Raw genomic sequence first — 44,193 nt, forward strand, 5'->3', positions numbered from 1 at the left:
GGGACGGCCGGGGCGGGGACGGCCGGGGCGGGGACGGCCGGGGCGGGGGCGGTCGGCACGGGCCCGGCCGGGGCGGGCGGCGCCGTGCCCGGGGGCTCTTCGGTCATCCCTTGGCTCCGATCTCTGCGGCCCACGGGTAGTAGAGGTAGGCGATGGAGGGCTGGACGCCGGTGATCCGCTTGCCCAGGAAGACGCTCACGGGCTGGGTGTACAGGGGCAGCCAGGGCAGTTCGCGCAGGGCGATGCGCTGGGCCTCGGCATTGGCCGCCGCGTGGCCGGCCGGGTCGTAGGTGTCGACGGCGCGGTCGACGGCCGCGTCGTAGGCGGGGTCGGACCAGCCGCCGTAGTTGCTGAACGCGCCGGTGCGCAGGGAGGCGTACATGTCCAGCGGATCGGTGATGGAGGTGTACCAGAAGGTGAGGAAGAGGTCGACGCCCTCGCGGGCGGCGGGGTCGGTGAAGAGCGCGGTGTACTTCTCGGCGGAGACGCTGTCGATCTGCGGTTCGAGTCCGATGGCCGTGGCGGCCTGGGCGACGGCCTGGGTGATGATCGTGGTCTGCGAGTCCAGGGGGCTGGTGGCGATCACGACCTTCTGGCCGGACACTCCGGCCTCGGCGGCGAGCGCCTTGGCCTTGGCCGGGTCGTACGGGTACTTCGGCAGGTCCTTCAGGAGGGCCTCGCGGGTGGCGGCGGGCGCGTCGTTCCACAGGTTGTCGGTGACGAGCGAGTCGGCGACCTCTCCGGCGCCGCCGGCTCCGGCCTTGACGATGCCCTTGCGGTCGATGGCCATGAGCAGGGCCCGGCGTACGCGGGCGTCGCCGAGGGGGCCCTTGAGGTTGCCGACGACCTCGTCGGCGACGGTGGTGTTGCGGCCGAAGTAGAGGCTTCCGGCCTGGGTGGAGCGCAGTTGGGCATACGCGTTGGGCGGGACCATCCAGCCGCCGTCGACCTCGCCGGACTGGAAGGCGTTGACCCGGGTGGTGGCGTCGGCGAGGAAGACGAACTTCACCTCGCCGGACCTGGCCTTGAGTTCGGGGTTCCAGTAGGCGTCGTTGCGCTTGAGGGTGAGGGACTGGCCGGAGGTCCAGGAACCGAAGGAGAAGGGGCCGGTGCAGTTGACGCCGGTCTGCGGGTTCCCGTAGTCCTTGCCGGCCTTGGCCAGGGTGGCGGCGGACTCCACCGTGCCGGGGGCGGCGGCGAGGTACCGGTTGAAGGTGGAGTCGGGCTGGGTGAGCGTGACGGTGACCTCCATGTCCCCGCTGCGATCGACCGACTTGACGTTCTTGAAGGGGTAGGCCCAGACGCTGGCCACGGCCGGGTCGAGGTTGCGGCGCAGTGAGGCGACGACGTCGTCGGCGGTGAGCGGGGTCCCGTCGTGGAAGTGCACTCCGGGCCGGATCCGGTAGACCCAGGTGGTGGGGGTGGGGTTGCTGAACGACTCCGCGAGGTTGGGGGAGGTCGTGAGGTCGGGGTTCCAGCGCAGCAGGCTCTCGCAGACGTTGGCGAGGATCTGGTTGGGCGGGTAGTCGAAGGACTGTGCGTAGTCGATGGAGGCGGGCTCGGCGAAGGTGGACCAGGTGAAGGAGGCCAGGTCACCGGCCGGGGCGGGGGTGCGGTCGGTGATCCGGTAGGCGGCGGCCGCGTCCTTCGCCGGGTGGGCCGTACCGCTGCACCCGCCCGTGAGGAACACGGCGGTGGCGGCGAGGCCGCCGACCGCGGCGTGCCGGAGGCGGGCGGTTCGAGAGGTGCGGGAGGTATGGGGGGTACGGCTGGTGCTCGGCGTGCGTGTCGCTCTCGATCGGGCTGATCGGGCTGATCGGGCTGATCGGGCTGATGGCATCGTCTGCCTCCGTGAGGGGTGAGCTTCCTGAGGTGCGGGGTGCTGCCCGGCGGCGGGCGGACCGGCCGGGGCGTTGCGGTGCGTCGCCGGTGGGGACCGGCGCTCAGTCCTTCGCGGCGAAGACCTGTTCGCCGTCGAGGTAGGTGCGGCGCACCCGGGTCCCGGCGATCTCGCCGGGGGGCAGCTCGAAGGGGTTGCGGTCGAGCACGACGAGGTCGGCGTACTTGCCCTCCTCGACGGTGCCGGTGACCGCGTCGAGGTGGTTCGCCCAGGCGCTGCCGGCGGTGTAGGCGGTCAGGGCCTGGGAGAGGGTCAGGGCCTGCTCCGGGAAGAAGGGCGCGACCGGCTCGCGGCGGCCGCGGGGGCCGTGGGCTCCGTCGGGGGTTCCGGCGGCCTCGTCGGGGACGGTCCGGTTGACGGCGACGTGGATGCCCCAGAGCGGGTTGGGGCTGCTCACGGACCAGTCGCTGCCGGCGACCAGGCGGGTTCCGGCGCGCCCGAGGTCTGCGAACGGGTACTGGAGGGCGGCGCGTTCGGGGCCCAGGAAGGGGATCGTCAGCTCGTCCATCTGCGGTTCGTGGGCGGCCCACAGCGCCTGGATGTTGGCGGCCGCCCCCACCCGGGCGAAGCGGGCGATGTCGTCGGGGTGGACGACCTGGAGGTGGGCGAGGTGGTGGCGGTTGTCGTTGGCGCCGTTGGCCGCGCGGGCCGCTTCCAGGGCGTCGAGGACCTCCCGGACCGCGCGGTCCCCGAGCGCGTGGAAGTGGAGCTGGAAGCCCGAGCGGTCGAGGAGCCGTACGGCTTCGGTGAGGAGATCGGGATCGATGAAGCTGAGGCCGGAGTTCCCGGTGGCGCAGCCGCAGCCGTCGAGGTAGGGCTCCAGCATGCCGGCCGTGAAGTTCTCGGCGATGCCGTCCTGCATGATCTTGACGCTGGTGGCGTTGAAGCGGCCCACCCGTCCGGTGCGGCGGCGCTCCTCGATCCCGGGTATCTGTTCCAGCCCGCGCTCGCGGTCCCACCACAGGGCGCCGACCACCCGGGCCCGCAGCGACCCCTCGCGGGCGGCGTGCAGGTAGACGTCGTAGTTGTCGGGGTGGCCGGGGAAGGCGCCGATCATGGCGTCCTGCCAGCCGGTCACGCCGAGGGAGAAGAGGTGCTCCTGGGCGGCGAGGAGGCCGGCGTGGGCCTCGTCGGCGGTGGCGATCGGCACGTGGCGGGCGACCAGCTCCACGGCCCCCTCCTGGAGGGTGCCGGCCGGGAAGCCGTCCGGTTCCCGCTCGATCCGGCCGTCCACCGGGTCGGGGGTGGCGGCGTCGACGCCGGCGAGGCGCAGGGCGGGGGTGTTGACCCAGGCGCCGTGTCCGTCGCGGTTGCCGAGCAGGACGGGGCGGTCGGGGACCACGGCGTCGAGCATGGCCCGGGTGGGGGTGCCGCCGGGGAAGACGTCCATCGACCAGCCGCCGCCGCGGATCCACGGCGCTTCGGGGTGCGCTGCGGCGTACGCGGCCACCACGGCCAGGTAGCCGTCGGCCGAGTGCTCCCCGCTCAGGTCGCAGCCGAGCATCTGGAGGCCGGCCACGACCGGGTGGACGTGGGCGTCCTGGAATCCGGGGACGAGCAGCCCGCCCGCGAGGTCCACCACCTCGGTGCCCGCGTCCGCCAGGGAGCGCACGGCGCTCTCGTCGGCGACGGCGAGGATCCGGCCCGCGCCGACGGCCACGGCCGCGTCGACCGGTGTCGCGCGGGTCCCGGTGAACACCTGTCCTCCCACGAAGACGGTGTCCGCCCGCTGCCTGCTGCGCTGCCTGTTCCGGTCCATCGACGCTTCCTCCGGCTCGGCGGGCCGGGCCCGCACGGCGTGTTCGTTGAGGAGGAGTGAACGGGAGCGCAACAGTGTTGTCAACGGTGTTGCGCTGCCTCTGTTCCGCATCGTTACACTGACCGCACCATGCCGAAGTCATCCGAGACACCCACCCGGTCCAAGCGCGCCGGCAGCCAGCTCACGCCCGACGCCATCATCGAAGCGAGCCTGCGCATCGCGGCGCGCGGCAGCGCGGACGCCTTCACCGTGCGCCGTCTCGGCGAGGAGCTCGGTGCCGACCCGACGGCGGTGTACCGGCACTTCCGCGACAAGGACGACCTGCTGCTGTCCGTGGCGGACCGCACCCTGGGCGAGGTCCTCGACAGCATCCCCGGAGGCCTCGACTGGAAGGACCGGCTGCGGGCCCTGGCCGCCGGCTCCCTGGAGGTCGCCCTCAGGTACCCGGTGGTCGGCTCGACCATGGCCAGCCGGACCACCCGCAGACCCAACGAGTTCCGGGTGGTGGAACTGATCCTCGGCGCCGTCACGGAGGCCGGGCTCGAAGGCCGCGAGGCGGCCGTGCACTACCGGATGGTCGGCGACTCCCTGCTGGCCTACGTCGGCCAGCGCGCCGCCTACATGCTCTTCGACCCGGACGTCCGCGCGGCCGACGAGTCGTCCTGGAGCCGCGAGTACCGGCTGGTGGATCCCGAGGGCTTCCCGCACATCACCGGGCTGAGCACCGAGCTCGCCGAGGTGACGGAGGAGCAGATCTTCGAGGTCAGGGTCGAGGCGCTGATCACGGCGATCGAGACGCGGGTACGGACCCTGCGCGGAGGCTGAGCCCCCGCCGCCCCGGTCCGGCCGGGGCGGCGGGGGCCGACTCCTACGGGAGCCCGTGGCCGCCGGGGTCGCGCAGGACGAGGGGTCCGGGCACCGCAGCGGCGGGGAAGGTCAGCGCCTCCTCGTTCCGACGGGCGAGTTCCTCGTGCGGCGTCAGCCGGAAGTAGTCGTCGCGGACCCGGCGGTGTTCGGGGGTGTCGGCCTGTTCGAGGTCGCTCATCGCCCGGGAGGCGGCGACCATGGCCCGGGTCCGCTCACGGCGGCGGTCCTCGTACGTCCGCAGGGCGAGCGGCAGGTCCTCGCGGGCCTGCGGACCGGCCAGGGTGTGGGCCAGGACCACGGCGTCCTCGATCGCCATGGCCGAGCCCTGGCCGAGGGTGGTCAGCATGGGGTGGGCCGCGTCACCGAGGAGGGTGACGGGGCCCTCTCCCCACCGTTCCAGGAACGGACGGTCGTGGGAGGGCGTGGCGAGGATGTCCCCGGGCGGCGTGGCCTCGATCACCGACCGCACCTCGTCGGCCCACCCCTCGAACGCCCGGACGACGTCCTCCTTGGTGCCGTCCCAGGCGCGCGAGCGGTCTTCGGGCATGTTCCGGGTGCCCCACCAGTAGTAGCGCCCGTGGCCGATGTCGATGAGGCCGAAGCGCTGTCCGCTGCCCCAGTAGTGGCGCACGGCGCCCGGGGCGAGCGCGGGGTGGCGGAAGGGGACGATGCCGAGCCAGCAGACGTAGCCGCTGTCCCGGGAGGTCTCCGGTCCGACGAGCCGGCCGCGCACGGCCGAGTGGAACCCGTCGGCACCGATGAGGAGGTCTCCGCGCGCCGAACTCCCGTCGCCGAAGCGGACGACGACGCCCGAGTCGTCGGTCTCGAAGCCGGTCGCGGTGGCGCCCAGGTGGACGGGGCAGTCCCCGGCCGCCTCCAGCAGGGCCTTCTGGAGGTCCGAGCGGCTCAGGCAGACGCTGGGCGCGCCGACCTTCTCGCAGACCTCCTTGAAGGGCAGGTCCCTGATGAGACGGCCGCCGTGGTCCGTGACGGTGAACGACTCGACGACCCGGCCGCGGTCCTCCAGGCCCAGGTCGATGCCCAGCGTGGCGAGGGCGCTGATGGCGTTGCTCATGACCGACAGGCCGGAACCGGCGGCGCGCAGTTCGGTGGCCCGTTCGTACACCTCCACGTCGATCCCGACCCGGCGGAGGGCGACCGCGCAGGCCAGCCCGCCGATACCGGCTCCGATGACGATGGCCTTCAGGGGGCGATCCGTCGACATGTCGTCAGTTCTCCTCGTCGGATCCGGCGGTTTCGGCGGTTTCGGCGTCTTCGGACCCGATCAGGTCCGCGACCGTCCTGGCCATGTGTTCCACGTACGGTTCCTCCATGATCGTGAGGTGGTCGCCGGGCACGGCGATGACCCGGAGCGGGCCGCCCGTGATGTCCCGCCAGCCGTTGGACTCGTCCTCGTGGCGGCTTCCGGCCGCGCCGTGCATCGCGGCGAGGACGTCCGGCAGGGGCTCCATCGCGCGGATCAGGGTGAGCCCCCGGTACCCGCCCTCGGGGCGGTACTCCAGCGCCGCCTGCCAGTTCGCCCGGTAGACGCCGAAGAGCCGGCGGATGACGGCTCCCGAACTGCCGGCCGGCAGGACGCCCTCGTCGGCCGCGAGGCGGGCGATGAAGTCGAACTTCTCGTCCAGGCCTTCCAGTTCGTCGGGTATGACCTCCATCGGCGAGTCCCCGCCGCGCCCCAGCCAGAGCAGCTCCCAGAAGAACCACCCCAGCAGCGCGTCGTCGTCGTGCCGGTGGCGCTCCCGCCGGCTCAGCGCGGTGGTGTCCAGGAGCACGAGGTGGGCCACCTCCTCGCCCGCGTCCCGCAGGCGGCGGGCGATCTCGAAGGCGACGAAGCCGCCGTAGGACCATCCGCCGACGCTGTACGGACCGTGCGGCTGCACCGTCCGCAGTGCGGCGATGTAGCTGTCCGCGAGCTCCTCGACGGTGCCGAGCGGTGTGGTGCCGGGGTCCGAGCCGCACGCCTGGAGCGCGTAGAGCGGCTGGTCCTCGGGAAGGTGCCGGGCGAAGGGCACGTAGCACAGCACGTTGCCGCCCATGGGGTGGACCATGAACAGCGGCGGGCGGGTGCCCTGCGGGCGGATGGGGACCAGGGGGTCGAAGGCGGGGGCGGCGCCGCCCTCGCGCAGCCGTGCCGCGAGCCTGGCCGCGGTGGGAGCGGCGATGAACTGTGACAGCGGGATGGCGACGCCGTAGCGCTGTTCGATCCGGACCGTCAGCCGCATCGCGGTGAGCGAGGTGCCGCCCAGGTCGAAGAGGCTGTCGTGGACGCCGACGGCGGGCAGGTTCAGCAGCTCGGCCAGCATCTCGCACAGGGCGCGTTCGTGGGCGTCGCGGGGTCCGGTGGTCCCGGCTTCGGCGGCGGTGGCGAGCGGCATCCGGCGCAGGGCGGCGTCGTCCCGCTTCCCGCTGGGGGTCAGCGGCAGGTGGGTCACCCACTGCAGGCGGGACGGGACGAGGTGTTCGGGCAGCTCGGTGCGCAGGCTCTCCCGGATGGCCGTCAGATCGTCGGTGGTGCCCTCGCCCACGAGGAAGGCCGCAAGGAGGCTTTCGCCGTTCTCCTGCCGGGCCACCACGGCGGCGTCGCGCAGGCACGGGTACTGCCCGGTGAGGGCGGTGACGGCCAGTTCCACCTCGGCGGGTTCGACGCGGTAGCCGCGCACCTTGACCTGGGCGTCGGCCCGGCCGGTGTACACGAGCGTCCCGTCGGGCAGCACCATCCCCAGGTCCCCGGTGTCGTACAGCATCCGGTCCTCGCCCGCGAAGGGATGCCGGACGAAGCGCTCCTTGGTGAGGTCCGGGCGGCCCTCGTAGCCGTCGGCCAGGCAGGTGCCGCCGAGGTGGACGGTGCCGCGCACCCCGGCGGGGACCGGGCGCATGCGGGCGTCCAGCACATGTGCCTCGGCGCCGTCGACGGGGCGTCCGATCGGGGGCAGCGTGGGGAAGGCGGCGGGGTCCCCGGTCATGGTGAAGGCGGTGGCGACGTGGGTCTCCGTCGGCCCGTACTGGTTCTCCAGCACGACGCCGGGCAGGGCGGCGCACAGGGCGCGGATCTCCCGGGTGACGCGCAGCTGCTCGCCCGAGGACACCAGCACCCGCAGCGCGCGAGGGGTGATGCCCAGCGTCTGCGCGGTCTCCGCCAGCTGCTGGAGCGCCACGTAGGGCAGGAAGACGCGCTCGATGCCCGCGCGGTCGATCAGCCGCAGCAGCTCCGGCATGTCGCGCCGCTCGGCGTCGCCGATCAGGTGCAGCGTGCCGCCGGAGCAGAGCGTGGAGAAGACCTCCTGGAAGGAGACGTCGAAGCTCATCGGCGCGTACTGGAGGGTGGCACCGCCCGCGGCGCCGCTCGGCGCCCGGGTCTGCCAGGCGACCAGGCCCGCCAGGGAACGGTGCGGCATGGCCACGCCCTTGGGCCGGCCCGTGGAGCCGGAGGTGAACAGGACGTAGGCGGTGGTGTCGGCGGGGATCGCGGCGGGGGGCTCCGCCACGGGCCCGGCGGACGGCTCGGTCACCGACTCGGCGGGCAGCAGCAGCGACGGGTCACGGACGAGGCCGGCGTGGGCGGTGTGGGCGATGACCCGGAAGGGCTTGGCCTGTTCCTGCATCTCGGCCAGCCGCTTCGCGGGGTAGCCGACGTCCAGCGGCACCACCGCGCAGCCGGCCCGCAGCACGCCCAGGAGCACGGCGACGGTCCGTGGCGAGCGGTCCATGGCGATCCCGATCCGGGCCCCGAGCGGGGCGCCGAGTCCGCACAGCCGGCGGGCCACCCTAGCGGCCGTCGCGTCCAGCCGTGCGTAGTCCCACCGCTCCTCCCCCATCACCAGGGCGGTCGCCTGCGGAGTGCGGGCGGCCTGCCGTGCGAAGCGTTCGACGACGGTGGGGTGGTGCGCGGCACGGGCCAGGGCCGGGCGGCCCGCGAGGAAGGCGAAGTCGGGTTCGGCGTGGGGGTCCTCCACCATGCTCCGCAGGATCCTGCGGTACCCGTCGGCGAAGAGGGCGGCCTGGTCGGCGGAGAATCCGGTGCCGTCGTGGTCGATCCGCATCCACACGCGTCCGCCGTCGGGCTCGGTCACCACGTTCACCAGGAGGCCGAAGTCGGTCTCCTCCCAGGTGCGGACGTCGCGCAGGCGCACGTCCGGCAGGCCGAGGACCTGGGACAGTTGGTGGAAGTGCACGTAGTTGAAGGCGGTGTCCAGGACGGGGCCGCCGTGGTCCTCCCGGATGGCGCTGAGCGGGTAGCGGCGGTGGGGGTGGCCGTCCTGTTCCTGCCGGAAGGCCTCGCGCGCCACGTCCAGCCACCGGTCCCGGGTGACGTCCAGGCGCAGGGGCACCGTGTTCAGGAAGAGCCCGGCCGTACGTTCGGCGCCGGCGAGCTCGGGCCGTCCGTGGGTGATCAGCCCGGTGGTCACGTCACCGGTGCCGGCGAACATGGCCAGGGTCAGGCAGTGCGCCGCGAAGAACACGGACTTGACCGGCAGGTGCTGCGCGGCGGCGAACTCGCGTACCTGTGAGAGGAGTTCGGGATCGAGGTCGGCGCGGTGCGCCGACGGCTCCCCGTCGGTGCCGGGCAGGTGCGTACGGAACGCCTCGATCTGCAGGGGTTCGGCGCCGGCCAGCTTCTGCCTCCAGTACCGCCGTGACTCCTCGGCCTCCAGGGCCGCGCGCTCCTCCCGCGCGTAGGCCGCCGCCGAGGGGGCCGGGGGGTCGTCCACGGCGCCGATGGCCAGGCCCAGGCCGTGGGCGTAGTCCTGGAGCAGTTCCTGGAGGAGGGTGGCCACGCTGCCGCCGTCGAGCAACGCGTGGTGGAAGCTGAGGACCAGGTCGACGGCTTCGGGCCGGACGTGCGCGCGGAAGAGGTACAGCGGCGCCCGGTCGAAGACGTAGGGGTGCAGGCGCCGGGCCTCGATGTGTGCGTGGACCTCGGCTTCGGCCGCCGCATCGTCGAGCGGGCGCAGGTCGAGGACGTCGAGGCCGCCGGGGGCCTGCGGGCGGACGATCTGCAACGGCTCGGAGAAGCCGGCGAGGTCGAAGGCGGAGCGCAGCACCGGGTGGCGTGCCACCAGCCTGCCGAAGGCCCGGCGGAACGTTTCTTCATTCCAGGGCAGTTCGAGGGTGTAGCGGAAGACGTCCTTGTACGTGGCGGAGGTCTCGCGCCTGCGGCTGTGGTAGAGCAGGCCGAGCTGGAGCCGGGTGACCGGCCAGGCGTCCTCGGTGCCTTCCAGCCGGGCCCGGTCCACACGGGACACGAGGGCGAACGGTGCGGGGGCGCCGCTGCCCTCCGGCGCGGTCACCTCCTCGGCCCGTGCGGCCAGCCCCGCCACCGTCGGGTTCCGGATGAGGTCGGTGAGGGAGAAGCGCAGGCCCCGGGCCTCGGCCCGGGCACGCACGCTGAGCATGAGGATGGAGTCCCCGCCGAGCGCGAAGTAGTCGTCGTGGACGCCGACGTGCTCCCAGCCCAGCACCTCGGCCCAGATCTCGGCGAGGACGGCCTCGGCGCGGCTCCGCGGCGGTCGGCCGCCGTCCGGGTCCGCGGCGTTGCGGGGCTCGGGCAGCGCACCGCGGTCGGCCTTCCCGTTGGGGGTCAGCGGAACGGCGTCGATCCGCAGGAAGTGGGCCGGGACCATGAACGCCGGCAGGGTCCGCGCGAGCCCCTCGCGCAGCCGTGCGTCGTCCAGGTCGGCGTCGGCGACGTAGTAGCCGACGAGGTGGGTGCCGCGGTCGTCGGTGCTGCGGTCCACGACGATGGCGTCACGGACGCCGGGGAGCGAGCGCAGGGCGTCGGCGACCTCGCCCGGCTCCACGCGGTTGCCCCGGATCTTGACCTGGCCGTCGATCCGCCCCAGGTACTCCAGGGTCCCGTCCGCCAGCCATCGTGCGAGGTCGCCGGTGCGGTAGAGGCGTCCGCCGGGCGTGAACGGGTCGTCGGTGAACTTCTCGGCGGTCAGTTCCGGCCGGTCCAGGTAGCCCCGGGCGACACCCACGCCGCCGATGCACAGCTCTCCGGCGACGCCGGCCGGCTGGGGCAGGCCGGCGGGGTCCAGCACGTACAGCCGGGTGTTGTCGATCGGCCGTCCGATCGGGACCCGGGTCACCTTCTCGTCGGGGTCCCCCGGGCAGTCGTGGTACGAGACGTCGACCGTGGCCTCGGTCGGCCCGTACAGGTTGACCAGCCGTACGGGACGCTCCGCACCGGAGGCGCCGAAGACGCGGTTGAACCGCTCGACGCCCGCCGGCGGCAGGGCCTCGCCGCTGCAGAAGACGTACCGCAGGCAGTCCAGGCCCGCGCGGCCCTCCGGCAGGCTCTCCAGCAGGTCGAGGAAGGGGCCGAGCATCGAGGGCACGAAGTGCAGGGCGCTGACCCCCCGCTCCCGCACGGCCCGCAGGATCTCCTGCGGATCCTGCTGGCCGCCGGGCGGCAGCAGGGCCACCGCGGCGCCCTCGACGGCCCACCAGAACAGCTCCCACACCGATACGTCGAAGGAGACCGGCGTCTTCTGCAGCAGGACGTCGCCGTCGCCGAGCGGGTGGCGGCGCTGCATCCAGGCGAGGCGGTTGACGACGCTGTGGTGCTCCACCATCACCCCCTTGGGGCGACCGGTCGAACCGGAGGTGTAGATGACGTACGCCAGATCGCGGGAGCCGGAGACCGGCGCGAGCGGGGCGCCGCTGCCCTGCGACAGCTCCTCGACGTGCCGCGCCTTCGCCCCGTCGGGCAGGCCCGCGGCGGGGCCGGAGCCGTCCACGATCACCACCTTGGCGCGGCTGTCCTCCAGCAGGAACCGCACGCGCTCGGCGGGGTAGCCGGGATCCACCGGTACGTAGGCGCCACCGGACTTCAGGACGCCGAGCAGCGCCGCCATCAGCTGCGGACCGCGCTCCAGCATCACCGCGACGCGGTCGTCCGCGCCCACGCCGTCCTCGCGCAGGGACCGGGCGATCCGGTTGGCCCGCTCGTCGAGTTCGGCGTAGGTCAGCGTCTCGCCCGCCGCCCCGATGACGGCGGTCTGCCGGGGGCGGCGGGCGGCCTGTGCTTCGAACAGTCCGTGCAGCGTGGCCCCGTCGGCGTACGGTACCCGCGGACCGTGGCTGCGTACCTCCGTGAGGTCCGCGTGTTCGGCGGGCGTCAGCATCGGGACGGTCGACGCCGGCGCGTCCAGCATGGTCACGCCGTGTTCGAGCATGGTCCGCAGGTGGCCGACGACGGACGCGATGGGCAGGTCCTCGTCGAAGACGTCGCGGGCGTAGTCCAGGTCGACGCGCATGTCGGCGGTGCCGTCGAAGGCGGACACGATGACGCCCAGGGCGTCCTGGTCGTGCGAGGGGGCCATCATGGCCGTCTGCCGCTCGACGCCGGTGACCGACTCCGGCGGCGGCCAGTGCAGGTAGGAGAGCGTCACGTCGAAGAGCCGGCGCGGGCCGTTGGCGGAGGGGGGCAGTTCGCGCAGGACGTCGCCCAGCGAGAGCCGTTCGTGGCGCCGCAGCGCGCGGGTCGCGGCCTGGGTCTCGGCGACCAGTTCCCGTACCGTCCGTCCGCCGGGAGCCGGGACCCGCAGCGGCAGGGTGTTGGCGAACTGGCCGAGGACGTCCTTGTGGTGGGCCTCCGGCCGGTTCAGGAAGGGGATCCCCAGGACCGCTTCCTCGCTGCGGTGCAGCCGGGTCAGCCAGGTCCCGAACACGGCGGTGATGTAGGCGAAAGGCGAGAAGCCCGCGGCGCGGACCCGGTCGACGAGGCTCGCCTCAACGACGAACGAATGGCGCCCGCGCGCGTGCTCGTCGGCGGTGCGCGTGAAGAGCGCGGGCGTCACGCCGGCCAGGGCCTCCCGGTGGAAGGCCCGGTCCCGGTCGCCCTGGGGACCGGCGCGGTAGGCGGCCTCCTCCTCGACGAACTCGAGGTAGGAGGAGGTCCCGTCGGGGCGGGCGGCCGCACCGGGGGTTGCGGTGTCCCGCTCGTACTCCTCGAAGATCTCGTGGCTGAGCCGGTGGACGGTCCAGCCGTCGGCGAGGATGTGGTGCACCTTGACGTGCAGGTGCGTGAGGTCCGGGCCCTCCAGGAGCAGTGTGGCCTCGACCAGGGCGCCGCCGTCCGTGAGGGGCAGTGCCGTATCCATCGAGCGCCGCGTCCACTCGGCGCACGCCACGTCCGGTTCGGGCTCCCGGGTGAGGTCCACCGTGGTGACGCGGATGTCCTCGCCCGCCTCCCACTGGAAGGGCCTCCCCCCGTTCTCGCCGAACCGCAGCCGGAAGGTCCCGTGACGCCGTAACACGTTCTCGGCGCTCCGGGTGAGCGCGTCGTGGTCGACGCGGCCCCTCAGCCTCTCGTGGAGGACACCGTTGAACTGTGGTGATCCGGGAGCCTGGGAGGCGGCGGCCCAGACGTCCCGTTGATATGCCGTCAGCGGGTGTCGTTCGATCTCGTTCACCGCATGAGTACCTGTCTGCCACTGAAGGCCGCTCCGGTCRCAGCCTTCGCCGTGATCGACATGATGCCGAGCCGCAAGTGGAGATTCGGGACACAGGTGCGAATTGCCGGAATTCGCCTGAACGGCCTTAAGGCGGCCGTAAGCACACCGGGTGGTGGGGGGCCGCCCGCGACGCCGTTGTCGGTGCTGCTGCTGACGAGTACGGTCACCACCGAGGTGCCGACCCGCGCGGCCACCAGCGTGGTGCCGCCCTGCCAGGCGGAGCTCGTCTCGGTGATGACCCAGGCGCCGTCGCCGACGCCCGCCAGGGGCTTCTCCGCGACCGTCACCTTGGCGTGGGTGGCGCCGTCGGTGTAGCTCGGGCAGGCCATGGAGATCTTGCCCAGCGCGTCGAGCACGGTCGTGGCGGTCGCGTCCCGGTAGACGTCGATCTCCTGGGCGAACTCCTCGGAGGAGTCCTTGTTCACGTAACCGTCCTGCGCGAACGAGACGCCGGTGATCCCGGTGATCTCCGTCCACGAGGTCCCGCCGAGCTTGGTGCRGTCGGGGGTGGGCACGTCCGCGGTGGCCGGCAGCTGGTAGGTGTCGCCGGTGTCGCGCGCGAGTTCCGGGTCGGCGGTGAAGCCGGAGGCGAAGAAGGACGCCGGCGCGAGCAGCGCCTTGAGCTGCCTGCCGGTCGGCAGGCCCTTGTTGGGGCCGCCGGCCGGAGCGGCGGCCGACGGCGCCGCGGCGGCCGACTTCGAGCCCGCGGCCTTCGGGGCGGCCTTCGGGGCGRCCTTCGCGGCGGTGAAGGAGCAGGCGGTCAGCGCCAGCGGAAGTGCCGCGACGGTGAGAAGCCTGGCGGCGGAGGATATCTGACGCACGATGTGACTCGACCTCGATGTTCGCATGCATGACGCACCGGGTCATCCGGTGCCTCACGGTTCGGCTGAGCCGGGATCACCCGGAGGAGCTCAGCAAAGGGACTCGCGCATCCCATCGGGTCGCCCACCGGCAGGGCAAGGGCCCGGCAAATGCTTTGCCAGAGGATAGGAAATGTTTACCGGAATACGCCCGTCCGCACCTGCCTCCTGCTACAAGGCCTCCGCGAGACGGAAAGCGGGGTCACGCGCCGGCTTCGGGGATTTCTTCCAGATGGGCGGCGGCTTCGCCGTGGCGGGGGTGGTTGAGTTCCCTCAGGGTGTGCTGAGCCCTGGTCAGGGCGGTGCGGGCTTCCTCGTCGCGGCCCAGTCGGTGCAGGGCGATGCCCAGGTCGAGGCGGGCCGGTTCGCTCCAGGCCGGCATGTCCGCGGCCTCGAAGGCGGCGAGCGCCCGGCGCAAGTGGGCTTCCGCCTCGGACCAGCGGGCGAGTGCGGCCAGGTCGCCGCCGAGGTAGTGGAGGGTGGCGGCGTGGTAGACGGCGATCAGGTCGGGTGACTGGCCCGGGATACCCGCCCGGCAGATGGCCTCGCTGCTGCGGTGGATGGCGAGGGCCTGCCCGGCGTGGCCGGTCTCGCGCAGCACGACCCCGAGGCCGTTGAGGGTGGTCAGTTCGGCGACACGGCCCTGGGGGGTGGTGTTGTCGCGGTGGCAGGCGGCGGAGTCGCGCAGCCAGGCGATGGCCTCGCCGGTGCGGCCGAGGCGTTTGAGCGCGCCCGCCCCGTACGCCAGGGCCCACCCCATCTGGAGCCGGTCGCCGCCCTCCCGGGCCGCGGTGAAGGCGGCGTCGGCGGTCTCCACGGCGGCGTGGTGGTCGTAGGTGCACATGTTGTAGGCCCAGGCCAGATAGTTGAGGTGAACGGCCTCCTCCGCCCGGCTGCCCAGGGCGCGGGCGGAGGCGACGGCGAGTCGGAACACCTCCACCCACTGTTCCCAGTGCTGGGTGCGGTCGGAGAACCAGTGCATGGCCTCGGCGGTGTCGATGACCTCACGGTGCCATCCGGTGGCCCGGGCGTGGTGGAGCGCCCACAGCCACTGGGCGCGTTCGGCTTCCAGCCAGGCACGGGCCGGTTCGCGGCCGGTGGGGGCGGTCGCCGGGTCCGGGTCGCCCTCGGGGCTCCGGCCGTGGTCCGCGTCGAAGTGGAGCGCCGCCGCCGTGGCCCGATTCAGCATCCAGCGGGCGGTGCGGTCACGGGCGGCCGCGAGGGCGGTGGGGTCGTCGGCGGCGGCGAGTTGCTCGGTGGCGAACAGTTTCAGCAGGTCGTGGAAGCGGTAGCGCTCGGTTTCCGGGTGCGGCTGGAGGAGTCCGTGGTCGGCGAGGTCCTCGACGTACAGCCGGGCCCGGCGCAGGGTGGTGCCCGCCAGTACGGCCGCGGTCTCCGGGCTGAAGTCGGGGCCGGCCGCAAGGGCTGCGCGCCGCAGCAGGGTCCGGGCGGTCGGCGTGAGACGGCGGTAGGACAGCGCGAACGCGGCCCGCATTTCCAGGCTGCCCGCCCTCAGGGAGTCCAGGCGGCTCTCCTCCCTGGCGAGTTGGGTGACCAGCTTGCCCAACCGCTCCTGCGGCCGGATCGCCAGGCGCTGTCCGGCGATCCGGACGGCCAGCGGCAGGTGGCCGCACAGGTCGGCGAGGTCGCGGGCGGCCTGGGCTTCCCGGGCGACGCGCTGTGCGCCGATGATGCGGGTGATCAGTTCGACGGACTCCTCGCGGTGCAGCAGCGTGAGGTCGACGCGGTGCGCGCACTCCAGGCCGGCCAGGGCGTGGCGGCTGGTGACGATGGTCAGCGAGTGGCCCCGGCCCGGGAGCAGCGGGCGGAGCTGGTCCTCGTCGGCGGCGTTGTCCAGCAGCAGGAGCAGTCGGCGTACGGCGGTGATCGAGCGGAGCAGACCCGTACGGTCCTGGGTGTCGTGGGGGACGGCCCGCTCGGTGACGCCGAGGGCGCGCAGCAGGCGGGCCAGGACTTCGCGCGGGTCGGCGGGCCGCTCGTCCATGCCGCGCAGATCGACGGCGAACTGGCCGTCGGGGTAGTGCGGGGCGAGGGAGTGCGCGGCGTGTACGGCGAAGGCGGTCTTGCCCAGGCCCGGCTGTCCGGCGACGACGGCGACGGGTGCCGGGGCTCCGCCGGGGTGTTCGGCCAGGGCGCGCAGGCGGGCCAGGTCCTGGGTACGGGCGGTGAAGTCACTGAGGTCGCGCGGCAGCGGCATCGTGCCCGAGGGTACGGCGGCCGGGTGTGAGCGGGGACGGCCGCAGGCGGCGACCCGTTCCAGGTCTTCGAGGTCCACGGTGTCCAGGGCGAGTGCGCGGGCCAGCGCCTGCACGGTACGGCGCTGCGGTCCACGCGTACGGCCGCGTTCCAGGTCGACGAGGGTGCGCACGCTCACTCCCGCGGCATGGGCGAGCCGTTCCTGGGTATGGCCTGCCCGGACGCGCAGGCCGCGCAGCAGCTCCCCGAACCCGCCGGGCGCGGACCCGCCGCTCATGACCGACCGGCTGCTGGTGAACGCCCGGTGACAGGGGCTCGGCGGGGCTGCCGCACGTGGAACGCTCCTCGTGGTGCTGCGCGCTCCCCCGGGTGCGGCGCGAGCTGTACGGCAGAAGTATGCCGGACGCACTCCTGCGGGCTGAACCGCCTGGTCCGGGCCGCCGGGCGCGTGCTCGACTGGGTCCGGCCGCACTGCCGGGGCACGACGCGCCACGGCACGGGACGGCAGGCCCACGGCCGGCCTCCGGGGCCGCAGTGCCGGCCCCCGCACACCCCTCTCGCGTGCGGTGCGCCCACCTCGTCGACATCACCTCATCGCCATCGCCATCGCCATCGCCATCGCCACGGTGCCGGCCCGCGGAAGGACACACCATGACATCGACCCCCCTGTCCCTGACGAGCCCGGATCGTCCGGCAGCCCGCTACACCGTGGAGGAGCTCTCCAGGATCGTCGGCATGTCCCCGAGGAACGTCCGGGCGCACCAATCACGCAAGTTGCTCCAGCCGCCGGTCCGCAGGGGACGGATCGGCTACTACGACGACACGCACGTGCGCCGGCTGGAGCACATCGTCTCGCTCCAGCGGCAGGGCTTCAACCTGGTGTCGATCGCCGCCCTCCTCGGCGCGGAGGGCCGCGACGACGACCGGGAGAAGCTCACCACCGCCCTGCAGCGGGCGATACGGGAGAGGCCCGGCGTCTTCCACTCCCTGAACCGGCACGGCGTGGTCGGCTGGGACGAGGACGGCGCCGTGCGCATCGCCCGGCCGGGCGTCCTGCGCGCCGCCCTCGACCTCGTCCGGGCGGGGATCCCCGCGGCGGTCACCCTGCACTGCCTGGCACGGTTGCTGGACCGGGTCGACGGCGCCGCCGAGGAGCTGATCAAGGTCGTCGGCGCGGACATCCTCTCGCTCAACCTTCCCTGCCACGCGCGGGACTCCGCCGCCGGACCGGACGACCACAGCACCGGCGCCTTCGCCCAGGGGCTGGTGGAGCTCCTGGCGAGCGCCTTCCGCGCGGCCGCCGAGAACCACGGCCGGGAACTGGCCGCGGACCTGCTGGCCGGCAGTTTCGGGGCCGCGCCCTGGGTCGAGGAATCCGTCGTCGTCGAGAACGGCTGAGCGACCCGGCGCCCCCGGCGGGCCGATGACACCGTTCCGTGCCGCGGTCGATCCGCTGCCCGGCACGGGATCGATCCGTTCGCCGAGGACCGGCCCCGTCCGCCCTACGGTCGGTGTCAGCCGGGCTCGCCGCACGCACTGCGGGACGGCGGCCCCGACCGCCGCGAGCCCCCGCCCCCCTACGGATCCGCCCCCGTCCGACCGTCGCACGACCGTCCCCGTACCAGGATCGTGAAATCCCATGAAACGCACGTCCCCGTTTCCGGGCGCCGCCAAGGTCGAGAGCTATCGGCTGCGCGTCGACGCACGGTTGGTCCACGAGCCGGGCGGGTCCCTGGTCCTGGAGCAGTCCCGCTACCGACTGCGCCTTCCCGACCCGGAGCCCGGCCGGCGCGCGCTACTCCTCCACATGGCCGAGGGGTGGCTGAGCGACCTTCAGATAGCCCGGCTCGTCACCGGCCTGGAGGGCGAAGCGCGCATCCTGCCGGCCCAACTCCTGGTCCGCCGCCTGCTGTTGCACTGCTGGCTGGACCGGAGGATCGCCGCCGGGGCCCGGGTGCTGCTGGACGTGGTGCCCCGTGGGCTCGGGGCGCAGAGCGGTCCCGTCCGGCGTCTGCACGGTGCCGGGGTGGTCTACCGGCTGTCCCGCTTCGCGGTGCTCCGCACCGATCGGGGGCGGATGCTGGCCCATTCCCCGCTGAGCACCGTCGCCATCGCCTGCGCGCACACCCAGCTGGGCGCCGTCCTGGCGGGCGCGGCGGCGGACGGGGTCAGCCGGCCCGACGTGGCCAAGGCCCTGGAGGTGGACGAACCCACCGCCGGGTACGTACTGGACGAGCTGCTCTCCGCCCAGGTCCTGGTGACCTCCGAGGAAGCCGAGGCCGAGACCGGTACCGCGCCGATGGGTCTGTGGTCGCCGGAGGAACTGTGGCTCCACGACCGGACGCGGCCGCAGCGCCACGCGGCGCCGATCGGCGCCACCCACCGCTTCCGCGGAGTCCCGGAGCCGGAGCCGGAGCCCGCACCGGCCGACGGTCCCGCCGCGCGTCGCACCATCGTCCTCCCCTCGCCCGCCGCGCCCCCCGCGGGGGCGGCGCCGGACTCGCTGGCCGCGGTGATGTCCCGTCGCCGCAGTGTCCGCCGCCAGGACGACACCCGGCCGATCACCGCGGCCCAGCTGGCCGAGTTCCTGCACCGGGTCCAGCGCCTCGGCCCCGCCGCGACCGGCGACGCGGACGGCCGGGAGACCGGCAGGCGCCCGTACCCGGGAGCCGGCGGGATCGGCGAACTGGAGATCTATCCGCTGGTCTCGCGCTGCGCCGGGTTGGAGAGCGGGCTCTACCACTACGACTCGGTGCGGCACCGGCTGGCGGCCGTCGCCGCCACGGGCCCCGAGACCGCGAAGATGCTGTCCTTCGCGCGCGCCACGGCCACCATGCCGGACCCGCCCCAGGTGCTGTTCGTGATCACCGCGCGGATCGGGCGCCTGATGTGGAAGTACGAAGGGATTCCGTACGCGTTGGCGCTCAAGGACGCCGGAATCCTGACCGCGTGGATGTACCTCGTCGCCACCGACATGGGGCTGGCCCCGTGCGCGCTGGGGGCGGGGGACGTCGCCTCGTTCGCCGCGTTGTCGGGACTGGACACGCTGGTCGAACCCGCCATCGCCGAGTTCGTCCTCGGCTCTTGCCCGTCCGACTGCGAGGAGCAGCCTTGAGGTTCCGCAAACAAGCCCTCCGAAAGCTCGAATCACCCGAGCAACTCGACGAGATCGCCCGACTGGCCTCGATACCCACCTGGTTGACGACGCTGGCGCTGCTGGTCGTGGTGCTGTCCATCGGTACCTGGTCGGCCTTCGCCACCGTGCCGAAGACCGTCGACGCCCCCGGGGTGCTCACCCACGCGGCGGGTGCCGTCACCCTGGACGCCACGCGGCAGGGGCAGGTGACCTCGGTCCTGGTGGCCCCGAACCAACGGGTCGGCAAGGAGCAGCCGCTCTACACCCTGGTCGGYCAGAACGGCTCGACCGAGACGGTCACCGCGCCGTGGACCGCGCACGTGGTCAGCGTGCGCATCTCCGAGGGCGAGATGCTGCTGCCCGGGAGCAAGGTCGCCGTACTGGAGCGGTTGGACACGCCCGGCGACCGGTTGGAGGCGATGGTCTACGTCCCGGCGGCCCATGCCCCACTGCTGCGCGTCGGCATGCCCGTACGGCTCTCGACCGCGGTGGCGCCGGTGAGCGTCTTCGGCACGCTGTCCGGAACGGTCTCGGCCGTCGGCTCCCAGCCGGAGACGGAGGAGTCCCTGCACGCCTTCCTCGGCTCCGGCCGCGATGTGACCCCGTTCCTCAGCACCGGGTCGGTCGTCGCGGTGACCGTCCGCCTCACCCCGGACGGCGGGTCGCCGAGCGGGCTGAAGTGGTCCCGCTCCTCCCCGTCCTTCGCGCTGAACTCGCAGAGCGCGGTGACGGCGACCCTGACCGTGGCCCAGGAACGCCCGCTGAACTGGCTGGTGAAGCGATGAGGGCGACCCTCCCGAAGCGCGCCGCCGACCGGCCGGCCTCCAAGCGGGTGCGCACCCCCACCGTGATCCAGATGGAGGCCACCGAGTGCGGGGCCGCCTCGCTGGGCATCGTCCTGGCCCACTACGGCCGCCACGTCCCGCTCGAAGAACTCCGGCAGGCCTGCGGGGTGAGCCGGGACGGCTCCACCGCGGCCAGCGTCGCCAAGGCGGCGCGCCGGTACGGGCTGACCGCACGCGGTCGCCAGAGTCCCGTCCCGGAGCTCGGCTCCGTGCGGCTGCCGGCCATTCTGTACTGGAACTTCGAACACTTCCTGGTGCTGGAGGGGCTGGGGCGGAAGGTCAGCCTCAACGATCCGGCCACCGGCCCCCGTACGGTGAGCTGGGAGGAGTTCGACGACGCGTACACGGGCATCCTGATCGCGGTGGAGCCGGGTCCCGGGTTCGAGCGGGGAGGGCACCCGTTCAGTCTGGTCCGCACCCTTCGCGAACGCTGGCGCAACCTCGGCTCGGTCGTGCCCCAGACCGCGATCCTCGGCCTCCTGGTGGCACTGGTCGGCATCGCGGTGCCCGCCCTCACCCGGGTCTTCGTCGACCGGGTGCTGCTCGGCTCGGAATCGGCCACCTCCGTCGCGCTGGTCGCGGCGATGGCCGTGGCGACCGTGATCACCCTCGTCGCCGGATGGCTCCAACAGCGCCTGCTCGTGCGCGCCGAGACCGCGGTGGCGCTCGGCAGCGCGGCCCGCCTGATGCGGCACATGCTGCGGCTTCCGCTGGGCTTCTTCAACCAGCGCATGGCGGCCGATCTGGCCCGGCGGGTGCGCACCAACGACGTGGTGGCCGACATCTTCACGCGACGGCTGGCGTCCACCGCGGTGGACATGGCCCTGGCCCTGTCCTACGCCGCGCTGCTGTGCCAGTACGACCTCGTCCTCGGGCTGTGCGCGCTGTTCTTCTCCGGGCTCAACGTGGCCGTGCTGCGCTGGCTGTCCACCATCCGCGCGACCGCCATCGCGGGCCTGCAGGCCGAACGCGGTCGGCTCTTCGCCGCCGTGTACACCACCATCTCGATGATCGAGACCGTCAAGGCCAGCGGCCAGGAGGAGCTGAGCTACCAGCAGTTCGCCGCGCGGCAGGCGGCGGTGACCACGGGGCAGCAGAAGGCGGGCGTACCGGCGGCCGTCGTGGCGGCGGTGCCCGCTCTGCTCGCCGCGCTGAACACGGCCGTGCTGATCGCCCTGGGCAGTCACCTCGTCCTCACCGGCACCCTGACCGTCGGAGTGCTCGTCGCCATGCAGGGACTGGCCGTCGCGATGAACCGGCCCGTCACCAGCCTCACCACGGTCAGTGCCCAGGTCGAGGAGATCGGCGCGGACCTGCAGCGCCTCCAGGACGTGGAGCGCTATCCGCTGCCGCCCGCACCCGCCGCCTCCGGGGCGCCCACACCGCTGGAAGGCCACGTGGTGCTCGACCGGGTCACCTTCGGCTACAACCCGTTGGTCCCTCCCCTCCTCCAGGACTTCTCCCTGGACCTGCCCCCCGGGGCGCGGGTGGCGCTGGTCGGCGGTTCCGGCAGCGGGAAGTCCACCGTGGGCCGGCTGCTCGCCGGACTGCACCAGCCCTGGAGCGGGCGGATCACCGTCGACGGCCGCGAGCCGCACGAGCTCGACCCGGGGCTGTGGGCCGCCACGATGGCGATGGTCGACCAGGACAAGATCATGTTCGAGGGCACGGTACGGGACAACGTCACCCTGTGGGACCCGACCATCTCCGACGAGGACGTCGTACAGGCCCTCAAGGACGCCTGCATCCACCAGGAAGTGGCGGCCCGCCCCGGCGGTCTGGCCAGCCCGGTGCACGAAGGCGGACGCAACTTCTCCGGAGGCCAGCGCCAGCGCCTGGAAATCGCCCGCGCCCTGGTCCGCAACCCCCGGCTGCTCATCCTGGACGAGGCCACCAGCGCCCTGGACACCGAGACGGAGCGACGGATCGACTCCAACCTGCGCCGCCGCGGCGCCACGTGCCTCATCGTGGCCCACCGCTTGTCCACCATCCGCGACTGCGACCGGATCATCGTGCTCCAGCACGGCCAGGAGGTCGAACGCGGCACGCACGACGCCCTCATGGAACGCGACGGTTCCTACGCGGCACTCATCCGGCACCAGGCGAAGACATCGGGGGAAACCGCATGAGCACCGCCGTTCCGCCCCAGGACTGGGACCTGCTCGCCCGGCTGGCGGCCCCCGGCTCCACCGCGACCCGCCGGATCGACGGGCGGCACACCGTCTACCTGGTCGAAGGCGGCCCGGCCGACATCTTCGCGAGCCGTCTCGTGCCCGACGGCGACACCTCCCGGCAGCACTTCGTGGCCCGCTGCCCCGTCCACAGCGCGATCCCCTCCTCGACCGCGACCGGCGAGTGGCAGCTCACCGTGGTACCGCTGCCCGGCGGGCGCCTGCGCGGCATCGACCACGACCAGCTCTCCGGGCTGTTCCGCCAGGTCCGGCCCGAGGAGCCGGACCGCGGCCGGCCGGCCGGCCGCGAAGACCGCGTCGCCGACGTGATCAGCGACGCCCTCGACCGGGCCCTCCAGGCCGTCTCGGACGCCGTACGCTCCACCGGCGCCCCGCGGGACGCCCAGGTACTGCGCTCCCGGCAGATCGTCTCCCTCACCCGCGGCCGTACGGTCGTCGGCAGCGGCCGCCCGTGCTGGATCCGGCTGGCGGACGGCCGCATGAGCAAGAACGGCCTGGCCGACCACACCGTCTCGGCCGGGCGCGAGGCGCTCTTCCTCGGTCTGCAGGACTGGACCCGTGCGGAGTCGGACTGTCTGGTCGAGCTCCTGAACACCCCGGACCTGCTGCGCTCCGGAGCCCTCTTCGAAGCCGTCGACCAGCAGATGGCCCATCTGGTGCGTTCGCTCGGCGACCGCGCCCTGGCGACGGACACCGCGTTCCTGCACGCGATCGACGTCCGCAAGCGCGCCGCCGAGCAGATGGTGGCGGCGAGTGCGCGACGGGCCCTGGGCGTGCTCGGCGCGAACCGCGCCCGCGGTGGGCGGCTCGCCACCGACGGCGCCCAGGACGCGCGGGCCTGGGCGGTCGAAACCCTCCGGGTGGTCACCGAGGGAGCGGACGTCTCCGTGACCGAGCCGCCCACCCACACGCCGGGGACCAGCGACCACGGCGACGAACTCCGGGCGGTCGCCCAGAGTTCGGGGCTCCACCTGCGTCAGGTCCGGCTGTCCGCCAAGTGGTGGCGCAACAATGTCGGCCCGCTCATCGGCTGGCGCCCGGCCACGGCGGCGGGCCCGGCATCCGCCGATGAACGGACGGACGCACCGGCCTCCGGTGACGACGTCTCCGGCGCCCCCCGCCTGATCCCGGTCCCGCTCCTGTTCGCCCGCGGCCGGTACTGGATGGTCAACCCGCACACCCGGGCCCGTACCCCGGTGGACCGGCGGCGCGCGGACACCTTCGGCCGGAACGCCACCCTGGCCCAGCTGCCCCTGCCCGCGGACACCAGCCTGCGCCAGCTCCTGCGCCGGGGGGCCTTCGGCACCGCGTCGGAGCTGCGGTCCATGCTGGCCACCGGAGTCGCCGTGGCCGCGCTGAGCCTGGCGACCCCGCTGCTGATCGGCCAGGTGCTCAGCTCCCTGACCTCGGGAGGCCTCCAGGACCTTCCCTGGGCCACCGGTCTGTACCTGGTGAGCGCCGTCGCGGCGGCCCTGTTCACCGCGCTCCTCAACCTGCACGCGCTGCGGCTGGAGGACCGGCTGGAATCGGGGATCCAACTCGCCCTGTGGGACCGGCTGATGCGGCTCCCGTCCGACTTCTTCACCCGGACCGCCAGCGGCGTCCTGGCCAGCAAGATGCTGGGCACGGCCTACGCCCGCCAGGCCTTGAACGGGCTGGCGACCCGGACCTTCCTCGCCCTGCTGACCGCGGCGGCCGGGCTGGCCCTGACCCTGACGATCAACCCCGTCGTCGGTCTGTACACCCTCGTCCTGCTGGCGGGGACCAGCGGCCTGGGAGTCCTCTTCGGCCTGGCGGTGATCCGCCGTCAGCGCCAGGCCCTGCCCGCCGAGCACCACGCCGCGGCCGTGACCAACGAGATCTTCGGCGGCATCATGAAGATCCGGCTGGCCGCCGCCGAGAACGCCATGTTCAGCCGTTGGGCGCAGGCCACCGTCGTGGCGCGCGCCCGGCTGCAACGCGTGCACCGGGTGCAGGGGGCCCTGTCGGCGGTCGCCGTCACCGTCCCCATCGCCGGACAGCTGGTCCTCTTCGCGCTGCTGGCAGGCCCTTTGCGGGGCCAGGTGCCGGCGAGCGGCTTCTTCACGCTCAACGCGGCCTTCGCCCTGCAGCTCCAGTCCATGATCCTCCTGGTCACCAGCGGCGCCGAGTTCGTCGTCGTGCTCCCCCGCCTGCACGGACTCACCGAGGTACTGACCGCGCGGGCCGAGCGCGAAGCCAGTCACGTCCAACCGCTGGACCTCCGGGGGGAGATCGAGATCGTCAACGCGACCTTCGGCTACCCGGGCCTGGACACCCCGGTGCTCGACAAGGTGACGCTGCACGCCCGCCCCGGCCAGTTCGTCGCGATCGTCGGTCCCAGCGGCTCCGGCAAGTCCACCCTCCTGCGACTGCTGCTCGGTTTCGAGCGCCCGCGCAGCGGCTCCGTGCTCTACGACGGACAGGACCTCGCCGAGCTCGACGTGCAGGCCGTGCGCCGCCAGTGCGGCGTGGTCCTCCAGGACGGGCGGCTGTTCAGCGGCACCATCCGGGAGAACATCTGCGGCGCCCAGCCCTACTCCATCGAGCAGGTCTGGGAGGCCGCCGCCATGGCGGGCCTCGACGAGGACATCCGCCGGATGCCGATGGCGCTCAACAGCCTGCTGTCCTTCGGCGGCGGCGCCCTGTCCGTCGGCCAGCGGCAGCGCGTCCTGATCGCCAGGGCGCTGATCTCCAAACCGCGGGTGCTCTTCTTCGACGAGGCGACCAGTGCCCTCGACAACCACACCCAGGAGATCGTCACCGCGAGCACCCGGCAACTCGCCGCGACCCGGATCGTCATCGCCCACCGGCTCTCCACCGTGATCAACGCGGACGTCATCCTCGTCATGGACCAGGGCCGGATCGTCCAGAGCGGCACCTATCACGAGCTGCTCGCGGACACCGGCGGCCTGTTCCACCGGCTCGCCCGGCGCCAGCTGTGGGCACAGTCGGCGAACCCGAGCGGCACCGCCGCCAACTCCCCCGCTCCATGACCGAAAGCGAAGGTCCGCACGATGGAAGAAGCCGAGCGCAGTGATTTCGCCGCCCGATACAACGCGGTGGTCGCGGCCGCCTGGTCGGATCCCGGCAAGGAGCGGATGCTGTCCCGCGATCCCGGCGCCCTGCTCGCCGAACACGGGATCGACGTGCCGCTGGGCACCGTGATCGAGGTCGTCCGCGATCAGCCCGTGACGTCCGGTGCGCTGGAATCCCAGATCCGGGCCTGGGGGGAGATCGCCGCCCGCGGCACCCTCAGGCTGCTCGTCCCGTACCCGGAGCGGTTCGAGGCCGGCGACCTCACCGAGGAGGAGCTGGACTCCCTCGTGGCCGGCCTCGGCCACCCCGCACCGTCCGACATCGCGCGCTGAGCACCGTCACCCACCCGGAAACCGAAACCCCCAGGAAACACAGCAGAGGAGAAGGACCGTGAACGAGGAAGACGAGACCTACGCCGCCGATCTCTCGGACGACGACCTCCAGGCACTCGTGGCAGGTCTCAAGGGGTTGACCGTCACGAACGACGAATAGGCAGGACACCGTCCGGCGCCCGAGGCGGCCGGCGGTCAGGACGCGCAGCGTCCCGTCCGCCGGCCGCCGAAGTGCTTTCCGGCCGCGTCACGGCCAGCCCGCAGCCCGCAGCCCGCAGCCCGCAGCCCGCAAACGACAGAACGGCCGTGCCGCCATCGGCACGACCGTTCCCCACGCCACCGCCTCCGCGCGGTCCCCGCTCCTCAGCCGTCGAGCGCGGCCGCCAGCGCCGCGATCGAGGGCGCTCCCGTCGGGTCCTCCGCCCCCGGACGGGCCGCAGCACCGGTACCGGGCCTGCGCACCGTCAGCGACAGGTGCACCGACAGACCGCCGCTCCGGCCGACGGCCGAGTGCGGGGCTCCGCGCGGGATGTAGAGCACCTGGCCGCGCTCCACCGTGGTCTCCAGCACCACCGGCCCCGGGTCCGGCTCGTATCCGACCTCCCACGCGTCGCCCGCCGGGGCGCCGTGCACCTGCCACCGCTTGCTGCCGTTCAGCTGGACGACGAAGACGTCCGCGTCGTCACGGTGCGAACCCAGCCCTTGTTCCCCCGCCGGCGTGACGAAGACGAAAGCCTCCACGGGACAGCCGAGTTCGGTGCCGAGCCGGTCTGCGAGCGCTGCCGCCCCCGGATGCCAGTGCTCGACGTTGCGCATCAGCAGGGTGGCCCCCGAGGAGAGCCGCCTCAGCACCTTGTCGGGGTCGGCATAGCCGGGGAACTCGTGTCCGCCGACGCTTCGCGGGGTGGTGAAGTCGCCCAGTTCCAGGTTCCGTCCGCCGTGGACCATTTCCAGATAGGGCCTGCGGAGCAGGCCTCCGGTCAGCACGGCGTCCAGGTCGGCCGGTGTGAGCAGCCGGGCGGGCGGCACGCTCGGGCTCAGCACACGGGCCTCGCGTCGCCAGGCGGTGCCGAGGAACGGCTCGGGGTCGCCCACCAACGAGCGCAGGTTCTCCATCAGGTGCTCACCTTCTCTCACGAAACACTTCGTAGCGGACGGGACCCGTCGCGCAGGGCCTCCACCGCGGTGCTCACGGTGGAGAGGAGATCGTCGTGGACCGGCAGCCCCGGCCGCGCGCAGCGCAGCTGGGCCAGCACGTCCGAGCGGCGGCGGTATCCGCCCTCGACGCCCACCGCGATCGCCCGCCCGGTGGCCGCCGCCGCTCCCAGTTCGTAGAGGGCGATGGGCTGTTCCGGCCGCGCCTCGTTCCCGCTGGGAAACCAGAAGAGCACCAGGTCCGCCAGCGCCAGGTGCCGGTGCTCCCACGTCACCATGGCCTCGTTGAAGCCGGACGGGCCGGAGATGACCCGCCGCGGGCTGAGCAGGGCCAGCGGGCGCCGGTCGGCGCTGCCCGCGGACCAGATCCGGCGGAAGGCGGATATCGCGTCGTGGCGCCAGTCGGGGCAGTTGTGCATCCCACCGGCGAGGAAGATCCTCCTCTCCTCGGCCCGGGGCACGTATTCCTGCATGGACTCGACGACTCGCACCTGTGCGGTCTTCATCATGCGCTCTCTCACATGGAAATGGCCGTGCACCCGCGGCACCCACCGCCGGTACACGACCAGGAACGTGACGGTCAGATCACTTCCAGCCCGCCGGAAAGGGCTTCCAGCTCCTCGTCGTCGACCTCGGGGGAGATCTCCTCCGACGCGGTCTCCGGCATGTTCTTCCGGGTGTCGCCCATGTCTTTCTCCTTCTGGCTGGATGAGCAGGCTGAAGATCCCGCGGAAAGTCTTCGGGGAATTCCTTCCGGACCCCCGGAGAATCATTTCTCGCCGGCGGGACGATGCGAACTTAAACGCGCCCCGAAGCGGTCGACAAGCCCTGTCCGGCAGTTACCCGATTGCGTGTACGGCCCCGGCTCCGGCATTTCACCGATCCGTGCAACCGTCCGGCCCGGCCCGGACGCAGGCGCTGCCCTTCTCCCGGAAAACCCGGCCGGCCGGCCCTCCCGCCCTAGGCTGCGGGCCCAGCGGCAGTCCGTTCCCGGGACTGCCCGCCCATCGACCCGTTCCCCCGTGACCAGCTCTTCGAGAGGAGCGCCCAGATGTTCCTCGGCATGGCCGTCGACGCGACCGGCTGCCACCCGGAGTCCCGGTGGTGTTCGCCCGGCGATCCGCTGGACCCCGGCCACCATCGACGGCTCGTACTGGAAGCCGAACGGGGTGGTGTGGACTTCGTGACGCTGGACGACTCCATGGCGCTCCCGGACGGGCCCGGCGCCGCCCTCGGGCGCCCGGACGCGGTGACCGTGCTCGCCGGGATCGCTCCGCTGACCACCACCATCGGCCTGGTGCCGACGGTGACGACCACGCACTGCGAACCCGTACACGTCTCCAGGGCGCTGGCCACGCTCGACCACATCAGCCGGGGCCGCGCCGGCTGGCGCCCGCGCGTGGTCACCGCGGCGGCGGAGGCCGCGCACTTCGGGCCCGAACCGCCCGCCGGCCGGGATGAACTCCACGCGGAAGAGGCTGAGTTCACCGAGGTGGTCACCAGGCTGTGGGACAGCTGGGAGGACGGCGCGGAGATCAGGCAGGTGGCGGCCGGACGCTTCCTCGACCGGTCCAGGCTCCACCCCGTCGACCACGCCGGACGGCACTTCCGCATCAAGGGCCCGGCGAACGTGCCCCGGCCGCCGCAGGGCCACCCCGTCCTCGCGGTCGACTTCGACCCGCGCGCGGACCAGGACTCCGTCCACGACGCCGACATGGTGTTCGTCGACGTCCGTGACGCGCCGGCAGCCCGGGCACGGTTCGGCGCGCGCACCCGGGTCATCGGCGAGCTGGAGGTCCTGTTCACCGGTGACCACGGCGTGTCCGGCTGGGACGCTCCCACCGGGGATGGCGCCCCGAACCGCTGCGGGTTCGCCGGCTCACCGCTGGAACTCGCCGATCTGCTCGGCGACACGTGGGACTCCGGGGACGTCGACGGATTCCACCTCCGCCCCGCGTTCCTGCCCACCACGCTGTCCCGGTTCGTCGCGGAGGTCGTCCCCGTCCTGCGCCGGCGGTCCTGGCTCCGCCCGCACCGGGGAACCACTCTGCGCGCGCGGCTCGGCCTGCCCGAGAAGGCCCCGAACGTGTTCACGGCCTGAAAGGCGCCCCTCGATGAACAAGCCCCTCAAGCAGATGCACCTCGCCGTGCTCTTCCCCGTCAACCACATGACCGTCTGGCGCGATCCGCGCGCCGGAAGCCAGGTCGAGTTCGCTTCCTACTCCCACCTGGCCCGCACCGCGGAGCGGGGCAGGTTCGACACCTTCCTCCTCGCCGACTTCCCGCGCCTGGTGGAGCACCGCGGCGAGGTCTCCGACGTCGGCGTCGCGGGTCAGCTGGACCAGATCACCGTGCTGTCGGCACTGGCGTCCGTGACGGACCGGATAGGACTGGCCGCCACCGTCAACGCCACCTTCAACGAGCCGTTCGACGTGGCCCGCAGACTGGCCACCCTGGACCACCTCTCCGGCGGCAGGTGCGGATGGAACGTCGTGACCACCCCCGACGCCTGGACGGGCGAGAACTTCCGCCGCGGCGGCTATCTGGCGCACGCCGACCGCTACGTCCGGGCGGCGGAGTTCGTCGACGTCGCCCGGACCCTGTGGGGCGGTTGGGGACCGCACGGAGCCACCCGGTTCCACCACGAGGGGCCGCACTTCCGCGTCGGCGGACGGTTCACCGTACCGACCAGCCCCCAGCTGTACCCGCTGACCATCCAGGCGGGGGACTCGGAGCAGGGTCGGGAGTTCGCGGCCGCGACGGCGGAGATGGTCTACAGCCGCCGTCTGGGCCTGGCCGGCCAGGCCTTCTACGCCGACGTCAAGCGCAGGGCGGCCCGCCACGGCCGTGCCCCGGAGCACGTGAAGATCATGCCCGGGGTGTCGTTCGTCCTCGGTGACACCGAGGAGGACGCCAGGGCGAACGCCGAGGCCGGACAACGTGAGGCGGTGAGCCCGAAGCTGGCGATCTGGTACCTGGAACGCACCTGGGGGCGCGACCTGTCGGCCTACGACCCCGACGGACCGCTGCCGGACGTCGACCCCGATCCCGAGGCGGCGCCGCCCGAGTGGCCGGGGCTGGCCGACGCCGTGGTGCGCTCGCGCCGGGTGGAGAAGTGGCGGGCCCTCGCCGCCGAGCAGCACCTCTGCATCCGGGAGCTGGTGATGAAGCTGACGGCGGGCAGGCCCTTCATCGGCACGCCCGCCCGCGTGGCGGAGCAGATGAACGACTACGTCCAGTCGGACGGCGCCGACGGATTCGTGGTGGTGCCGCGGTTCGCCCCCGGCGGACTGGACGAGTTCGTCGACCGGGTGGTGCCCGAGCTCCAGGACCGTGGCGTCTTCCGCACCGAGTACACGGAGCGCACCCTGCGCGGACACTTCGGGCTTCCGGCGCCGACCGTGCACCGGCGGGGGGCGCTGCGCTGAACCGCCGCCGGGTCCGGCCCGGTTCCGGGCCGTACGCCCCACGCCGTCCTACGTCCTCACGTCACTTGTCGCCGACGCCCAGCAGGATCTTGTCGACCATCCGGGTGGTCGACCGCCCGTCGACATAGGGCAGGATCACCGTCCGGCCGCCCCAGCTGTCGACCAGGGCCGCCTCGGGCAGGTCGTCCACCCTGTAGTCGCCGCCCTTGACGTAGATGTCGGGCCTGATCCGGCGCAGCGCCTCCGCCGGCGTGGACTCGGCGAAGACCACCACCCCGTCCACGGAGGCCAGGGAGCCGAGGACCGCCGCCCGGTCCGAGGCCGTGACGACCGGGCGCCGCGGTCCCTTCAGCCGGCGGACGGAATCGTCGTCGTTGAGGCACACCACCAGGCAGTCGCCCAGCATCCGGGCGCTCGCGAGAAGGGCGATGTGGCCCGCGTGCAGCAGGTCGAAGCAGCCGCCGGTCGCCACGACCGTGCCGCCCGCGGCGCGCACGCGGGCGACCGCCTCCAGCGGGTCGGCGGGTTCGGGCTCCGGTGCCGCTGCCGCCGCGCCCGCCGTCCAGGCGGCCGCGCCGCCGGCCGCCACGAACTCCTCGGCGGCGCGGACGGCGCCGGTGACCGCCTCCGAGAGCAGCGCCCCGCCCGCGAGCAGTGCGGTGGCCGACGCGGCGAAGCAGTCACCGGCGCCGCACGTGTCCGCCCCGGCGACGCGCCGCCCGGGAACGGCGAGGGGTGAGGACTTCGCCGAGTCCAGCAGGAGGGCGCCGTCCGCTCCCCGGGTGACGGCGACGCCGACGGCCTGCCAGAGGTCGACGAGCCGACGGCCCCGTTCGATGTCCGACCCCAGGTCCCCGCCCGCGATGCCGGGCGCGAAACCGCTCGCCTCCGCCCGGTTCGGGGTGACCAGCCGCGCGCCGGGCACGGGTCGGGCACCGCGCGGGTGCGGGTCCCAGACCACCGGCGTCGCGGGAGCGGCGGCGGCGAGGGCCTCCCGGACGGAGGCGTCCCCGGTCAGCCCGCGCCCGTAGTCCGAGACCAGGACGGCGCTCGCCCCGGCCACCAGCGCGCGCTCCTCTTCGGTGAGGGTGCGGCGCGGTCCGGGCACGGCTTCGGGCGCCCGGCTGAACATGAGCACCGTTCGGCCGTCGGCGCGGACCCGGCTCTTCACCGGGGTCGGCCCGGCGAGCCCGAGGTCGATCACCCGGATCCCGGCGTCCCGTAGCAGCCCGCCGAGGTCCCGGCCTTCCCGGTCGTCGGACAGGGCCGTCACCAGGGTGACCGGCCGTCCGCCGCGCGCGGCGAGCACGGCGGCGAGCCCGGCACCGCCGGGCCGGGAACGGACCTCGACGTGGTCGACGACGACGACCGGCGCCTCCGGGGAGACCCGGTCCACCGTGCCCACCAGGTCCCGGTCCAGGAGCGCGTCGCCCACCACGACCAGCCCGCCCGGCGCCGTGGGCGTGTCCCCCGCGGGGGTGGCCGCCGGGCAGACGCCGAGCGCGATGTCGACACTGGCGCAGAGGATGTGCACGGCCACCAGGTGGCATTCCTGGACGGTCGCGGTGGGACCGTCGGCGCGGACCGACTCGTCGGCGAGTCCGGTGAGCGGGTTCGGCTCCGTGCCGGTGAGGGCCCAGACCGTCATGCCCCTCTCGTGGGCGGCCTCGGCGGCCCGCAGGACGTTCCCGCTGCGACCGGACGTCGACAGCAGCAGCAGAACGTCGCCGGGCCGGCCGTGGGCCCGGACCTGGCGGGCGAAGACCTCGTCGTAGCCGTAGTCGTTGCCGATGGCCGTGACCGCCGAGGTGTCGGCGTGCAGGGCGATCGCCGACAGCGGCTGACGGTCGTCCCGGAGCCGCCCGACCAGCTCCGAGGTGAGGTGCTGGGCCTCGGCGGCCGAACCGCCGTTGCCGGCCGCCAGCAGGCGGCCGCCGCGCCCGAGCCGCACGGCCAGCTCGCTCCCCCACGCCCGCAGCCTCTCGACGTCCAGCAGGGCGAGCGCCCGGTGCAGGTGCTCGATGTGGTCGGTGCCGTTGGCGAGCGGCTTCGGCTGCCTCGGGACGCTGCGCGCGCCTGTCACGGGGGACCTCCGGGTCTTCTTGGACGGCGACCGCTCGGGGCGGTCCGGGTCGGGGCCGGTGCGGCCGGTGGTGTCGGGTGGCCGGTGTGTCGGGGCCGGTGGTGTCGGGGCCGGTGGTGTCGGGTGGCCGTCGCCGGCCGGCACGTCCGTCAGGAGTGGATGTACCTGGTGCGTTCCGGGGCCTGCGCGACCTGCAGACGCTGGACCACCGGGTTGCGCTTGCCGCCCGCGGTGCGCACGAAGGCGCCCTCCGGCCGGTGGCGGAGGCGGAAACCCCGGCCGGGCCCGAAGTGCTCGCCGAGCCGTGAATTCACCGACCGCGCCGTCGCCGCCGCGTGCTCCGGGGCTCCGACCGTGACGAGGTCGAGCAGCCCGGGTTCGTGCTGCACCACCTGGAAGTCCGGCAGCCCGGCGGCACAGAGCGCGGCCAGCAGCGCGTACGGTGAGTACGCCGCCCCGTCGGCCCCGACCAGGCTGCTCCCGGAACGGCCGAGCAGACCGTCGGTCACCGTCCCCGGGAGTCCGCAGTCACAGGTGGTGGGCCGGGGTGCCAGATCGCCCGTGACGTAGCGGATCACCGGCATGGGGGTGGAGAGCAGTTGGGTGAGGACGATCTCGCCCGTCTCCTCGTCTCCCGCCGGGTTGATCTCCGGCAGGACGAAGTCGTCCTGGAAGTGCATCCGTCCGCCCCGGCACTCCCAGGCCGCGTAGCCGGTTTCCGAGGTGGCGTAGAGCATCGTCACCCGGCAGTCGAAGGTCTCCTCGACCAGGCGCCGACCGCTGTCGGGCATGTGCTCGTAGGTGGCGACGACGCCCTGCGGGCGGAGCCGCAGGCCCCGTTCGGCGCAGTAGCGCGCCAGTGCGATCACCCGGCTCGACGTACCGGTGACCAGGTCGACGGGGAGCCGGCCCACCACGGCCTCGTAGTCGGCGACGATGTCGGGTGCGTCGGGGTCGAAGCCGCCGAGGTTGCACTTGACGTAGGGGCGCGGCAGCATCACCGGTTCGAGCAGCGGCGTGCCCCCGAAGAGCAGTCCCACGTTGAGGACCGTTCCGCTGTCCGGGAGGCCGAGGTGGGCGCTGAACCGCTCCCGGATCACGTCGTTCGACAGTCCGCCGGTCTCCGCGGTGGAGAGCAGGGCGACCGGCTGGCCGGTGCTGCCGCTGGTCTGGGTGAGGAAGAAGCGGCCGGGCTCCATCAGGCCGGTCGCGTCACGGCTGATGGAGTCGAGGAAGTGTGCCCGCAGATCGCTCTTGCGGGTCAGCGGGAAGTCGCTCAGCCCCACCTGCTCCCGGTCGCGCAGCGCGCGGTACCGGGGCACCCGTTCCCGGGCGGTGGCCAGCAGGCGGCCCAGTCGCTCGGCGCCCCGGTCCTGGTCGTACGCGGCCAGCTCCGTTATCTCCCGGCGTTTCTCCCGGAACCATGAGGATGACGTCTTGCGCGCCATCCGCTCGCGCATCTCCCGGACATCGCGGGCGAGGTCACTCGGCGGATTCAACACGGCCTCCAGATTTCTTCGTCGAACGGCCCTCGGGCGGGCCGTCGTCACAGGGTGATTTCCCGGTGCGTACGGGACGGGACGTTCCGCGCGTTCGTCCCCCGGCGGGACGGGCGTCCGGTCGACGGCCCCGCCGGGCGGTGGGGCGGGGGCTCCTGGACGGCGACTTCGCCGGGCAGTTGGCAGCGGGGATCGGACTGCCCGCCGTCCAGCAGCTTCCGGAACAGGCCGCCGGGTCGGGCCCACAGGACGGCCGTGACGCGCGGGTTCGCCATGAGCGTCGGGCACTCCACCCGCTGCCAGGTGTTCCCCCTCCTGACGGCGTCACCGAAGATGATCCGCACCTCACCCCGCGCGGCTTCGGAGAATCCCACCGAAGCACGTCGCCAGAAGGCCGCGGCCCTTTCCGAGTAGTCGGAGTAGAACGGCGTGGGCAGGTCGAGGTCCTCGATCAGCATCATCATCGTCCGCCCGCCGTACTTCTCGGCCGTGGCCTTCGCCGCCGCCTCGACCGACTTCCCCCCGTAGGTGCCGCTGTAGTACCAGAGCGCGGTGGGATCGCCGCGTTCCACGGCGCTGCGCATCTGCTCTCGCGTCACCCACCTGGAAAAGTCGTTCGTCTGGCCGGGGAGGATGACGCCGCCACCGTTGGTCGGCCCTTCGTGCGCGAAGGGGACCGACTCCCCGAGCAGTTCGGCCCTGATGGCCGGAGCGTCGCCCCGTGGCGTCACAGGTATGCCGAGCGTTCAGGGGTGTCCGGCGGCCGCAGTCGCTGGACCACGGGGTTGCGCTTGCCCCTGGCGGTGAGCTGGAAGCCGTGGTGCGGGCGGTGGCACAGGCGGAATCCGCGCCGGGCACCGAAGTACGCGTCGAGCCGGGCGTTGATGTCCCGCACGCAGGCCGCGGCGGCTTCGACCGGGCCGGCGGTCACGAGGTCGAGCGTGCCGGGTTCGTGCTGCACGACCTGGAAGTCCGGCAGGCCGGCGGCGGCCAGCGCGGCCAGCAGCGCATAGGGCGAGTAGGCCGATCCGTCGCGACCGACCAGGCTGGTGCGGGCCCGGCCCAGCAGACCGTCGGTCACGGTGCCGGGCAGGCCGCACCCGCAGGCGACGGGCCGGGGCGCGAGGTCGCCCGTCACGTAGCGGATGATCGGCATGGGGGTGGAGAGCAGGGCGGTCAGGACGATCTCGCCCGCCCCGTCGGCGCCGACCGGCTCGATCTCGGGCAGGACGAGGTCGTCCTGGAAGTGCATCCGCCGCCGCTCGCATTCGAAGGCCGCGTATCCGGTCTCCGACGTCGCGTAGAGCATGGTCACCGGACGGCCGAACGCCTCCTCGACGATACGGCGGCCGCTGTCGGGCATGTGCTCGTACGTGGCGACGACGCCGCGGGGGCGCAGGGCGATGCCGCGGCCCAGGCAGTACCGGGCCAGGGCGACGACGCGGCTGGACGAGCCGGTGATCTCGTCGACCGGGAAGCTGCCGACCACGGCCTCGTAGTCGGCGACGATGTCGGGCGCCTCGGGGTCGTAGCCGCGCAGGTTGCACTTGACGTAGGGGCGCGGCAGCATCACCGGTTCGAAGAGCGGGGTGCCGGGGAAGAGCAGTCCCACGTTGAGGACGGTGCCGCTGTCGGGCAGGCCGAGCCGGGCGCTGAACCGCTCGCGGACCACCCTGTTCGACAGCCCGCCGGTCTCCGCGGTGGACAGCAGCGTGACGGGCTGTCCGGTGCTGCCGCTGGTCTGGGTGAGGAAGAACGCTCCGGGGGCCATCCGGCCCGTCCCGTCGCGGCTGATGAAGTCGACGAAGTGCTCGCGCAGGTCGTTCTTGCGCGTCAGCGGGAAGTCGCCCAGGCCCGGCCGCTCGCGGTCGCGAACGTCGCGGTAGTACGGGACCTGTTGAGCGGCGGTGGCCAGCAGGCGGTCGAGGCGGTCGCGCCCCCGGCGGGGGTCGTACGGAGCCAGGTCCTCGATCTCCCGGCGCTTCTCCCGGAACCAGGCGGTCGACGCCTTGCGCGTGACGCGCCCGCGCAGCCCCTGGAACTCGCGCTCCAGATCGCTCGGCAGCTTCGGCACACGGTCCTCCTTGTGGACGGGGGCCGGGCGCCGGCGACGTGCGCCGGCGCCCTGCGGGGACGGACGTCAGATGCGCTCCAGACCGCCCGAGACGGCCTCCAGGTCCTCATCGGTGACCTCGGCGTCGAACTCGTCCGAGGTGGTGGCCTGATCGGCGTTCTGAATGTCGCTCACGATTCCTCCATGCAGGGTTGTGTGAATTCCGATGGAAACCGTTCGGGAATGTGCCGCCCGGGTCCACCGGATTCGTTTCGTCTCCCGGTCGGGACGATTCGAAGCTAAGGCTCCCGGCGCAAGGGCCACAAGAATGTTCCGCCGCTTGCTCGGGAGCGTGTACGCATGGGGCCGGAGCGTTTCACCGATTGGTGTCACGGTCGTCCCGGCGGTGCAGGCCGGCCAGCTTGTCGGGGTTGATCTGGAAGCGGAGGTTGCGCATCAGGCCGTCCTCCAGGTCGTAGGTGATCGCACCGACCGGGGTGTCGCCCGCCAGGATGAGGATGCCGAGCTCGCCGTTGATGACGGCGGGGGTGGGGACGGGGAGGACGTCGACGGCGTCCCGCGCGGTCTTGGCGATCACTCCGATCAGGAAGCGGCCGACGTGGTCGGCCCCGTAGAGCGGCCGCCTGGCGGCGCTTACCTTGCCGCCGCCGTCCGACCACGCGGTGACGTCGGGGGCGAGCAGTTCCAGCACGGCGTTGAGGTCGCCGCCGGCGCAGGCGCTCAGGAAGCGGGCCGTGACCTCCTCGCGCTGCGCGTCGTCGGTGTCGTAGACCGTGCGCCGCTCCGCGACGTGCTTGCGCGCCCGGTGCGAGATCTGGCGGACCGTCGGCTCCGGGCGGTCCAGGAAGCCGGCGATCTCGGCGTGCGAGTAGCCGAAGACCTCGCGCAGCACGAACACGGCGCGCTCCACGGGGGTGAGGCTCTCCAGGACGACCAGCATCGCCGTGGACACGCTCTCGGCGAGTTCGCGTTCCTGCGCGACGTCGGGGGCGGTGAGCAGGGGCTCGGGGAGCCAGGGGCCGACGTACTCCTCGCGTGTGGCGCGGGCGGAGGTCAGGCGGTTGAGCGACAGGTTGGTCACCGTGCGGACGAGGTACGCCTTGGGGTGGCGGACCTCGGACCGGTCGGCCTTGTTCCAGGCCAGCCAGGTGTCCTGGACGATGTCCTCGGCGTCGCTGACGGTGCCGAGCATGCGGTAGGCGGTGGCGAACAGGAGCCTTCGGTGAGCGTCGAAGGGGTCCGCTTCGGGTTCGGTCGTGATCACTGTTCGATTCTGCACGGCGGGCCGCGCCCGGGACCGGCCTCGGGGCCGGGCTCACGGGCCGGCCCCGGGCGGTCCGGGGCGGTGTCGGTCAGGTGAGGGTGCGCACCCGCTGGTCGTCCAGTTCGTAACGGGCGGCCGCCACGGCCAGTTTCCCGGCGGATATGGCGCGGGCCAGGTCGGGTTCGGCGGCGAGCCGGTCGCGGGTACGGCGGGCATGGGCGTCGATGGTGGCGCTGATACGGGCCTCGCCCTGCCGGCTCCGGTCGATCGCCGGGCGTATCTGGTCGGCCAGGTACTGGATGTGCGTGGGCAGCCGGTCGCCGGTCTCGTCGGCGTGGACCGCCGCGCCGACCGCCCCGCAGGACTGGTGTCCGAGGACGAGCACCAGGGGGATCGAGAGTTCCAGGACCCCGTAGGCGATGCTGCCGAGCACCGCCTCGTCGAGCACCTCGCCCGCCGAGCGGACGGTCAGCAGGTCGCCGAGCCCCTGGTCGAAGACGAGCTCCGGCGGGACCCGGGAGTCCACGCAGCCCAGCACGATGGCGAAGGGCTGCTGCCCCTTGGCCAGCCGGAGCCTGGTCGACGGGGATTCGTTCGGGTGCTCCTGACGGTACGTGCGCCAGCGCCGGTTCCCGGCCGCCAGCTCGCGCAGGGCCTGCTCCGGGGTGGCCGGCCCGGCTCCGGTCGCAGGCCCGGCGGGCGCGGCGGCGGCGGGGAAGGCCGAGCCGAGTGCGAGGACGGTCCCGGCGGCCGCCGTCCCGGCCGCGGCGGTGCGCAGGAGGGTGCGTCGGCTGGTCGAACCACCCTGCGGTTCACGGACGTTGGAGGTCCGAAGCCGTGAAGTACGCATATTCGTAGGCTGTTTGTTCGAAAACATGCGCGACGGTATCCCGCTTTACCTCCTCTTGACCAAGGGTTGGGCAGGGTTTGGCGCGATCACGGTCCCCTGCGGCTCAAACCGTTCGCAGCGTGACCACGGCCGCCCGGCCCGCGGTGTGCAGGACCACGGTGGCGGGCCCCTGGAGCAAGGCCGCGTCGTACGGACCGAGTTCGACGGCCGGGCCGGGGTCCGGCGCCGGAACCACCTGATCCAGCGTGGCCGGACCGTCGAGCGCGCAGACCAGCAGGGTCTCCCCGGGCAGGACGGCCAGGGTCGGTTCGCCGCGGACCACGGCGGTCCGGGCCAGCGTGCTCGCACGCCGGTACATCACGTTGAAGTTGACGACGGGACCGTCCAGCAGCCGGCAGCCGGTCGGCCGGTCGCCGGGGAAGTGCCGCGGCGCGTAGCGCTCGTCGACGAGCCGGCGCTCACCCGCGACGGTGAGGTCCATGCCGGCCCCTTCGGCCAGCGTGAGCGTCCGGTCGACACCGGGGAACTCCGAGAACGGGCCGTCGGCGTCCACTTCGGCGAGGCTGATCCGCCAGTCGAACGCCGCCGTGCCCGCGCCCTCGGGGAGGGCTGCGATCTCGCGGGTGACTCCCCCGCCGTTCTTCCACGGCACGGCCGTGCGTACGGCGGCGCGCAGGATCCGGATGTCGGCGGGGCCGGGCATGCGGCTGTTCCTTCCCTCGGGTCCGTACCGTCCACGGGACGGTACGGACCCGCGCGGCGGGCCCGAGCCTATCGGGGGGCAGGTGCGGAGACGGCCGGCAGCCCGCGGTCCGGGGGCGGGGCCGCCCCGGCCGTCGCCGCCGGCGTCGCAGCCGACTTCCCGTCCGGGGCCGGGCGGGGAAGGAGGGCGGTCAGCTCACGGTCACGACGACCGTCGGGGAGACCGTCTTGTCGTCACCCATGACCCGCAGTTGCTCCTTGCCCTTGGTGTTGAGCTTGCCCGGCAGGGTGTAGCTGCTGCCGTTCTTGACCAGGGTCTTCGCCTGCAGTGTCGTCCACTTGCCGTTGTTCAGGTGCTGGAGCACCAGCTTGCTGCCGACCGGCAGCCCCTTGGTGCGCCCGGTGAAGATGACCTGGTCCCCGACCTTCACCGCGGCCTTGTCGGCCTTGATGGTGATCGACTTGCCGGCGGCCGGACTCGTGCTCGACGGGGACGGCGGCTTCGGACCGGCGGCGGCGAAGGCGTTCACGGCTCCGCCGGTGAGCAGCGCGGCGGACAGCAGGCCTGCGGCGACGCTCCGGGCGCAACGGCTGCGCGGTATCGACTTCACGGTGGCTCCCGTCTCGGGTGTGCCCCCCTCGTGTGAACCTCTGCGAGGCTACCCACCCCCCGGGCGATCGGCGACCGGACGGGTACGGGCGAGGGCCGGGGGGGGGAGGGCGAACGCGAGGTCGGATTACCGCCAGCACGGCTCACCGGCACCGCCTTTCATTGAAACCGCAACCAACTACGAGGAGCGACATATGAACGGCAAGACGGTTCTGGTCACGGGCGGCAGCCGGGGCATCGGCGCGGCCACCGCGCTGCGCCTGGCCACGGCGGGCGCCGATGTGGCGATCACCTACACCGCCGACGAGGCGGCGGCGCTGAAGGTGGTCGACGGGATCCGGGCCCTGGGCCGCCGGGGCGTCGCGGCCCGTGCGGACGCGGGGGACGCGGGCGACGCGGCGGGCGCCGCGGACTGGGCGGCCGGAGCCCTGGGCGGGCTCGACGTACTCGTCAACAACGCGGGCGTCGGGGTACTCGGCCCCCTGGAGGAACTCACCCTGGCCCAGGTCGACCGCGTCCTCGCGGTCAACGTCCGCGGGGCGTTCCTGACCGCTCAGGCCGCGGCCGAGCGGATGGGACCGGGAGGGCGGATCATCACCATCGGCACCTGCATGACCCAGCGCGTGCCGGACCCCGGTGGAACCCTGTACGCGATGAGCAAGTCGGCGCTCACCGGCCTCACCAAGGCCCTCGCCCGCGAGCTCGGCGGACGCGGCATCACCGCGAACATCGTCCACCCGGGCCCGGTCGACACCGACCTGAACCCGGCGGACGGCCCCTACGCGTCATCGCAGACGGCGCTGACCGCCCTCGGCCGGTTCGGCCGCCCCCAGGAGGTCGCGGACATGGTCGCGTTCCTGGCCGGGGACGGGGCCGCGTACGTCACGGGCGCCGAGTTCTCCGTGGACGGCGGGCACGCGGCATGAGGCGCGCCCCCGTCCCCGCCGTCGGCAGGGCGGGGACGGGGGAGCGGGTCGGGGGTGGTCAGCTCACGGCGAGGTCGTCGCCGAGGACGGCGCCCTGGCCGTACCAGCCGTGCAGGTAGACGGTGACCGTGCCGGAGGCGCCGGTGGTGAAGGGCACCGTCAGCCTGGTCCAGGCGGCCGAGCCGGTCCACGTACTGGCGTTCGCGCCGCCCCGGACTCCGAGGTAGGCGTAGCTGCCCTGGACCCAGCCGCTGAGCGTGTAGGCGGTGTTCGGGGCGAGGGTGAGGGTCTGCGCGCATTCTCCGGTGCGGTCACCGGCGGGGGTGGCCCGGACGGCGTACGCGCCCCCGTGCGCGGGGGAGCTCACCACGGTGCCGCCGCTCTCGCAGGTCCACGGCGCGAGCGAACCGCTCTCGAAGCCGCCGTTGACGAGGACGCCGCTGCCTCCGCCCGGCCCGGACACGGTGAGCGTGAACGCGGCCGTACGGGTGAACGCGGTCCCGGTGCCGGTGACGGTGAGCGCGTAGGTCCCGGGCGGGGCCGAGGCCGGGGCGGCGACCGTGAGCAGGGCGGTGCCGCCCGCGGTGACGGAGCCCGGGGCGACGGTGGCCGTCACGCCGGGCGGGGCACCGGCGACCGTCAGCGCGACGGGCTGCGGGGTGCCCGCGGTGACCCGGGTGGCGACGGTGGCGGTGGTGGTGCCGCCGGGGGCGACCGAGGCGGAGCCGGGCGTGACGGAGACCGAGAAGTCGTCGGCGACGGGTCCCGCGTCCCGGGTGAAGGGCGCGAAGGTGTGGGCGAAGTACCAGGGGTCCTGGGCGATGCCGGAGCAGGTGTCGGAGCCCCCGGTGCCGGGGCAGCCGCCGTTGTCGCGCTGGAGCGCCCAGAAGGAGAGGGTGTTGATGCCCTTGGCGACGGCCCAGTCGTAGACGGCGGTGGCGTCGGCGGTGGTGAAGGTCTCGGCGGGCCCGTAGTCGTCGATGCCGGGCATCTCGGTGACACCGGCCATGCCCCACAGTTCGGCGGACGTCTTGGCCGGGTACAGCGTGGCGAGCTGCCCGTACAGGCCGGTGACGGCGCTCTGGGTGTCCGCCGCCATGTGGTGGGCGGCACCGTCGTAGTAGTCGAAGGTCATCAGGTTGACGACGTCGACCCGGGCGCCGGCCGTCTTCGCGCTCTTGAGGACGGCCAGCCCGCTGCTCGCGAGTCCGCTCGTGGTGGTCGGGAGGGTGTAGGAGACCTGGAGGGGGCGGCCGCTCGCGGCGGCCCAGTCCTGCACCTTCTTGATGGCCTGGTTGCGGCGGTCGATCCCGGCCTTGTTGGTCAGGGAGTTGTCCTCGATGTCCATGTCCAGACGGGTGACGTCGTAGGTGGTGATCACCTTCTGGTAGGCGGCGGCGATCGAGTCGACGCTGGTGCAGCTGTCCGCGATCTCGGTGCCGCCGTTGTCGGCCGCGTAGCCGCCGAAGGAGGGGATGACGTCGCCGCCGCGCGAGCGGAGGGTGGTGAAGTCGGCGCCGAAGACGGAGGAGGCGATGGGCTGGGCCGTCGAGCCGTTCCAGTACGGGGTGCAGGAGCCCTTGGCCTCGGTCTGGACGAAGGCCATGGTCAGGTACTTGGCCCCGGACTTCTGCGCGAGGTCGGCGGGGCTGTCGGAGGAGTACGCCTCGAAGTAGGGCGCGAAGACGTGTGCGGGCAGTGGGGCCGGCGCGGCCTGCGCGGGGCCCGCGCCTGCCGCGACGAGGAGCCCGGCACTGGCGGCGAGCGTGGCGAACGCCGCCGTTAACGGGCGGACGGAACGCGAGGGGTGTCTCAACGAAGCTCCCGGTGGGGCGCGAGCGAACGGACGGACGCCCCATGATTGGTCTGGACCAACCATCGGGTCAAGGGTCCGGGCGCCCCCGGATCCGTCCGGTCGCCGTGCGGCGCAAGGAGGTTCAGTGCAGGATGCCCGCCCGCCGGGCCGCCCCGAGCCAGGAGGGGAACTCCGAGAGCAGGCGGTCGTAGAGCTCGGCGTCCGAGAGCCGGTCGATGTCGTCGACGGCGAAGAAGCCGACGTTGTCGACCCGGCGCCCCGGCATGGTGTCGAAGCGCTCCAGCACGCCGAAGCCGGCCCGGCCCAGACCCACGAACTGCCAGAACACCGGCTCCTCCACGGCCTCGCGCAGTTCCCGCTCGATCTCGGCGTTGCGGTAGACGCCGCCGTCGGAGAAGAACAGCACCAGGGTCGGCGCCGGAGCCGGGTGGGAGCGTACGTAGGCGCGCACCTCGGCGATCACCTTCTGCTCCTCGTTCTGGAAACCGACCTCCCGCATGTCGATCTGGCCGGGGATCAGTCCGCGGGGCGGCTTCTTGCGGCCGAAGAGGCTCATCTGGCCGACGCGCACGTGCAGTCGCAGCCACTGCGGAAGGTCACCGACGGCGAGGTCCGGCAGCCGGGCCGGGTTGCTCGCGAAGGTCCAGGCCTGCATCTCGCCGTCGTCGTCGAGCTGCGCCGCGACGGCCGCCATCCGTTCCACCACCGAGGCGACGGTGCCCCGGGAGTAGAGCGCGCTCATCGAACCCGAGGCGTCGAGGACGAGGATCACCCGCGCGGTCACGCCCGCGGCGCCGTTCTTGCTCAGGCTGACGGCGACCTGTTGCTTGCGCAGGGAGAGACGGCCGCGCATGTCCTCCGGGAGCCGCTCCTCCCCCTTGGCCATCCGGACGGCGGGGGCGGGTACGGCCGGTACCGGTGCGGGCGCGGCGGCGGGCGGCCTCGGGGCGGCCACGACCGGGGCGACGGGCCGGGCGGGCGCGGGGGCCGGGGCGGAAGCCAGCGGGGTCGCCGCCGCCGGAGGCGCGTCGTCGACGGTGATCCCGAAGTCCGTCGCCAGTCCGGCGAGTCCGCTCGCGTAACCCTGCCCCACCGCCCGGAACTTCCAGACGCCGGCCCGCCGGTAGAGCTCACCGCTCACGAAGGCCGTCTCGGGCCCGGCGGTCATGTCGAAGCGGACGAGTTCGGCCCCGGACCCCGCGTCGAGGAGCAGCAGGTGCAGTCCGGGGACCCGGCCGAAGGTGCCCCCGTCCGCGGAGGCGCAGAGCACGACCCGTTCGACGCCCGGCTCCAGGGCCGCCAGGTTCACCTCCAGCGCGTCCGCGCCCGGCCGCTTGCCGAGGTGGCGTACGGCGCCGGAGGCGTGGACCGGCTGGTTGTAGAACACGAAGTCGCCGTCGGAACGGACCCGCCCGCCGCCCGCGAGCAGCAGGGCCGACGCGTCCAGGTCCGGCACGCCCGGCCCCGGCCGCCAGCCGAGCACCACTCTCACGGAAGCCGCCGCGACCTGCAGGTTGGCGCCTTTGCTCAGTGTCGTCACGACGCACAGTCTGCCGGGTGGGCCGCCGCTCCCGGTAGGAGTACGGGACGACGGCACGGGGTCGTTCAGGAAGCCCGGCGGGTGCGCTGCGGGAGGGACGAGGCGGCGGGGCGCTCCCGCTCCTCGGGGGCGCCCTCCGGGGCGTCGGTGTCGATGGCGCGGACCATCAGCGGGGAACTGCCCGTGGGGCCGCCGGCGGTGGCGCGCAGCCGGTAGTGCTCGGTGCGTACGGCGTCGCGGGAGAGCGGCGAGCCGCCGTCGTAGAGGGAGTACGGCTTGAGGTCGCCGGCGATGCGCAGTTCGGCCGGGCCCCACCGGCCGGTGCCCGGGTCCCGGCGCTCCAGCAGGAGGGAGGCCTCCGGGCCCGGGGTGTCCCCCGGCTCCGGGCCGAACCCCTCCATCTGGAAGGCGAGCAACAGGTGCCGGTAGGCCTCGGAGTTGCCGTTGCGCAGGGTCACCGTGAACTCCTGCGCGGGGCCACCACGGACGAGGTCGAGCCGCCCGCCCGGGGTGGTGACGGACATCGACAGACGGGTGGCGGGAGCCGGGGGCGGCGCCGCTGCCGGGCCGGCCGGCGGCGCGGCCGGCGGCGGGGTCGGCG

The 44,193-nt window shown here is 73.2% G+C and carries 28 protein-coding genes and 1 pseudogene; 10 read left to right on the plus strand and 19 right to left on the minus strand.

What is annotated here, in order from left to right; translation table 11 throughout:
• Positions 1-103 precede the first annotated feature (103 nt).
• Positions 104-1,690, minus strand: coding sequence for an ABC transporter substrate-binding protein (locus tag AB4039_RS30355; protein WP_266846165.1), 1,587 nt, complete (start codon positions 1,688-1,690; stop codon positions 104-106).
• Positions 1,691-1,943: 253 nt separating this feature from the next.
• Positions 1,944-3,659 (minus strand): amidohydrolase, encoded by a 1,716-nt coding sequence (locus tag AB4039_RS30360; RefSeq protein ID WP_442272290.1) that lies wholly within the window; start codon positions 3,657-3,659, stop codon positions 1,944-1,946.
• 129 nt (positions 3,660-3,788) lie between these two features.
• On the opposite strand from AB4039_RS30360, the gene AB4039_RS30365 reads away from it, so the two are divergent.
• Positions 3,789-4,484 (plus strand): TetR/AcrR family transcriptional regulator, encoded by a 696-nt coding sequence (locus tag AB4039_RS30365; protein ID WP_442272291.1) that lies wholly within the window; start codon positions 3,789-3,791, stop codon positions 4,482-4,484.
• A 43-nt stretch (positions 4,485-4,527) separates the two neighbouring features.
• Here AB4039_RS30365 and AB4039_RS30370 read toward each other — a convergent pair whose 3' ends face one another.
• From AB4039_RS30370 to AB4039_RS30385, 4 genes are all read right to left on the minus strand, one after another.
• Positions 4,528-5,751, minus strand: coding sequence for an FAD-dependent monooxygenase (locus tag AB4039_RS30370; protein ID WP_266846162.1), 1,224 nt, complete (start codon positions 5,749-5,751; stop codon positions 4,528-4,530).
• A gap of 4 nt (positions 5,752-5,755) precedes the next feature.
• Entirely contained in the window at positions 5,756-12,955 is a 7,200-nt protein-coding gene (locus AB4039_RS30375; RefSeq protein ID WP_442272307.1) for an amino acid adenylation domain-containing protein, read from the minus strand.
• Between the two features lie 5 nt (positions 12,956-12,960).
• Complete coding sequence (locus AB4039_RS30380) at positions 12,961-13,827, minus strand: hypothetical protein (RefSeq protein ID WP_442272292.1); 867 nt, start codon at positions 13,825-13,827, stop codon at positions 12,961-12,963.
• A gap of 241 nt (positions 13,828-14,068) precedes the next feature.
• Positions 14,069-16,360 (minus strand): ATP-binding protein, encoded by a 2,292-nt coding sequence (locus AB4039_RS30385; RefSeq protein WP_442272293.1) that lies wholly within the window; start codon positions 16,358-16,360, stop codon positions 14,069-14,071.
• Positions 16,361-16,734: 374 nt separating this feature from the next.
• On the opposite strand from AB4039_RS30385, the gene AB4039_RS30390 reads away from it, so the two are divergent.
• From AB4039_RS30390 to AB4039_RS30415, 6 genes are all read left to right on the plus strand, one after another.
• A complete protein-coding gene (locus tag AB4039_RS30390) occupies positions 16,735-17,481 on the plus strand; it encodes a MerR family transcriptional regulator (protein WP_266846159.1) in 747 nt (248 codons plus the stop codon).
• Positions 17,482-17,722: 241 nt separating this feature from the next.
• On the plus strand, positions 17,723-19,198 hold the full coding sequence (locus AB4039_RS30395) for a SagB family peptide dehydrogenase (protein WP_442272294.1): 1,476 nt from the start codon (positions 17,723-17,725) through the stop codon (positions 19,196-19,198).
• Positions 19,195-20,004 carry an HlyD family efflux transporter periplasmic adaptor subunit gene (locus AB4039_RS30400; protein WP_266846157.1) on the plus strand — a complete coding sequence of 270 codons (810 nt, stop codon included), beginning with the start codon at positions 19,195-19,197 and terminating at the stop codon, positions 20,002-20,004. Before AB4039_RS30395 ends, AB4039_RS30400 begins: the two co-directional genes overlap by 4 nt.
• Positions 20,001-22,193 carry an NHLP family bacteriocin export ABC transporter peptidase/permease/ATPase subunit gene (locus AB4039_RS30405; RefSeq protein ID WP_442272295.1) on the plus strand — a complete coding sequence of 731 codons (2,193 nt, stop codon included), beginning with the start codon at positions 20,001-20,003 and terminating at the stop codon, positions 22,191-22,193. The genes AB4039_RS30400 and AB4039_RS30405 overlap by 4 nt, the downstream gene beginning before the upstream one ends.
• On the plus strand, positions 22,190-25,270 hold the full coding sequence (locus tag AB4039_RS30410) for an ATP-binding cassette domain-containing protein (RefSeq protein WP_442272296.1): 3,081 nt from the start codon (positions 22,190-22,192) through the stop codon (positions 25,268-25,270). Before AB4039_RS30405 ends, AB4039_RS30410 begins: the two co-directional genes overlap by 4 nt.
• 21 nt (positions 25,271-25,291) lie before the next feature.
• Entirely contained in the window at positions 25,292-25,645 is a 354-nt protein-coding gene (locus AB4039_RS30415; protein ID WP_266846154.1) for a hypothetical protein, read from the plus strand.
• A 363-nt stretch (positions 25,646-26,008) separates the two neighbouring features.
• Here AB4039_RS30415 and AB4039_RS30420 read toward each other — a convergent pair whose 3' ends face one another.
• Together AB4039_RS30420 and AB4039_RS30425 are read right to left on the minus strand one after the other, a co-directional pair.
• Positions 26,009-26,782, minus strand: coding sequence for a JmjC domain-containing protein (locus AB4039_RS30420; protein WP_442272297.1), 774 nt, complete (start codon positions 26,780-26,782; stop codon positions 26,009-26,011).
• A complete protein-coding gene (locus tag AB4039_RS30425) occupies positions 26,779-27,309 on the minus strand; it encodes a nucleoside 2-deoxyribosyltransferase domain-containing protein (protein ID WP_266846152.1) in 531 nt (176 codons plus the stop codon). Before AB4039_RS30425 ends, AB4039_RS30420 begins: the two co-directional genes overlap by 4 nt.
• A gap of 542 nt (positions 27,310-27,851) precedes the next feature.
• On the opposite strand from AB4039_RS30425, the gene AB4039_RS30430 reads away from it, so the two are divergent.
• Entirely contained in the window at positions 27,852-28,901 is a 1,050-nt protein-coding gene (locus tag AB4039_RS30430; RefSeq protein WP_442272298.1) for an LLM class flavin-dependent oxidoreductase, read from the plus strand.
• Positions 28,902-28,914: 13 nt separating this feature from the next.
• Complete coding sequence (locus AB4039_RS30435; RefSeq protein WP_266846150.1) at positions 28,915-30,228, plus strand: NtaA/DmoA family FMN-dependent monooxygenase; 1,314 nt, start codon at positions 28,915-28,917, stop codon at positions 30,226-30,228.
• 61 nt (positions 30,229-30,289) lie between these two features.
• Here the strand turns inward: AB4039_RS30435 and rfaE2 are convergent, their stop codons facing one another.
• The 8 genes from rfaE2 to AB4039_RS30475 all read right to left on the minus strand — a co-directional run bounded on the left by rfaE2 (position 30,290) and on the right by AB4039_RS30475 (position 39,311).
• A complete protein-coding gene (gene rfaE2, locus AB4039_RS30440) occupies positions 30,290-32,311 on the minus strand; it encodes a D-glycero-beta-D-manno-heptose 1-phosphate adenylyltransferase (RefSeq protein ID WP_442272299.1) in 2,022 nt (673 codons plus the stop codon).
• Between the two features lie 149 nt (positions 32,312-32,460).
• The gene (locus AB4039_RS30445; RefSeq protein ID WP_442272300.1) at positions 32,461-33,810 is read right to left on the minus strand and encodes a phenylacetate--CoA ligase family protein; all 1,350 of its coding nucleotides are present in this window, start codon (positions 33,808-33,810) and stop codon (positions 32,461-32,463) included.
• 47 nt (positions 33,811-33,857) lie between these two features.
• Positions 33,858-34,541 (minus strand): hypothetical protein, encoded by a 684-nt coding sequence (locus tag AB4039_RS30450; RefSeq protein WP_442272301.1) that lies wholly within the window; start codon positions 34,539-34,541, stop codon positions 33,858-33,860.
• Complete coding sequence (locus tag AB4039_RS30455; protein ID WP_266846147.1) at positions 34,538-35,884, minus strand: hypothetical protein; 1,347 nt, start codon at positions 35,882-35,884, stop codon at positions 34,538-34,540. The genes AB4039_RS30450 and AB4039_RS30455 overlap by 4 nt, the downstream gene beginning before the upstream one ends.
• Positions 35,885-36,239: 355 nt before the next feature.
• On the minus strand, positions 36,240-37,148 hold the full coding sequence (locus AB4039_RS30460) for an RNA polymerase sigma-70 factor (protein WP_442272302.1): 909 nt from the start codon (positions 37,146-37,148) through the stop codon (positions 36,240-36,242).
• Positions 37,149-37,236: 88 nt separating this feature from the next.
• A complete protein-coding gene (locus tag AB4039_RS30465) occupies positions 37,237-37,998 on the minus strand; it encodes a carbonic anhydrase (protein WP_266846146.1) in 762 nt (253 codons plus the stop codon).
• Between the two features lie 103 nt (positions 37,999-38,101).
• A complete protein-coding gene (locus tag AB4039_RS30470; RefSeq protein ID WP_442272303.1) occupies positions 38,102-38,701 on the minus strand; it encodes a HutD/Ves family protein in 600 nt (199 codons plus the stop codon).
• Between the two features lie 190 nt (positions 38,702-38,891).
• Positions 38,892-39,311, minus strand: a complete 420-nt coding sequence (locus AB4039_RS30475; protein ID WP_266846144.1) for a hypothetical protein — start codon at positions 39,309-39,311, stop codon at positions 38,892-38,894.
• A 193-nt stretch (positions 39,312-39,504) separates the two neighbouring features.
• On the opposite strand from AB4039_RS30475, the gene AB4039_RS30480 reads away from it, so the two are divergent.
• Positions 39,505-40,236, plus strand: a complete 732-nt coding sequence (locus AB4039_RS30480; protein WP_442272304.1) for an SDR family NAD(P)-dependent oxidoreductase — start codon at positions 39,505-39,507, stop codon at positions 40,234-40,236.
• A 58-nt stretch (positions 40,237-40,294) separates the two neighbouring features.
• Here the strand turns inward: AB4039_RS30480 and AB4039_RS30485 are convergent, their stop codons facing one another.
• The 3 genes and pseudogenes from AB4039_RS30485 to AB4039_RS30495 all read right to left on the minus strand — a co-directional run.
• Positions 40,295-42,052, minus strand: a complete 1,758-nt coding sequence (locus AB4039_RS30485) for a carbohydrate binding domain-containing protein (RefSeq protein WP_442272305.1) — start codon at positions 42,050-42,052, stop codon at positions 40,295-40,297.
• 121 nt (positions 42,053-42,173) lie between these two features.
• Positions 42,174-43,592, minus strand: a complete 1,419-nt coding sequence (locus tag AB4039_RS30490; protein WP_442272306.1) for a VWA domain-containing protein — start codon at positions 43,590-43,592, stop codon at positions 42,174-42,176.
• Between the two features lie 65 nt (positions 43,593-43,657).
• Positions 43,658-44,193 (minus strand): annotated as a pseudogene (locus AB4039_RS30495) (hypothetical protein); the annotation flags it as partial.

The sequence above is a fragment of the Streptomyces sp. M-16 genome (assembly GCF_052114405.1).
In the GTDB taxonomy this organism is placed as follows: Bacteria; Actinomycetota; Actinomycetes; order Streptomycetales; family Streptomycetaceae; genus Streptomyces.

Excerpts from the sequence above, each read along its gene's own strand:
- AB4039_RS30390 (WP_266846159.1), top strand. The coding sequence starts at position 16,735 with ATGACATCGACCCCCCTGTCCCTGACGAGCCCGGATCGTCCGGCAGCC.
- AB4039_RS30470 (WP_442272303.1), bottom strand. The coding sequence starts at position 38,701 with ATGCCCGGCCCCGCCGACATCCGGATCCTGCGCGCCGCCGTACGCACG.
- AB4039_RS30425 (WP_266846152.1), bottom strand. The coding sequence starts at position 27,309 with ATGATGAAGACCGCACAGGTGCGAGTCGTCGAGTCCATGCAGGAATAC.
- AB4039_RS30370 (WP_266846162.1), bottom strand. The coding sequence starts at position 5,751 with ATGTCGACGGATCGCCCCCTGAAGGCCATCGTCATCGGAGCCGGTATC.
- AB4039_RS30410 (WP_442272296.1), top strand. The coding sequence starts at position 22,190 with ATGAGCACCGCCGTTCCGCCCCAGGACTGGGACCTGCTCGCCCGGCTG.
- AB4039_RS30385 (WP_442272293.1), bottom strand. The coding sequence starts at position 16,360 with ATGAGCGGCGGGTCCGCGCCCGGCGGGTTCGGGGAGCTGCTGCGCGGC.
- AB4039_RS30365 (WP_442272291.1), top strand. The coding sequence starts at position 3,789 with ATGCCGAAGTCATCCGAGACACCCACCCGGTCCAAGCGCGCCGGCAGC.
- AB4039_RS30465 (WP_266846146.1), bottom strand. The coding sequence starts at position 37,998 with ATGCGTACTTCACGGCTTCGGACCTCCAACGTCCGTGAACCGCAGGGT.
- AB4039_RS30405 (WP_442272295.1), top strand. The coding sequence starts at position 20,001 with ATGAGGGCGACCCTCCCGAAGCGCGCCGCCGACCGGCCGGCCTCCAAG.
- AB4039_RS30395 (WP_442272294.1), top strand. The coding sequence starts at position 17,723 with ATGAAACGCACGTCCCCGTTTCCGGGCGCCGCCAAGGTCGAGAGCTAT.
- AB4039_RS30480 (WP_442272304.1), top strand. The coding sequence starts at position 39,505 with ATGAACGGCAAGACGGTTCTGGTCACGGGCGGCAGCCGGGGCATCGGC.
- AB4039_RS30360 (WP_442272290.1), bottom strand. The coding sequence starts at position 3,659 with ATGGACCGGAACAGGCAGCGCAGCAGGCAGCGGGCGGACACCGTCTTC.
- AB4039_RS30415 (WP_266846154.1), top strand. The coding sequence starts at position 25,292 with ATGGAAGAAGCCGAGCGCAGTGATTTCGCCGCCCGATACAACGCGGTG.
- AB4039_RS30435 (WP_266846150.1), top strand. The coding sequence starts at position 28,915 with ATGAACAAGCCCCTCAAGCAGATGCACCTCGCCGTGCTCTTCCCCGTC.
- AB4039_RS30430 (WP_442272298.1), top strand. The coding sequence starts at position 27,852 with ATGTTCCTCGGCATGGCCGTCGACGCGACCGGCTGCCACCCGGAGTCC.